This window comes from Shewanella gelidimarina (genome assembly GCF_023283945.1).
GTDB classification, from domain to species: Bacteria; Pseudomonadota; Gammaproteobacteria; order Enterobacterales; family Shewanellaceae; genus Shewanella; species Shewanella gelidimarina.
In genome coordinates this window covers 57,672-115,342 of record NZ_JAKIKW010000018.1, presented here as the reverse complement: position 1 = coordinate 115,342, position 57,671 = coordinate 57,672, and the positions used below count along the sequence as shown (strand labels likewise).

Below are 57,671 nucleotides of genomic sequence, written 5' to 3'. Positions count from 1 at the left end.
CAGAGTAAGTCCGCCTTAGTATATGAATTCGGCTGTTAAGAAAAAGGATATTTATTCTACCTATACTCACTGGTTTAATGCCCACGCTTGATAGCGTTGATGAAGCTTAGGGGCTAGATCATAGATGCTTGTGAATACATCAAGCTAGGACACGAAATGCAATCGGTTACTTATTCTCATGATGGGTTGACTAAAACGACACTCTGATTCACCATCATAAGGATAATGACGCCCTGCGCGCCCAGAGGCTTAGGATAGCCCATTATTACAACTTCAGAAAAATCTGTTCCATTATAAGGAAAATAACGTGCAGACTATCAATGATTACCGCAGCAACTTTAACGTGTTGGCGTTAATATTTTCTCTCATCTTCGTGACAGCTTGTAATAGCAACGATGATACGGAAATACAATCAGATTTTTTACTCGAAAAGGACTTTGCGAATAATAGTCGCTTACGTGCCAACCCTGAACAGGGTGTCGTTGCTGTATTTCTTGAGCCATCCTCGGCAACTGTAGAGGATGACTCCAACGGCGAATCAGGTACTGACCTCATACCTTACCAATATTCGCGTACCCTCAATCATACATTTTGCTATGAAGATGGTAACAGCAATTCAAATCACTCTATGGCGCTTAACAATAGTAGTGGCGAAGAAGTGCTTAGCATTACAGCCAATGATGAGTGCGTATCGGCAATAATACCAGCTGGGGAATATCAGCTGGTACTGACCCACGGTGAGCATGTTGATAGCACAGATCTAACCTTCTTAATGACAAAGCTTGATAGTGGTTCGCTGTCTGAAATAAATAGCACTAACTATTCCACTTTTTCCAGGCTACTGAGAAACATCGGCAATGTCCTGATAAGCTCTGCTCATGCTGATACTACAGATGATAATGTGAGTACGCTTATTTCCACTAACGCCTGCAAGAATTGCGATTTGTCAGGCGCAGACTTGGATAATGCAACACTCACATTTGCTGATCTTTCCGGCGCAGATTTAAGTGATGCCATATTAACCAATGTGGACCTTTTCGAATCAACGCTCACCGGAACCAACTTTAGTGGCGCCGATATGAGCAAGGGTGACTTTCGTGGTTCGGAAATGACTTATGCTGATCTCAGTGACACCAATCTAAGTGGTGCTTATTTTTCCAGCGCGCAATTATCCCCAGCGGACCTTGATAATGCGACTGTCACGGATACAGATTTTGATAACGCTAACCTTGTTGGTGCGACTTGGACCGACGGAGGTATTTGCGATATCACCTCTGTTGGCTTTTGTAATTCAACAGGGGGTGGCGAGTCAGATCCGTGCGATTCTGTTAAGCAGGATGTTACAGATGATGGCAACACCGTTTATAAATGTTTACTGCCAGCCGTTGATAAGGAAGTTTGTACCATCGAGTATGGTGGTGTTGATGGTGGCACGCCAATAACGAGCTGCGAAGCAATTGACACTTCAGAGCTGGTCACGTCTGTCAATCTTGTTGATATCTTTAGCCAGGTTAGCTCATCCTTTGATACCACTCTGGACAACGACACTCCCATGGCCATTTTAGCCTGGGGGGGAGAAGGTGGCATAGGTTCTAGTGGTGGGCTCTGGACCTCTGGTGGCGATGGAGGTGAGGCTGGGTTTGCATCGACAGTCACGACTCTATCTTATTTCCTAGACAGTTATGGGCAAACTTCATTCAATTTCTTCATCGGTGAAAATGGCACTCTAAGTAATATCTATGGTGACGGAGGCTCCTCTACACTGGTTATTATTGCAGAAAGTAGCCCCGCTTCACTTGAAGACGATGTCATACTTATTGCTGGCGGTGGTGGTGGCGGCGACTCATCTGGATGGATTAACGATGGCACCGATGGCGCTGATGGTGGCGTTGCCGCCTCATCGATCATAGGTCAGGGAACGATTGGTGTAGGACAAGGCTTTGACAGTGGAGCCGATGGTGGCAGCACGGATGAATGGGGGGATGGAGGAAGTGGCGCCGATGGCGGCAAAGACGGCATTGGTGGTCAAGGCGGGCAAGGTTTTTTAGGCGCTAATAGTGAATGGGTTAATGGCGATCCTGAGGTCGATTCAGACGGCCGGGGCGGCAATGCAGATGATAGCTTTAGCGGTGCTGGCGGTGGCGGTGGTGGTGGTGGCTATGGTGGAGGTGGTGCAGGTGATGATGCACCTGGAGCAGGGGGCGGAAGCTGGTCCATCATCCCTGCTACCACCTGTAATAGTGCTCCCACTAAAGAGACTGCACCTTCAACTCCTGGAGCATCAGGTGATGACTTTGGAAGTAAAAATGGAGCTGTTGAAGTTTGGATATTTCCAAAGGGCTGTTAATCACAGATAAAACAAGCTGAGAACGGGGTGTTTTTGCTGTTCTCAGCCAGCTAGCTTTACGTGTTAGCTCAGCTGTTTTAATAAGTGCCTGTATCTGTTTATTATTCATCTTCTTCTGCTACTAAATGGTGACTATCTGTAGCAAACAATGATGGACAACCACAAAAATCCTACAACAGTAGATTTTATAAGGGATTTATAAACAGCTTCAAACTAAGAAAAACACTACTCTTTCAGAGTGGGTTAAACCAGTTAAAAATTGGCTTGGTTAAATGTATAGCTAACAAGAATTTAAAGCGGGACTACTAACAGTTTGCTCGGTTTCGCTTCGCTGCACATTTTAGCAAACAATTATCAGCCCCCTAAATGGGTGTTATCGCATATCCGATTGCCATACTTTCCCTAATACCAAAAGTGAGTTTACTGAGGTATGTCCTAAAACAAGTGATTAACAGCAACATTCGAATCTAATCGTCAAACATGCGGATGTAAACACGGCCGTGACCTTCTGAGACAAGGCTACGTTAATTTGCCGTGTCACAGAGGTGTTGGCATCGTTCAATAATCGAATTAAGTCACAGTCTTATTAGACTCATGGATAAGGTATTTGAAACTGGTTATCCAACTACCTTGTTATCCCACTATCTTGAAAAGCACTACCCTAAACTTGAAAAATACCGACTGAATTAACCGTTGCTGTAAGCCTTGGTGACCTCTTGTGCAATGATAGCGATGCCATCGCGCATCTTGGCTTCATCCTGCACATAGTTCATTCGCAAACACTGATGGGCGTGATCCCAGTCTTCTTTCTGTCCGAAGAAAAAGTACTCTCCGGGTACAATCAATACCCCGCGAGCCTTTAATCGGTCATAGAGTTCCATGGTGGTGATCGGTAACTCGTCGAACCAAAGCCAAAGGAACATTGCGCCCTCAGGTTTATGGATTTTAAATCTGCTATCAGTGATCGATTGTTGCAATAGCGAGACGGCAAATTCTGATTTTTGTTGGTAGAAAGGCTTAATCACCGTTTCACTTAAGCTCAATAGATCACCCGACTCAATCATGTGCTTGGCGATGGCGGGCCCAAATCCTCCAGGGGCAAGGCTGATGATGCCGTTCAGGTTCGTTAACGCCTGAGTGATCTCTTCACTCGCGATAACGATGCCACAACGTACGCCGGGTAATCCCAGCTTAGACAGACTCATACAGAGTATGGTGTTGCTGTTCCAAAATGGGGTCACCTCTTCGAAGATGATATTTGGAAACGGGGTGCCATACGCGTTATCGATGATAAGGGGAATGCCCTTTTCGCGCGCTAAGATGTCTAACTTGGATATTTCATTATCAGTCAGTACATTACCGGTGGGATTGGTGGGACGAGAAACACATATGGCGGCCACAGAACTGTCGACTTCTAACTGCTCAAAATCCACATGGTACTTAAACATGCGATTACCTAGCATCTCGATTTCGGGTCGATAAGAGACAAATATATCGTCATCAAGCCCTGCATCACTGTAACCGATATATTCAGGGGCCAATGGCAACAGAATTTTCTTATGGCTGCCATCAACTTGCTTGCCTGCAAGCAGGTTAAACAGGTAGAAGAAGGCACTCTGGCTACCATTGGTCAGGCTGATATTTTTTTCGCTGATCTCCCAGCCGTAAGTGTCTCGTAACAAGTTAGCCAAGGCTTTTAAAAATGTGTCTTTACCTTGCGGCCCATCATAGTTACCTAATGCCGCGACCAGTTCGCCATTTGCTAGCATCTCGCTTGCTGCTTGGTGAAAGTAATCCTGCATAGCCGGAATAGTCGCAGGGTTGCCACCCCCCAACATAATGGCGCCGGGTGTGCGAAGCCCTTCATTGAGATCATTCATCAATTGATTAATGCCGGAGTTACGATTAAATTTTTCACCAAACTTTGAATACTGCATGACACCTACACTTGGGAATACCAAAATAGCTAAGGGTGCCTGTAGTAACAATATTCAGCGACAAACGCACTGATTATTTAATTTTTTAGTGACTAATTTGGAACACATCATGTTTTGTTAGATAAATCGTAATTTTTTTGTTCAGTTACGCTGCGTTCGAGTTCGGTCAAAGTGAACCATGTACCCTAAGGCTGATGGCTATTTTATGGATATGAGGACGGTTTAGCTAGCATATGGCCTTAATTAATCCCTTACATTTTTCGTTAAAGTCACCGCTAGTTATACTCATTTAGAGTGTTATTGTTTACACGGAAGATGTGTTTTATTAAGTGACAATATTAAGCAAAGGTATCATTAGTTTTTGAAATTTTGCCTGCAAAATATATAAACCTCGATAGTATAAATATCCGCAGGTTTATCATTCAAGGAGTGAGTATGAAAGTAAAAGGATCTTTGATCGGTTTTCTGGTTGCACCTATGATTTTTTGTAGCAATGTGCATGGTCAGCAACTTGTTGCGGATAGTGGCTTTGCTGCGCAATCGCTTAGAAATTGTAATACTGATTTACGTCATCTTAATCAGGTGATTGGTTGGCAAGTCAAGTGGCCTAGGCAGTGGCAAAGCACAGTCGTCGCGGGACCTGAAGCCGCAAAAGAGGCCATTATTAGTTGGTCCCAAGTCCCCGCAGCAATAACATTAGCGATAGAAACGCTGAGATTAGGTATAGGCTCTAAAGAAACCGCTCCGCATGCGGTAGTTGTTCGAGTGCAACAACAAGTTCACGATCTGTTGTCTGACCTCACTATGAAAAATTCTAAGTACACGTTCGAATCCTCCACAGATAATAATGCGGCCCAGTGGAACACTTTGATCAGCCATAATATCGTACCTTCAGTGTCGGATTTTAATCAATTTCTTAAAAAAGAATATCTTCCAGCAACAAGCAATGATCCGAGTCTATCCAAATTCAACGGTGAGACTGACTGTTTTTTGTCAGCGGTGTCATGGTGGACGACTTTGAATCTTTCCCAAAAAGATATCGAAGATGTTGGTCAACGGTTACTCCATGAATCTCGCCAGCAACTGCTTGCAACAGGTCAAAAGGGCGATACGATAAAGAGCATGCTTAAAGGTCTGCGTACATCCACTGAAGATAACAACACTAGCGCCAATGAATTAGTCTCTATTTCTGAGATGGCTTTAACGCGGGCACAAAGTAGAACCCAATTGTCATTTTCAAAGAAAATAACGCAGAAATTTATTGTGAGTGAAATGCCCAAGTACCTGCAAGATTCTGCACCTGCAGGTTATTACGCTAAAGCTCAGGAAAACTCACCAGCCAAATACATCATTAATACATCACGGCCAAATGAACGACGTCTTATGGCGGAGGTGATCGCTTTTCATGAAGGCATCCCTGGGCATCATCTATGGGTGACATATCCTCGAAAGGCTCCATCGAAGGGATATAATGCCGGTATTCTTGAAGGGTGGGCACTCTATGGGGAGTATTTAGCGGATGAAATGAACCTTTACTCCTCAACGTATGATCGTCAAGGCATGATTGCTAAGCACCTTTGGGCTGCGAGTCGTCTTATTGTTGAACCTGGACTGCAATTGCGTGGCTGGTCGCGTACGGATGCAATAAATTTCATGATGGACAATACGGTTATGTCACGTCAGGAGATTGAAATCGAAGTTGACCGTTATATTGCGATGCCGGGTCAATCTCTGAGCTATATGTTGGGGGCGGATATGATTCTATCTGAACGAAAGCGAGCTCGAGAGCTTTTAGGCAATGATTTTAATATTGCTGCATTTCATGATGTGATCTTGGAAGCCGGAGTTCGCCCACTGTCCGAAGTTCGTGACGATATACGATTATGGATTCAATTGGTTAAGTGATGCTTTTAATCGGTAGAGTCTGATGACTAAAGGTTGTACTCGGGAGCAGAGTCGGCCATTGGTCTCACAATAACGATTAGGCTCATGGGTCAGGCACCATCACATCGGACAACTTTGTATTATAACGAAAATAGACGGATTGATGTTTCGTAGGTCAGGCGTGCGTGTTAGCAGTGCATATATACATATAAAGCTACTGCAACTAAATAGAGCGTTGTTAGTCTGTAAATAACTCATCATGCAAGGGCATGTATTTAATTTGTACCTAGTTTCCGCACGAGTCACCCAATGTTGCTATTAAGGGGCGGGGGATAGAGAATATTTTCCAACAACTTCTGTTTTTTTTACTACTCTTATCTAGCATCGAAGATCCATGAGGGACTTGGAACACGATAGTTACGCAATATCAATGTTCTTTCGTTGCACAAAACTAACTTTTAATTTCAAGGAGCGAATGTTATGGGTTATTCCATCTTTCCGGCAATCGGAGTAGCAAGGCTAGGTAACAGTGAAGAAGAATTCTATCTTGCCCCCGACAAAATTGGTGGCTTACCTTTTGAATGTGATGAATACGGCAATAAAATAGGTCCAGTAAAAACATTCAAGGATGATGCCGGCCAAGTTAAGCGCCAAGGGCAGTTATTTCAAATTTTCGATGAGCAAGGAGATGAACTAACCATTAATTCTACTAACGTTGAATCACTTGAATGGACGGTTCACCTCGCGAATAAAAAAGCCGCTTGGTATGAGTTTAACGAGTTGCAAGGCAACTTACTTTACGAAGACAATAGTTACGAAGTTCGTGATACACCTTGGAGAAATAAAAAGGTGACCGGTGACAATAGGCAGAGTCTCATTGTCGACCCCGGACCACGCACACTAATTGTTGATGAAAGTGGCAGCCATAAAAGAACCATCGCATTTACTGAGGAAACAGTACCTGAAAATTATCCAGCACAATTCCCTGAAAAGCCAAAAACTGGCCAAACTTTCTACGGAACGTTAGTTGAAACACTTGGCGATCTTGTTACCGATGACAAAGGGCGATTGATTGTTATTGGTGCTTTTGGTCATGCTGGAGGTTCAGAAGAGTTAACGAGTTATGGCGGAGCCGATACTTGGCATGATGATATTTCTGATGGCCCAGTTTATTGTACGGTCAAACTAAAAGACCAAGCAGAACCTATTATCTTGACCGCTTGGGTTATCGTTGGTTCTCCTGATTTTGCACCTGAAATTGTAAATATTTCAAATCTCAGCGATACAATGCTCGATGTGGCAGTACGAGAACTGAATCTGCAGCCTGAGCTTTATGCAAATGGCGAGTTTCAAATATCATATCAAGTCAATTATTATCGAGACATCCAGCCTATTATTGAGCGTATTCGTGGTTATCAATGGGTATCAAATGTCCAATCTATGTCGGCATTCTTCTCTAATATTTTTGACTTTAAAGATAACTCTGTAGCAAATAAAAATAATCGCATGGCGTATTTCAATTACTTCCGACAGCCAGCAACTCCAGGTGCTTCTCCCTCTGAGCAAACGAACCAGATTCTATTTAGTGAAGGCAATGAAGGCTCTTTTCCGACAATGCCACTAAATTCAGGTAGTAACTCTGTAAGCAATGCAGAAAATAATATAATAGATAAGTTCTTAACACTTAGCGAAACACAGTATTTCTTTTTAAAACAATGGGCTGAAGGTAACTTTGCGGTTGATGATTGTCCCAACTTCCCTGGTATAAACCCGAAGGATCAGGCTGCGGTGGGCAACTGTGTTGGTTTGCCAATGTGCCCCGGCATTGAAGTTACGTGGAGTTTGCAAAATAAAGCCGTTTACGAGAAACCTTACGTGATAAAAGATTACAAAGGTATTAAAGGATACGATACGACAGGCTTGTCGCCTTCACGTGATGAATGTGCAGCTGCCGATGGTTGTGAACCCGGCGATTTAACTAAGCGTATGGCGTGTCCGTGGCAGGCCGATTTCTTTAACTGTACGATTCAATATGTGAATTTCACGGACCCTGACGTAAATAAACTGGATGGTACGCCTTTACCACCAACATACTATAACTACTGGTGGCCACCACAAAGTCCATGGGATGTTCTTAGTGGAGAAGTCACTGCAGAAGGACAAGCGGCAAGCCATTTACCCGCTGGACAGCAAATGAACTATGCTCGTGGTATTAATAGTTTCGGACAAATGGTAGAACACTGGTCTGCACTTGCTTTTATTCGTAACGTTAATTCACAAACAACGCAATTTCCTTACTTTGTAGAGACAGAGCGGAACAACGACCTGTTCGAATTCGAGGAAGTACCTATCAGCACTATTTCTCATAACGAACAGGATGAAGAAACAACTATTCCTGTTTTCTACATCAAGCAAGACTTACAAAAGATGGCGTCTACATCACGTGGAAATAAGCTGTTAAAGGCATTAGAGAAAAGAGCATTCAAGTCTATTCCAAAACCAGATGGCGGAATGCCATTACCCAGAAGCGGTACCCGACAAAGACGCTAATGCTGTTAATGAGAAGCACCAATAGGTGTTTCTCATTTCTAACTATGCTTATATCAATCGAAAGAGAATCATCATGACTCAACAGATTAATCATTCATATGACGTTCTGATCATTGGTGCTGGACCCGCGGGAACCAGTGCAGCGCTAACCTTACTAAATCATAGTGATTTACGTGTCGCAATCATCGAACAATCAGATTTACAAAAACTGCGTGTTGGTGAAAGCGTATCTTCGACTTTATTTCCTCTACTTGACTATTTACAAGTCCCTAAAGATTGTTTCAATGCAGATTGCTTTACTGAAACCCAAAGTACCATCGCATTTTGGGGGAGTGACACCGCAACACAACGGCATGCTATCTTTGCTGCAGATATGAGCACCTATCAAGTAGACCGTGAACAATTCGATTTAACGCTAATCGACGCAGTGGCAGGGCGTGGAGGTATCATATATCCGCGTTCGAAATTACAGTATATGACATTCTCAGAAGAAGCTGGGTGGCAAGTGACCGTTCAACATAAAGAACATGGAAAAATCACTCTTAATACAGGTTTTATCATCGATGCATCAGGTCGAAACTCTACCGTAATCAATAAAGTGGGAAGCCAGCGTAAGTCACTCGATAAGCTCACGGGCGTTGGTGCGTTCGTGCGTTGCAAGGGCGATACTCGTTTGCCCAGAGAGCAAGTGATAGAAAGCACAAAGCATGGCTGGTGGTACATTGCGGCATTGCCTGGTCAACATGCCGTGGTGACGTTTTTTTCGGATTCAGATCTGCTATCATCATTGCGTATGAACCGCCCTGAACAGTGGTTATCAGCTTTGCAAGAAACTAACCATGCCAAGCATTTTTTGCGCAACGAACTCCCTGCCAATATTGAACTTTGGGTACGTAAAGCCAACAGTACTCAAACGCAATTTGACCATATTAAACATTTTGTTTCTGTCGGTGATGCAGCATGTTCTTTTGATCCAATATCATCTATGGGTCTTGGTTTTGCGATGACCTCATCTGCACAAGCTGCGGTTTTAGTGAGCCAAAGTTTCAAAGAAAAAGATGAAAGGATTTCAAAGCTGCTCCAACAGTATCAAAAAGATATTTATAACAACTTTGAAGATTATCTTTCACTAAGGAATATGTTTTACGCAAAAGAGAAACGTTGGGCGGGTTCACCGTTTTGGCAACGCAGATTGAGTGCATAGCAATCGGAAGTACAGTCTAGCTTCTTCAACAATGTCCATCATCATAATGGGGGAATGAATCCATCGCCCATAATTAGTGAGTTGCGTTTTAAGCCTTGACTGAATTTATGAAGTATTCATTTTGTCTGTTGTCAACAGACAAGAGCTTTCTTATGCAGCTAATGACTCGCTATATTTTAGCTGACGCTAAGCATCAGCTATATTCGGATCGATGCTTTCATCCATTTTTATTTTATTTGGCTTTATAAATTCAACATTTACGATTAACCCAGGCTTATTATCCAGTAATTCTATTTTTCCGTTATGGAGTTGAATAATCGCTTTTACCAAGGTTAAGCCTAATCCAAAGCCAGCAACCTGACGGCTCTTTTCAATTCGATATAGGCGTTGAAAAACTTTCTCTTTTTCGAGATCACAAATTCCTGGACCATTATCGCTAACCGTAAAACCTCGGGGGGTTAACTGAACGTTGATTTGTGCATTATTTCCTGCGTACTTACTGGCGTTTTCTAGCAGATTATATATGGCTCGGAACAACAGCGTTGCATCACCTTGAATAGAGAATTGCTCAGCGCCGCCTATAGTGACAATTTGTTGTTTCTCTTCTGCAAGCGGCTCAATTAAATCCACTGCATCGACAATGACTTGTTGTAAATTAATGGCTTTAAAGTGTTGGCTGTTGCTCTCTTTCTGTTGCTGAAGCCTTGTTAACTCAAGCATGGCACTAAAGGTGAACAATATTTCGTCGAGCTTATCCAGCATCGATTGTAGCTGTTCACTGGGGTGATTTAGTTGCTGTTTACTTAACATTTCCGATTCAATTTGCTGCCTTAAGTGACTCAGTGGCGTGCGTAAATCATGAGCTATAGCATCGGTAATTCCGGAAATCGTTTCAAAGGAGTGCTGCAATTGATTGAGCATGGTATTGATATGCAATGCCATATGATCATATTCATCATTTTGTTCAGATACTGCGACTCGAGCGCTCAATTGGCCTGATTCAACTCGTAAGGCGACTTGGTTAAAGTTGTTAATGCGCTTTAATACCCGCATTGAGAAAACCAACCCCGTTATTACGCCAAGTAATACGGCCAGTAATAATGCAATTGCTGACGCACTAATAAACTGTCCTTTGAGTTCATACAAAGATTCATCGTCGACAGCAATAATTAGCGTTCCAGAGGCCAAAGGCTGAGAGCAACCAGAGACGAGTCTGATTTCATCAAATTGGTCTAACCAAATCGGAAAACGCGATAAGGTTGGGCATTGCGATAACGCTGTCGGGGGGGCGCTAAGCCTACCAAAATTTTTTTGCTCTATTTGATAACTTAGAATGTATTGACGTGAACTTTGAGCTTGCAGTTCAAATTGTTCAATAAACTGCTCATGACTTAATTGCTCAGCAAGTGATGTTTGCTGAGCAATAATATTAGCCATTTGTAATTGTTGCTGACGGTTCATTTGACCAATACTCAATTGGTACAATACTACCAGTAGGATGGCTACCACCGATAATAACAAGCCAGTATACAAACGGGTTAAACGCCACACCGAGTGGGCTGTTTTAACGCTGTGCCACCATTCTGTAACCGACACCACGTACTGTTTCCAGTAAAGGGGTAAGACCATCAAATTCTACCTTTTTACGCAATCTTGCCATATGAACATCAATAACATTAGTTTGTGGATCAAATTGATAGTCCCAAACGGCTTCAAACAGTAATGAGCGAGATACCACTTGTCCGTTATGCTCCATCAAATAACGTAACAGCTTAAACTCTTTTGGCTGCAGGGAGATTTCAGTTGAGCCTCGGAACACCTTATGAGAAAGCAGATCCATTTTTAGATCGGCAACGTGTAAAACGGTGGTTAGCTTTTCGTTGTGAGTCCCTTTGCGCTGAATGAGTATCTCTATACGCACGAGTAGTTCAGAAAGCGCAAAAGGTTTGATGAGGTAATCATCACCGCCTTCACGCAGCCCTTTTACACGTTCAGAAACGCTATCTAAGGCACTTAAAATCAGAACTGGTGTTTGCTTGCCAGCATTTCTTAATGTGGTTAATACCGTTAAGCCATCTAACTTCGGCAGCATCCGGTCAAGTAAAATTAATTGGTAGTCGCCTTCAAGGGCTAAGAATAAACCATCTTGGCCATTATCCGCTAGATCAATTTCATAGCCCTGTTCTTGAAGGGCTTTTTGTAAATATTGACGAGTCGTCTGGTTATCTTCAATAACAAGAATTCGCAAAAAAGTTTCCCTAGGGGAGTGCTACTCCCCTATAAATATTGACTGAGTTAGTGCTTCATTACCGGAATAACTTTGCCCGTTGTTACATCTACAATGACACGAGTAAGGCCTTGCTCACCCATCAGCTTAAACTTGTAGAAAGTAATGCCTTTTTTATTCTTTAATTCAAATTCAAAAACATCAGCAGAATATTTTAGCTGTAATTGGGCAATAGTCGCGCCTAAGTTAAATTTTGATGCTTGTAACTCTTGTAACGCTAACAGGTCATCATCATCTAAGCGGCTTAAGCTATTTTTGGTCTTATGTTTTAACACCGCGCCATCTGCAAGGCTTAATTCAATGTCATGCTTTTCTTTTGTTTCCAGATTGATAGCTTCAATATCATAGGTTGCTTGATTATCATGATCATCAATTTCAAATTCGACAATGTGCTTAGCATAATCTGTACTTACCTTTTCAATAGCCTGCTCTAATGTGTAATTAGCGCGTTGCAATGCTAGTGCTGCCAGTGCGTCGTCTTCTTGGCCTGCAAATGCTGAGAGTGATGTGAAGGCCAGTGCAGCACAGATTAATTTAGTACATTTCATTTTATTATCCTAGTGGGTTGTTTATTGAGAACTGAATTGTACGTGTTGTCCCTTTCATCAACGTGGATGAATCATTACAAAAAGTTAATCCTCGAACGACGTATTAACTGCGTATCACTGGGGTCAACTAAATGAGCTCAACTCAAAAATACTAACATATCTTTAGCTGCAGAAGTGTTTGCTACAACGGTTATCACGCTTGTGAAACGTCGATAGTTTTCTTACTATAGAACTCTCTCTCATCTCCTTCATTTTTAAACGAGAATGCATGAAATTTATCCACACCTCTGACTGGCATATCGGCAGGCAGCTTCATAATCAGAGCCTGCTCGATGATCAGCGCTTCGTGTTAAACCAGATTGTTGAACTGGCGATTGAGCATAATGTCGATGCGGTGATTGTTGCTGGCGATATTTATGATCGTTCCATTCCGCCAGCTAACGCGATAGCGCTGTTAAATGAAGTGGTTAATCGTCTGGTGAATGAACTAAAAATCGCGGTAATTATGATTGCAGGCAACCATGATGGCCATGAACGTTTAGGCTTTGCCTCAAAGCAGATGAGTGACAGTGGGCTGCATATCGTTGGGCCGTTGACGAACAAAGTGAGTAGAATCGAGCTTAAAGGCAAGCAGGGCAGTGCGGTGTTTTATGGTCTGCCCTATGCCGATCCTGCCACCGTACGACATGTGTTTGATTGCGAAGTGAGCACTCATGAGCAGGCGATGGATAAATTGCTTGAACAAGTGCATGAACATGACAGCCAAGGTTTACCCAAAGTAGTGATCAGTCACTGTTTCCTTGATGGGGGCAGTGAATCTGAATCAGAGCGCCCTCTGAGTATTGGCGGCGCCGATAAAATTTCACCAAAATTGTTTATGCCCTTTAACTATACGGCGCTGGGTCATCTGCATGGGCCACAGTATAAAGGCGCTGAAAATGTCCGATATTCAGGCTCTATGCTGAAATATTCGTTCAGTGAGCAGCACCAGAATAAGTCAGTGACCTTGGTTGAGTTAGATGCTGAGGGTAAAGCTGATTTTGAGTTACTGCCATTATCTGCCATGAGAGATGTGCGGATTATTGAAGGCAACCTCGTTGAGTTGCTCGAGCAAGGTAAAACAGATGTTAACCGTGAAGACTACCTCATGGTGAGGTTGAGTGATAAAACCGCCATTTTAGATGCTATGGGTAAGCTCAGAAGCGTGTATCCCAATGTGCTGCATTTAGAGCGTACCGGCTTGATGCGCGATAACGGCAAGGTAGCGCTAAGCCGAGACCATATCAAGAAAGGCGAGATGGATATGTTTAGTGATTTCTTTGCGCAAGTGTCCGGTGAATCAATGACAGAGGCGCAGCAACACGCGATGACAACAGCCATCGATGAGCTACATAAAGTGGAGCGTACATCATGAGACCGCTTATTTTAGAGATGTCAGCATTTGGTCCATTTGCATCGGTTCAAACAACCGATTTTTCAGCGTTAGGCTCTAATCCACTGTTTTTGATCAATGGCCCCACTGGTGCGGGTAAAACCACCTTGCTCGATGCCATCTGTTTTGCACTCTATGGCAAGACCACTGGCGATGAGCGTGAGGGCAGCCAAATGCGCTGTGATTTAGCCGCTGATAGCTTGTTAACCGAAGTGACTTTCAGCTTTGCGCTTGGTGACAAGCAATATCGCATTCGCCGCGTCCCAGAGCAGCAGCGAGCGAAGAAAAGTGGCGATGGTTACACGGTGCAAAAGCCGGAAGCGCAGCTTTACCACATCGATACTGATGGCACCGAGCATTTGCTGGTGGCCAGCAAGGTATCTGAAGCGACCGCTGAGATTGAACAGCTCACCGGACTGGATGCGGATCAGTTTCGCCAAGTGATGGTATTGCCGCAGGGCAAGTTCCGTGAACTGCTGATGGCAGATTCTAAAGACAGAGAGAAAATTTTTAGCCAACTGTTTCAAACACAGATATACCGCCGCATTGAAGACAAATTAAAGTTTCAGGCCTCAGCCATTAAGGCCGAAGTCAGAGACCAGCGTAATAAGCGTGATGGCATTTTACATAACATCGTCCTTGATTCTGATGATGCATTAACGAGTGAACTTACAGAGCTGACACCAAAACTGACTCAAGCATCAGAGGCTAAAGACAAGGCCAAGCTAGCCCTAATCAATGCCAATAAACTGTTTGAATCGGCTAAGTTACTGGTTAAAGATTTCGATGCTCAAGATAAATTGCAACAGAGTGCAGTATTATTAGCTGAGCAAAAAGACAGTATGGCTCAGCGTCAATCTAAGCTCGATAATGGCCAAAAAGCACTGCAACTTAAGCCAGTGTTAGAGGGAGCATTAGCGCGTGAAGTCGAGCGGACTCAAGCGCAAGCTGCTGTTAGCCGAAGTCAATCTACTAAGCTGGCGAGTGAGCAGGCGCTCACTGTCAGTCAAAGCAAGTTTGATACTTTGACTGAGCAGGAGCTTAAATGCCAACAGGTTCAGAACGACGAGCAAAAACTGACACAGCTAGTACCACAGCTGCAGGGGCTAGAGAGCTTACAAAAAGCGCTGAGTCTTGCAACCAATGAACGTGATCAAGCTAAACATAGCGGGATTAAAGGTAAGGCTACATTGGATGCTTTGTTGGCAGACAAGCAAGCAGCTGAGCAACAGGTGCCTCAGTTAGAACACGTTGCGAGTCAGCAAGTAGATTCCCAGCAAGCGTTAACGGCGCAAAGCGAATTGATTGAGCGTTACCAGCAGTGGCAGGTGGCGACTGGCCATGCGGCAAACACCGATCAGGCGTTGCAACTGGCGGAAGACAAAGGCAAGCAGTGTCGTCTTGATGCCAAAGCTAAAGGGGAGGCTTATGATCAACTTCAGCTGATCTGGCACCGTGGCCAAGCAAGTCTATTGGCGCAAAAACTCAACCCTGGGCAACCCTGTCCAGTGTGTGGCAGTGCTGAGCATCCTAATCCTGCTCAAAGTGAGCAGCGATTACCGACAGAAGATGATTTAGAGTCAAGCAGACTGACGAGTGAAACCGCCAAAGATGCACTGAGCCAAGCTATCGCCGATTATAAAGGCCTAAAAGCTCAACTTCAGGAGCAAGTGAAGTTGAGGGATGAATATCAGCAAAAGCTGGGTGAGTGGGTTTCTCATTCACTTGAATCATTGCAAGCTCATCTTCAACAAGTAAAGCTGCAAGTTCATCAAGCTAATACTGCCGCTCAAGAGCTAATTAAGCTTCGGCAGAAAATACAAAGCGGGCAATCGAAGGAGAGAGAGCTTCAAACTCAACTCGATGCTGAACGAGAGCGTTTTCAAGCGTTGCAAACCCGCGTAGCGACTGTTCAAGGTCAGCAAGAGCAAGCGTTAGCAGCAATCCCTGAACAGTACCGTAGTTTGCAAGCGCTCACTGGCGCAATTAACCAAGTAAAGCAACAGTTAGCGACGCTACAACAAACGATAAACCACATCCGTCAGTCCCATACCCAAGCGCTGGAGCAAGATGCGGCTAAAGCGGCGGCATTAACCGCAGCTCAGTCAAGCTTACTTCAAGCACAAGAGCAAGCAGATAAGGCTCAAGCCGAGCTGGACTCACAATTATCAACATCAGGTTTCAGTGACAAGCAAGCGTTAAGCCATGCCTTGCTATCGAGTGATGAGCTGCAGACGTTAACCGATGAGATTGGCAAATATCAGCAGGACTGTATCGGTAATCAAGCCACGCTCACTCAAATAAACGATAAGTTAGCAGGGCAAGTCAAACCACAACTGGCAGAGAGCGAGCTGAGTTTAGCCAGCATTCAGAAAGAGCAACAACAAGCTGAGCAAAGCTGGCAGCAAGTACAGAGTCGAGTCACTCAACTGACTCAAACTCAGCAACAGCTGAAAGAGGCTGATGCTAACGCTAAGAAGCTCGAAGATGAGTATGCCATCATAGGGACATTGTCCGAAGTGGCTAATGGTCAAACGGGTAACAAGGTGAGCTTACAGCGCTTTGTGCTGAGTGTACTGCTCGATGATGTGTTGCTTGAGGCCAGTCATCGACTGCAATTGATGAGTAAAGGTCGATATCGCTTAATCCGCAAAGAGGAACGGGCTAAAGGCAATAAAGCCTCAGGGCTTGAGCTTGAAGTTGAAGATGCCTACACCTCAAAAGTACGTCCTGTGGCAACGCTCAGTGGTGGTGAGAGCTTTATGGCTGCACTCGCTATGGCATTAGGTTTATCCGATGTCGTGCAAGCGTATGCGGGCGGCATTAAGCTCGACACCCTATTTATCGACGAAGGCTTTGGCAGTTTAGATCAAGACTCGCTTGATTTAGCGATCCGTACCTTAATGGATCTTCAATCTGCTGGGCGCATGATAGGGGTTATCTCCCATGTGTCGGAAATGAAAGAGCAGATCGGTACTCGAATCGATATCAATAAAAGTGTACTCGGCAGCGAAATTTCCATCGTGCTACCGTAGAACATACCGTTACTTTTAATGTCCTGATATAAACGGCTTAGCGTGATTGTTTAAGCCGTTTTTGTTTTATGAAGCAAGGTACGCTGCTTTTTTAGCGTTACTGTCGGATATCTTGTGAGCTAATGGATCAGACCGACGCGCGCGTTTTCTAATCTCTCCATGTGACTCATTTTATCGGTTACCAATCTCATTCTGCGTTTTTTCATGCAATAAAATTGCAAATTTGTGCACTGAAAGAGTTCATATAAAGCCAATTATTTGGTATAAATTGACATCAGCCTTCAATAATAGGAGGCATTTGGTATGAATGAAAAAAATAATAATTCAAGGTTGGGATTAGGTTGCAGTCAGGTAAATTTTCTTTTTTAAAATTGTCGGTTATTCGTTTCGCAGCTTTGCCTTCTCTGCACCGAAAAATCTTAATTGGTTCCGTGTTGTTGTTTGGTGCATCTTTTTTGCTCCCCCAAAATCAACCGTTACTGTCGCAACGCATTGCAGTGAAATTGGATATCGAAGCGCTGTCTTCGCATTCATCTCCTTCACCAGTAGCAAGTGTTCTGCTCGACACTCCTAAGTTTGAAAAAGTGATTGTGAAAGGCGACACATTAAGTGGCTTATTTGAGCAAGGTAGTGTCGATCAGCAAACCATGTATCGCGTATTAGAAGCCGATTTAAATGTACTGGCACTCGATACTTTAATGCCAGGTAACCAGATCCAGTTTTGGCTCGATGACGCCGGCGAATTAGAAAAACTCTCGCTCTATTTTAGTGCGGCAAGGCAAGTGACCTATAGCCGTTTTGATGATGGCTCATTTAAAGTCGATGAGATTCACATCGAAGGCATATGGCGTAATCGCAGTGTTGTGGGTGAGATTAATGGCTCATTTTACCTTTCAGCTAAGAAAATGGGCCTAAATGCGGCCGAGATCCAACGCGTTGAATCGCTATTAAAAGAAAAGCTCAATTTTGCTCGTGACCTTCGCGCCGGAGACAAGTTCTCGGTACTGATGAACGATCAATTTATTGATGGCGTTGCGACCGGTAGCAGTAACATTTTAGGCGTCACAATTGACCGTGGACGCAGTAGCATTAATGCCTATCAGTTTAGTGATGGTAATTTCTATGATGAACAGGGTAGAAGCTTAGCAAGAGCCTTTCAACGTATTCCTCTTCAGCGAAATTACCGTATTAGCTCAAGCTTTAACCCTAACCGTCATCACCCTGTTACTGGCCGTAACTCTCCCCATAACGGCACTGATTTTGCCACCCCTATCGGCACTAAGGTTATTGCACCTGGAGACGGTATTGTTTCTTTGGTCACTGATCATCGTTATGCAGGTAAATATGTAGTGATTGATCACGGCAATAAATACCGTACGCGCTATTTGCACTTATCAAAAGCGCTAGTCCACAAAGGTCAGCGAGTCTCTCGTGGGCAGGTGATTGCGCTATCGGGTAATACTGGGCGGATCACTGGGCCACATTTGCACTATGAATTTCATATCAATGGCCGACCAGTGAACCCAATGAAAGCTAAGATCCGGATGGCAAATCAGCTATCCAAAAAACAGATGGGTACTTTTGAGCAATTAGTTAAAGTGCGAAAAATAATGATGGGCCAAGTCTAACCGGGCTATCGGCTTAGCTTTTGAGAACAACGAGTGACGATCCGTAAAAAACCATCATTAGATGGTTTTTTCATTTTAAAGGGTTAACGATTAGCATCGTTAAGGTGATAACCGGCCGCAAACTATCGCGGTGTTATAATGCTTGTTGTCGCTGCTGTTGCTTTATTGCGCATAGGCAATCTTTACCTCTTAAAGCAGGGCAACTCTTACAAGGGTTTGCTTTATAGGGATGATAAAATACATTAGCACTGTTAAGGCTTAGCTTGTCTATTAATCTGAGTGATGTAAAAGCACCATTATCATTGGCACTATGCAGTTTGGTATAGGCAATAGCAGTTTGTGGTACAGCACTGATGTTGGTTAGCTTCGCTTGGTATTTGAGTGTTTTTAGCTGATATTTATTGATTTTGGCTGAGCGTTTATTCACGGAAATCTCGTGCTTAATGCAATCTATTTCAGTTAAAGACAGATAGAAATTCAGCTTATGCTGCGACTTTGCCAGCTTATGTTGGTATTTTTGCTGATAACTGCAGTGCTTTTCGCCCATAACAACTCACTCTTTAAATCAAGTGTCTGCATTGTAAATGAAAATCGTTATCAATTAAAGTGTGTTAGTTAAACTAGGGGCTGTTGATCTTTCACGGTTGTTTTTGCCGCAGTTTATTGGCTATTTTGACAAGGCGGAGGCTATGTCGTTTAGTTATTCTCCACAAATAGCCTACAACACAGTAAAAATAGCCAAGAAGCGCGGCCCTTAGGGTTCGTTTCAATGCTTTTATTACTGCGTTACCAGCTTTTCGCTTAGCCAGCTAAGCATCATCGCTCAAGCCTTGTACTAAAATCATTGAATTCGAACAAAAACTAAGCTCGAAAGATCAACAGCCCCTAGCAGTATGGGTTTTGCTCTGCATCAATTAAGGTCAGTAGCAGCCTTAATTCAAATTCTAATTGATGGTAGTCACCATCCATGTGGCAGCATAGCTGGTAGAAGGCTTTGTTATGATCTTTCTCTTTCAAGTGTGCAAGTTCATGTACCACGACCATTCTAAGTAAACCTTCCGGCACCTTTTTCAAACGAGAGGAAATACGTATCTCATTTTTCGCCTTAATCTTGGCACCTTGCTTACGGGCAACGTAAGAGTGTAGACCCAATGCTTGATGGCTAAGCGATATTTTATCGTCAAAAATAACTTTAGATAAGGGTTGTGACTTGCGCAAATACTGGTTTTTGATGGCGATGGTGTATTCATACAGCGCTTTATCTGTTCTCACAGTGTGTATTTCAGGATGTCTTTTGAGTAAAAATTCTCCCAATTTCCCCTGAGATAATAAAGTTTGTACTTGCTGCTGGATCTCGGCTTGGTAGCCATTTAGGTAGGTTAATGTTTGCATAATTACTATCAGTTTTTAGGGACAGCCGCTTTTTAAGCAGCTTATCTTCATTTACTGAAGATTAATGTCCCTAGTACTATGTCCTCAACGACTGATTAGTCTTCTTCTCTTTTGAAGATAGTGCAGTTGTGAGATGCATAAGCAGCATCAAAAGCATTTCGTTGAAAACGCTTTAGGTCTAGTCCTTCAAAGTCAACTTGTGGCGGGTTACGCTTTAGCTGTGCTTTAATGGTGACTGGAGAAATAAACGTCACTGGAACGCCAATCACTTGAATCACGGCTTCGAGCTTAAAGCTCGTGACGCTACCAGCGCCTTTACCTTTTTGCTCTCGCTCAATGATGACGACTTCATCTACACGGTAGTCTTCTAAAAGTTTACTAAATGCAAAGTGAAACTCACGAATATCGTCCGTTTGTGCTGAGTTTGAAATAGCGAATGATTTCTGACGGCAATCAGGCACATTGTAGGTTTCGCCTTCATAACTTAATAAACTGATGATGGCTTCGCCACCTTTTAACTCTACGCCACAAACTTTCATGATAAACCTTCGAAATAACAATATTGCGCATATTGTAGCGTTATTTTTGTCACTGGTCAGCGTTTAGCGCTAGCAATTGAAAATAAATTTACTTTTGCTGTACGACTTTCCAGCAAAGTTAATCGTAAGTGAAATACCTAAGGGCCAGATTCGGTCTTATATATACCCAAGCTTCTGAAACGAGCATTCTCAGGTCGTTTGGCGATACAGAAGACACAGTAACTCTCGTATAGGGAAAGAGGAGGTAGCGATGACATTAGCATTTAAATTAACGACACTTTTATTGAGCTTGGTATTGGTGGGCTGCACAAGTTTAGGCGGGGAACCTACTTTTCAAGACAAAGGGGTCGCGGCAAATGGTTACGATGTGGTGGCGTATTTTACCGAGGGCAAACCCGTTAAAGGCAAAGTGCAATATGTTAGTCATTACAACAATGTACAGTGGCTTTTCAGCAGCAAGCAACACAGAATAATGTTCGAACAAGATCAGCAACAGTATGTGCCTCAGTACGGTGGGTATTGCGCTTACGGTATGTCAAAAGGATTTGTGGTGGATACTGACCCAAACGCATTCACAATATTGGAGAATAAACTCTACTTGAACTACAGCCTTGGCGTGAGAGAAACTTGGCTTAAAGAGACTGAGCTGTATATTGCGCGAGCAGATCAGCATTGGTTAGATAAAATACACCCATAAAAAAATCGCGATGATAGATAACTATCATCGCGATTTTTATTACAGCGGTTCAAAATAAAGCTGTAGCTTAATCTTCTGGGGTGTCTTGTAGCTTAGATTTAGGTTTTCTAAGCATAGGGGCATCACCGATATCAACACCCGTTGCAAAGCGTCTATCGCGGTTAGCGGTTGCTTTTGCCGCTGACTTTCTCTTTGCTGTGGTGGCTTTTTGCTTAGCGGCGGCAGGTTTAGCTTTGCTCTTGCTCTGCGGCTTGGCTTTTAAACCAGTGAACTTACCTTTCAATCCTTCAAGCTCGCTAAAGCTAAACTTCTTGTTTAAGAAAGTTTGTACTTGAGTAAAGTTAACCCAATCTTTAGGACCGACGAGTGAAACAGCGTCCCCTTTAGCGCCTGCACGGCCTGTACGACCAATGCGGTGTACATATTCTTCAGCAAATTTTGGCATATCAAAGTTGATCACTAATGATACGTTGAGTAGATCTAGACCACGAGAAGCAACATCGGTAGTGACCAATATTTGCTGCAAACCGCGGCTAAACTCATCCATGATTTGATTACGAGCGGTTTGCTTTAACTCACCACTGAGTGATGCCGTTTTAAAACCTTCTTCAGCAAGTTTTATAGCGAGGCGCTCTGTATCGGATCTTGTCGCAGTAAAGATGATGATCTGCTTTTGCTGCTCATCTTTTAAGATCCGCGATAGTAGTGCTTCTTTATGATCAAGATGATCACATAAGAATATACGTTGAGTAATGTCTTTGTGCTCTAAATTACCCGCACCAATAGAGACATGTTCCGGTGTTTTAAGCAGCTCTGCAGCAATTTCATTGACATCGCCATGATCAAGCGTGGCGGAAAACATCAATGTTTGACGACGCTTATGATCTGCTGCATTGTTAATTTGCTTAAGTTGTTCAGCAAAGCCTAAATCTAACATACGATCGGCTTCATCTAATATGAGCAACTCAAGCCCATTAAGGTGCAAGTGATGTTGCTTAAGATGATCAGCTAAACGACCTGGCGTTGCCACAACAAAGTGTGGATCACGAGCAAGTGCTTTTGCTTGGTCGTTAAAGTTTTCACCGCCTAGAATTTTGGTGGCTTTATATTGGGTGTTGGCGACTAGTAAACGCAGTTGGCTATAGACTTGGGTAGCAAGCTCTCGAGTCGGTAGCAAAATAACAACGCGTGGATCGCGCTTACTCAATGCTCTACACGAAATCATCCTTTGCATCGCAGGTAGCAAGAACGCCAAGGTTTTGCCTGAACCTGTTTTAGATGATGCCATTATATCTTTGCCTGCAAGGGCAATAGGGATGGCTTGTTCCTGGATCTCTGTTGGGGTGTCTATACCCATGTGCTTTAACGTTTGTAAAAGACGTTGATCCAGTGAAAAATCGGTGAATGGCAAAGGTGAACTCCTTAAATAATCTGACCGAGTATTATAGCCTAGATAGATAGAGCAGGGCTACGATTAGCCATTAAGTTTATGCCAAAGCGGTCGAAATAGGCGGGTGGCAAGCTGAATATGGATGCACAACACGATAGAGTTCACTAAGTAAGATTAAATCAGTTTAAAATTGGCGGCCGTAATACCGTAACATAGCGCCGTATTACAAAAGAGTCACTCGATCTTAATTAGCTTGTAGGAGTCGCAACGCGTGTCGGATAATAAAAATTCAGTTAAAATTGGACTTGCTTTAGGCAGCGGTGCCGCTAAAGGTTGGGCGCATATTGGGGTGCTCAATGGGTTGGCTAAAATGGGTGTCTATCCCGACAAAATTGCTGGCTGCTCTATCGGCGCAGTCGTGGGGGCTGCCTATGCTAATGATCATCTTGATGAGCTAGAAACCTGGGTGAGAAGTTTTAGCAGCTGGGACGTATTAGGTTTGATGGATCTGAGCTGGCGAAAAGGCGGGCTGATTGGCGGCGAAAAAGTGTTTGATGTGTTGCAAAAACGGATGGGCGACATGCAGATCGAAGATCTTAAAAAACCCTTCACCGCGGTAGCAACTGATCTCTATTCCGGTCAAGAAATTTGGTTTACCGAAGGTGATCTACGCCATGCAGTGCGTGCTTCATGTTCTATGCCTGGTATTTTACCGCCAGTCAAAGTGGCCGATCGCTGGCTGGTGGATGGCGCGGTGGTGAATCCTGTTCCAGTATCAGTAAGCCGAGCAATGGGTGTTGATATTGTTATTGCGGTTGACCTTCACGGGCTTCGCCGTGGGCGTATGCAAGTGTTGCCAGTCAACATGAAAAGTAATAAGCCGACAAACCAAGAAGTTGCGGAAGCAGAGAAGCATCAAGAATTGGGCTTTACCGATCTGCTTGCGCGCGGAAGAGATTATATTACCGGCTTAACGGATAAGTTTTCTCCTAGTAACAAAACAGGCGGTCATATTAATCCCAATCCCGGTATGCTGGCGGTGATGTCACAGTCGATGGAAATACTAGAACAGCGCCATAAGCGGGCGAGACTAATGGGCGATCCACCAGATATTTGTATCGTGCCAGATCTTGGTGATATCGGTACTATGGAGTTTCATCGCGCGGAGGAAGCTATTGCGGCAGGTGAAGCGGCAGTGGAGCAAGTAGCACACCTTATTGAAGCTGCATTGGCACCATACCGTTAAATAATCTTAACTTGGTTGTAATAAAAGGGCCAAAAGGCCCTTTTATGTCACTGTTTTTCAGTGTGATATTAACGCATGAAGTATGCTGGTTTCTTAACGAATTAAGCCAGTTTTACAATCATCTTGCCGCGGTTTTTACCTTCAAATAGACCGATAAAGGCATCTGGCGCACTTGATAACCCTTCATAAATAGTCTGCTCTGCTGTCACTTTTCCTTCAGCTAACCATTGGCCCATTTGCTTAGCGAACTCTGGATAATGAGCCCAGTGTTCAAACACAATGAAACCTTCTATTTTTAGCTTCTTCATTATGATCAATGCTAAATTGCTTGGTCCTGGGGTGGGTACGGTATCGTTGTATTGTGAAATCATTCCACACACGGCAATACGGCCATGGTCTTTCATATTGTTTAATGCGGCCGTTAGATGCTCGCCACCCACATTTTCAAAATAGACATCGATACCCTCTGGTGCCGCTGCCGCCAATGCAGTGCTTAAATCACCACAGGTCTTGTAGTTGATCACCGCATCAACACCTAATGATTTGATATGCTCAGCTTTTTCATCTGAGCCTACTGATGCAATAACTCGTGCGCCCATTAATTTACCAATCTGCACCGCGATACTGCCAACAGCCCCAGATGCGGCAGAGACAAATAACGTTTCTCCCGATTTTAATTCTGCAATGCGGTTAAGACCTGTCCAAGCGGTCATGCCCGGCATACCGAGGACACCTAGAAAGTGTGATTCGTTGATAGGAGTTTGCGGTAGGCGGGTTATTTCTGTGCCATCGCTAACATAATGGCTGCGCCAACCGTGCATGCTATTAACCATGCTGCCAACAGGAAATTCAACATTGTTAGATTCAATGATTTCGCCAACAGCACCACCTTCTAATACGGCCCCTATTTGAAAAGGAGCGATGTAGCTCTTTCTATCAACCATGCGACCACGCATGTAGGGGTCAACCGACATCCATGAATTTTTGACAAGAAAATCACCCTCTTTAATGGCCGGTAAAGTCACTTCTACTTCGGTAAAGTTACTGGCGTTAGGTAACCCTTCAGGACGAGATTTTAGTTGAATTTGCTTAGCGTTCATAATGAGCCTTTATTTTTGTTTGTGCGCAAAGTAATTGTCTGCATCATAACTAACCGCCAAAACTTATGCAAATACTTTGTGCGCAAAATAACTCTGCGCAAAATAAAATGCGATCAGCTAGTTTTGTTAAGGGGAGTCAGGTAAAATTGTAGTACTTAATAAAGATAGTGAAGGTCGAAGTGAAAAACAAAGTGTCAAATAATGATACCGAAGCATGTCTGTCGGATAATGTTTGTTTTGCTCTGTATACCGCAGGGAACGCACTTATGCGCGCTTACCGCCCTTTATTGGATCAGTATGAACTCACTTATCCGCAGTATCTGGTGATGCAAGCATTGTGGCTACAAGATAGAGCAAGCATGACCCAGCTGTCGCGCGCGACTCGTCTGGATATGGGCACATTGACGCCCATCGTTAAGCGTTTAGAGAGCAAGTTATTTTTACAACGCTTGGCTGATGAAACCGATGAGCGTAAAAAAGTTATCGCACTTACCAAAGCGGGCTTCGCTCTGCAAGCCGATGCGCTTGCACAAAAAAATACCTTGCTTGAAAAAGTCAGCATGAGTGAGCAAGATATTGAATCATTGCGTACACTTTGCTTGACCTTAACCGCGGAATTGAACCAAAAGTAAGCAGTCAATTTTATCATCAAAAAAACGGCACGTTTCCTGCTTTAGTTACACTATGACTAAATCAGTGCCGAATTTTTGACGATGAACCCACTTAGTAGTATCAATAACCCTGTAAATAGCGGCGCAGTGCTGGCAGATGCATATGGTGTGTCAGGCACTAAAGCGGGAGTCGGTAGCGCTACAGGCATCCAAGGCATAAATACTGACGCATCAGCTTCATCAACAAATACCGTCACTAAAGATGATCATGGCTTAGTGTTATCTGGCCGCGCTGAGCGGGCGCAGAAAATAGAAGCCATGGCGAAAGACTTCTTTCAAGATGGCAGTTTCAGCTCTGAAAAATTGCCCAGCCTTATTCAGCGGCTCTACAAAGACGGTATTTTGTCCGATGGGCAACTGAACCGTCTAACGAATAGTGGCTTTGATATTCCGCCCACAGAAGCACAGTCATTAGCTGATTTTATTGACGAACAGCGCGCGACGCTAACTAACAGTGATGAAGATAGAGATCTGGCAGGGACGTTAGATGAAGCAAAATGGGTTATGCGCACGATGGATTCAATTCAATCTCCTGCCATTGCACAAAAAGCGAATCGCGTTGCCACGGATATTACTGCTTTGCTAGGGTCTGACCGAACACTCACTGATCAACAGAAGCATCAATATCAGGGCATAAAGTCTTTGATGCAGTTGGCCTCAATGACAGGTGAGCATCAACAAGCATCGGGTCAGTTGAACAGTTATTTGGCACTCGCAAAACAGCATTAATGTCGTTGGTTATTAGTTAACCTCTTGCAGATTGTTTTGATGGCTTCACTGGTTAAAAGTTGAGGTCGTCATTAGTAGCGTTAACCCCATTAACAGTAACATCCGCTCGTTAACACCGCATAAATCGGTTGTCGCTTACTCATATTAGTCAAATACCAGCAGCCTCAACAGAGCGTTAAAAATAGGCAACGAAGGTGCTTGTTTATTTATCCACAATTTATCCCTATTTTATACTGCCACTAGCTCGCTTATAGGCCATCGTCAAGGGCATATTTTTAGATAAGCGTGATCGTTCCCAGTTATTTTTTCTTATTATCTTCGTTGTTTAAAATAATGATCTGGATCAAAGTACTTCTCGTCTTTTTATAGCTTAATGCGCTACATATTGTGATTTAGAATAAAAGTGCCACTATATGTAGTGTTGCTTGTCGATGATGTAGAAGAGGAATTATACAATGCCAGTGGTTATTAAACGGGATGGTTACCGTACGCCTTTTGACGAAACAAGGATTAGAGACGCAGTGATAGCAGCTGCTAACTCGGCAGGTATTGATGACACCGCTTATGCAGAATCTGTCGCGAGACAAGCAGCCGATTCGGTGGCGACATTAGATGAGATAAATATCCACGCTCTTCAAGATGCCGTGGAAAACTTGTTGATGGAAGGGCCATACAAATCATTAGCGCGAGTCTACATTGAATATCGCCATGATAGAGATGTTAATCGTGAAGTCAGTAGCAGACTAAATCAAGAGATCCGTGGCTTAGTTGAGCAGAGCAATGCGGCGCTATTGAACGAAAACGCTAACAAAGATTCAAAAGTGATCCCCACTCAACGTGATCTGTTGGCGGGTATTGTTGCTAAGCATTATGCCAAATGCCACATCTTGCCAAAAGATGTCGTTGCAGCCCACGAGTCAGGTGAGATTCACTACCATGATTTAGACTACGCGCCATTCTTCCCGATGTTCAATTGTATGTTGATTGATCTTAGTGGCATGTTGACCGAAGGCTTCAAAATGGGCAATGCGGAGATTGAAACGCCTAAATCAATTTCGACAGCGACTGCCGTGACAGCACAGATCATTGCGCAGGTTGCCAGCCACATTTATGGCGGCACCACGATTAACCGTATTGATGAGGTGCTAGCGCCATTTGTCACCAAAAGCTATAACAAACATTACCAAGTCGCGCTGACGTGGGGGATTACAGATGCCAAAGCATTTGCTATCTCATTGACTGAAAAAGAGTGCCATGACGCATTTCAGTCGCTTGAATATGAAGTCAATACACTGCATACCGCCAATGGCCAAACACCTTTTGTGACTTTTGGTTTTGGTTTAGGGACCTCTTGGGAATCTCGCCTGATCCAACAGTCAATGATGCAAGTGCGTATTGCTGGTTTAGGTAAAAACCGTAAGACAGCGGTTTTTCCTAAGTTAGTTTTTGCTATTCGTGATGGTATTAACCATAAAACGGGTGACTGTAACTACGATATTAAACAGCTGGCATTGAAGTGTGCAACAACACGTATGTACCCTGATATTCTTAACTATGAGCAGGTTGAAAAGGTGACCGGTTCGTTCAAAACGCCAATGGGTTGCCGTAGCTTCCTCGGGACTTTTGAGGAAAACGGAGAACTGGTACATGAAGGGCGTAACAACCTTGGTGTCGTCAGTTTGAATTTGCCGCGCGTTGCACTTGAAGCACATGGCGATGAAGCTGAATTTTACCGCATCTTGGATGAGCGTTTACTCATTGCCCGTAAAGCATTAGATACTCGTATCGCTCGTTTAGACGGCGTTAAAGCGCGTGTTGCACCGATCCTGTATATGGAAGGTGCATGTGGCGTACGACTACGTGCAGATGATGATGTCTCTGAGATCTTCAAGAATGGCCGCGCGTCAATTTCTCTCGGATACATTGGTTTGCATGAAACCATCAATGCACTTTACGGCAGCGAAACACATGTTTACGACAGTGCTCAACTGCGCGAAAAAGCGGTAGCAGTGATCAAGTACCTAAAAGCTGCCACCGACGCATGGAAAGCAGAGACAGGTTACGGCTTTAGTCTTTACAGCACGCCAAGTGAAAACTTGTGTAGTCGTTTTTGTAATCTAGATGCAAAAGCCTTCGGAGTTGTTGAAGGCGTGACATCTAAAGGGTATTACACCAATAGTTTCCATTTAGATGTTGAAAAGCAAGTTAACCCATACGATAAGATAGATTTTGAGCAACCTTATCCAGAGATCGCCAATGGCGGGTTTATCTGTTATGGCGAGTTTCCTAACATGCAAAACAATGTTGAAGCATTGGAAGATGTTTGGGATTACAGCTATTCAAGAGTGCCTTATTACGGCACCAATACGCCGATAGATGAGTGTTATGACTGTGGCTTTACCGGTGAATTTGGGTGTACGAGTAAAGGGTTTACTTGCCCTAAATGTGGTAACCACGAGCCAAGCCGAGTGTCGGTAACTCGTCGCGTATGTGGCTACCTAGGTAGCCCAGATGCAAGACCATTTAACTATGGTAAGCAAGAAGAGGTTAAGCGCCGAATTAAGCACCTTTAATTTAAGGCCTGCGAGAACGAAACGAGGTGCCGTCATTGGCACCTTTTTGTTAAGGAAGAGTTTATTATGCACTATCATCAATATTATCAGACCGATGTGCTTAACGGCCCAGGGACTCGAGCAACACTGTTTGTCTCAGGTTGTGAGCATCAATGCCGCGGCTGCTATAATCAATCGACGTGGAATCCGTGTTCTGGCCATCAGTTTGATGAGCCAATGATGCAGACCATTATTGATGACCTAAATGATACTCGTATAAAAAGACGAGGGCTTTCCCTGTCTGGTGGTGATCCACTTTTCCCTGGCAATGTCGCAGAAATTTTAAAACTGGTTAAACGGGTGAAATCTCAATGTCCAGGTAAAGATATTTGGCTGTGGACGGGCTATTTACTCGAACAATTAACCATAGAACAACAAGCGGTGGTTGATCTGGTCAATGTGGTTGTTGATGGCAAATTCGAACAATCATTTGCTGATCCAAGTTTAGTTTTTCGAGGCAGTAGTAACCAAGTGATCCATTATCTAAGATAAGCTAAGCATAAACCTAGGTAATATTGCGCTATATGCTGTTATAATGAGGCAATAATGACAAACAGCATCAATTACTTTTTTTGAGGCTGTTTTTGTTTCTAAATATGTTATTTAGATTTGAATTTAAGGTTTGTAAATGAATTTAAAGCAGGAGCTGCAAACGCTCAACGATAAGCTCGATAAATTTGGTCGTAAGTTGGCAGCAGCTGAAAAGCGCGAAGATCCAGGGATCATTATCCAGTTTAAACGTGAGATTGCCACTTTAACGAAGCGTATTGCTAACGTTAAAAAGCAGCAAAATCGTGAGCTAGGCAAAGAAGGATCAACGGTTAAAGATCTTAAATTTAGTCGTGTACTGACTAAAGAAGAGCAAGCTGACATGGGCAAACTGAAGAAGTCAGTTAAAGGATTAGTGGTTATTCACCCTATGACTGCACTTGGTCGTGAAATGGGTATAAAGCAAGTTACTGGTTTTGCAGCGAAAGAATTTTAAGCAAACAGTAAGCTAATTTATTCATTTAGTGAGCCGCTTCAAGTTTATGTTTGAGCGCGCAGCTTATGCTGCGCTATCACGCTCGTATAGTGCTAATTGATTAGCTAGAAATGGTTGGTTTTTACACTTTTGCAGCGCTCGACGTTAGTTTTCATCCACATTAATATCTTTATCAGGATTCTCTGCAGTCTTAGGGAATGAGAGTAGTCGTTAAGGTTTTATCATGTCGATTAAATATATCGCGTCTTCAAAATTGCCAACACCTTGGGGTGTTTTTGAAATGCACGGCTTTGAAGATAGCGAGACAGGTAAAGAGCACGTTGCGCTTACATTGGGCGTATTTGATGCCGAAAGTCCTATTTTAGGTCGTATTCATTCCGAGTGTTTAACCGGTGATGCGCTTTTCAGTTTACGTTGTGATTGTGGTTTTCAGCTGCAAACAGCGATGCAAAATATTGCTGAAGTAGGTCAGGGCTTTATCCTCTATCTACGCCAAGAAGGGCGTGGTATTGGGTTGCTGAATAAAATCAGAGCCTATGAGTTACAAGATCAAGGAGCAAATACTGTAGAGGCTAATGAGCGTCTAGGTTTTGCTGCAGATATGCGTAAATATGACATGATTATTCCAATGATGGAACAAATCGGTGTCAGCAAGGTTAGATTGATGACCAATAACCCGAGAAAAGTAAAAGCGATGGAAAGCTTTGGCTTAGAGGTTGTTGAGCGTGTCCCGCTTCAAGTCGGTAAGAACCGTTATAACGAAGCTTACCTTAAGACCAAGTCGACAGAATTAGGTCATATGATGTCAGAGTATCATTTTACCGAGGAAGATAAAGACTAGGCAGCAATTATTAACCGTGGATTTTCCTTGGTTATACCGCTATATTCAGGGCTATCAATTAGAGACCAGTTAAGTTTACATTTAATTTATGGCCCTTTCGCGTTACCTTTCAATTCTACTGATTCTTTTTGTCCTGCCAGCCAATGCTGAAAAGGACTACAGCCATTATGCATTTGCTAATTATTTAGGAAGCGGTGTTTACCGAACTTCTGGGCAAAATGCGACGGTTATCAATATCCCTTTAAGCTTTGACCTTCAGCGAACAGAAACTGAATCCTTAGTGCTACGCACGCCATTATCACTCGGTTTTTACAACTTTACTTGGAGTGATATTCCTGATGGTGACTTTCCAAGCAGTGTTGGCACCGCCACTTTTACCCCTGGCATAGAATATCGAATAAACACCTCTGAGACCCATGAGTTTCAGTCATATGTAGACTTAGGTGTTGGTACGAACACCACCAATGGCAATGACGTGATTATCTACTCAGCAGGGATGTCGAGCTTACTTGATTTTGAGCTTAAGGATACAAAACCCGTTTGGGTTAATCGTATATTCTTTGCCGGCTATCGTAGTCTTGATGACGCCCCCAATGAAACTTATTCAGCGATTCAATCTGGTGTGGATATTGGCACTAATTTTCATTTTCAAGTCGCTGACATTGGCATTGAGCCAAGACTATTTGTGGCAGGTTACTGGTACTTTGACAAACTTAGGTTTGTGACGCCTTTTGAGGAAGATGTTTTGGTGACCAACAGTTTTGAAGCTGGGATAACCTTGGCTTTTTCAAAACCGGTCGGATGGGATCTGTTTAATATGAGCCGGTTTGGAGTTAGTTATCGTACTGGTGATGGGGTACAGGTTTGGCGACTTATATTTGATTTTCCGATATAGCGGGAAATCTCACAGCACTAAAAAAGGCTTAACAACTTTGATTGTTAAGCCTTTTTTAATGGTGGATATTATATCAATACTATTTACCCCAGATGTTGGCATTTATCTGAGTGTCATCATTCGAATCTTTGCTTGGTTTATCAATCGCTTTGTTATTCGCGGTGCGCAGTGTTTTATCACTGGCTTGATAGCCGTCATCCCTTGGCTTTCTTGCTGGCAAAGGTAATTTATTCGTCTTAAGATAAAGGTATTCCACTTTCTCTCTTGCCCAGAGGGTTTTACGCAGAAATCTTAGACTCGACTTGATACTTGGATCATGTTTGAAGCAGCGCACATCAATGCGGTCCCCAAGCTCTTCCCAGCCATAACGCTCGACTAGTTCAGTAAGTAAGGTTTCTAGCTTGATACCGTGTAATGGGTTGTTTGCTTGTGTCATGATTACGTTCATTGCAGATACTATTGAAGTAATTATACCAGTTAAATTACCAAAAATGTCAGCTCAATGCAGAGCAAAAAAAAGAGAGCCCTTAAGGCTCTCCTAAAACACGTTTAAAATGAGTCGAAGATTATTGGAAACTCAACTCCCAAGAGTTGATTGTTCCTGTATCACGTCGAGCACTGTCAACGGCTTTCAGTTCCCAATTACCCACTGAATCAGCGCCAGACATATCGACGGTGTAAGTCTTAACAATGTCGTTAGCACTGCCGCCAGTATTATCGTGTAATATCGCCACTTGACCTGTAGGGCTATGTAACTCTACTTGTAAGTCGCCGATGTAAGTATGGCTAATGTTAACCTTGATGGTCACAGTGCCTGAATCACCTGTTCGAGCTGCTGCAATGACACTGGTGATACCTGCGCTGCTATTATCAGGGATACTGTAGCTGGTGTTGTTAGTGTATGTTGCTGGACCACCGGTTTCGCCGCCCGTTCCCCCACCAGTATCTTCGGTAAAGTTCGCAACAAGGTTTACACCACTAAATGCGCTATAGCCTTGGACCATGACGTAGTATGTGCCAGTTTGTGCTGTAGCGATTGGGCATGATTCAGCATTTCCGCCTTTCCATGGACGACAATCATAACCACCGGTAGCTGTAGTGGGTGCTGCGCCATAATTTACATAAAGGTCAGCATCACCCGTACCCCCGCTCATGGTAAAGCTTAAATCGGTCGCACCAGCAGGCACATCGATAGAGTAATGTAACTCATCACTCGCTGCACCCGTAAGGTTTGACTGGGCTACACCATTCACCAATACATTGTCGCCACCGCCTGTACCGGGATCAGTAGGGCCTGAGCATGATTCATCTAGGTATGCTTTTGCCGCAACCGCGTTGATTAAGCCGTAACCGGTGTTATTGTCACGACCCGCCGTTTGAAGATCTTCCGCTGTGACATTGAGTGCCGAGCGAATTTGCGCTGCACTACACTCTGTGTGATGACTCCAGACTAATGTTGCAACACCAGAAACATGTGGTGTTGCCATAGAAGTACCATTGTAATACTCGTAATCTTCGTTATCGGTATTTGCAACGGTAACGGATGCGCCTACCTGATTGCGTAAGGCAAGGCCTGTAGCGCGATCAACTGATACTGAGACAATGGGTGCTTCATTATTACTGTCGACCAAGAATGGGTTTTGCAGCCCCGGCAGTGCGCTATTACTGTAAACGATTGTTGCGCTAGCACCCGCGGCTTCACAGGCTTTTACTGCGTCAATTTCAGGATAGCTTGAACCTTGGTTTCCAACACGCTCAACTAAACACACTTTGTTGCTCATGTTGCCACAGTTGAAGTTACTGCCGCTGACTGAACACTCCGCTAATGTACCTGTCGCGCTACCAATCAGCGGAGACCCCACGTGACTCGTGCCAGATTGTACAAAACGATTATGAGGTACCACACCATTATCAAAGTATGATTGACCAGCAATAGTAATGTCAGCTAAGCGTCCTTCACCACGCGTTACTGTTGAAAGAATAGCTTCACCGGGTCCCGAAATTTCAACCTGATCCGTGAACTGTGAGAATGCCGCGTGATCTTTGTTGCTATCAACAGCAGCAACTGACATTACAGCGTCATATGATGCAGGGTAGCTGTGAGTGTTGTTACCATCATTACCTGCAGCAGCAATCAATAAAATGCCGTTAGCTTCGTGAGCCGCTAAGGCATTTTTCTCGGTGTTATTTGAGCTTGCCCCGCCTAAACTCATCGTCACAACATTAGCGCCATTGCTAACACAAGTATCTACAGCAGAGACTAAAGATGAAGAGTAGCCCCAACCTGCAGCATTAAAGACTTTGATAACATGAATATTGGCATTTTGATTTGGCATCACGCCAACAACACCTTCATTATTTGCAATGGCTGCAATTGTTCCTGCTACGTGAGTACCATGAGCGTTACCTGCTCCAGGTTCAAACCAGTTACCGGTACCTGAGTTATTTGTACCTGTGACATTATTGGCATTGAGATCGTTATGGCCACGGTCGTAGCCCGAGTCAATAATACAAATAGTACGATTACCCGCTTGGCTATCGCTTAGTGTGGTTGCACCAACGTAGGTTTGACCCCAAGGTGTGGTTTCGCTGAGTAGCCGACGTGGTACATCTTCTTCAACATAGTCTACATCTGCACGGAATCGAAGCGCTTGCAGATCTTTACCGTCTAACTTAACCGTATAACTATTACTGCGACCGATACGCTTCATCTCTTTTGCTGAGACGCTGTTAAGTGCGCGGAAGTGAGAAAAGACTTCGTTAGTTCTAGGTTCATATTGAGCATCATCAATGGCGTTAGTTGCGATTGAAAAGCCTGAGGCGGCCGCAGCCGTTTTGAACTTGACAATATAACGCTTTGGTAGCGGACTTTCGTTATTCAATGGTGATGCGTTACTGTGTAAACCAGGGTTGAAAGTAGGTGCTGCGCCGACACTTGCAGAGATCGAAAGTGCAAGTACAGACAGGCTAAGTGCTGTTGTTACTTTATTTTTTGTCATAACTGTCTTCCATGTTATTCAGGATATTATGTTGTTTCTTATAATGTTTACAGCAGACAATTATGTTTTGCCTTGCTGTGTGAACGAATGTATCTGCAGTTATTACAAATGTAAAATAAATGTTAAAAGCACTGTGGGCTTGAGCGGTGGTGTGGATAGATTTCGTTACTTGAATGGATATGCTTATTACTTAGCGATTAGTGACTATCGATGCTTTTTCTGTGATTTTATATTCTGTTGCGGGAGGGCGTGTAAATAATGGTATCTTGTATTCAATATGAGAGTGGGGAGTTATTTAAATCTTAACTGCCTGAAATAAATATAATTAAATGCTAATGTGATTTTAGTAATAACTTATTCTTATTTGGAATTAGCTTGTTTGGTTTAATTGTCTGTTAAGGTGTTTGCTGGTGGAGTGTATCTCCAAAAGTATGTGGTTTTTCAGTGTAAAGATCTGATTGTGTGATTGGAAAAGGTAAATGTAGCAAGAGCAGATGCTTATCAAACATAAAAGGCTGCAAATATGCAGCCGTACTATAGATTATTGAAGTTATTTTTGCTGCTGAATTAACGTCTGATAACCGCCACCATTATAGGTATTGGAATAACCAGCACTAATTAAAGCATCATTCGCAATACCACTACGACGGCCACTGCGGCAATAAAGTACTACAGCCTGATCTGTATCGATCTTTTTGTTGGCAAATACAGTCGCTATTTGCTCGAAGGGAATATTGATTGCGTTGGGTAAATGGCCCTCGGCAAACTCTTCAGCCGTTCTAACATCCACCACTAAGGCACCAGCCTCTATATTCTGCCAAGCCTGTTGTGCATTTTGATCTGCGGCAAGTGCTAGGTTGCTAACCATAAGTAATAAAGCACTGAATGTCATAAATTTAATGATGTTTGACAGTTTATATTGCAACTTAAGCGAGTGACTCATCAACATTCCTTAATATTGTTATTATTTGATGTGTATTGATGGTGTCTTAAATTGTTATTGAGGAGATTAGTGAGCCGATGATTCAAATCCGCTCACTATATTTCACTTGTTAATCAAAATAAAACAAACACCGAGGTTATTCATTTCTTGCCAATTGTGCCTCTGATTTGAAACCCAATTTTCGCAGCACAATTGCAGCAGGACAAAAACCAGTATAGGCACTTTGTAATAAATTTGCGCCTACAAATGCAGTAAGCCAGACGAAGTTGTGATTGACCCACAAGGTTAGTGCTAACGATAACAAGATCATCACACCGGCAAAAGCCATAATGGCACGTTCTGTAGACATATCGATTCCTCTCTTAAGTTATAGGGCTTGTTCGTAATCGTTCTAGGGGCAGTTGATCTTTCGAGCTTAGTTTTTGTTCGAATTCAATGCTTTTAGTACAAGGCTTGAGCGATGATGCTTAGCTGGCTAAGCGAAAAGCGCGTAACGCAGTAATAAAGCATTGAAACGAACCCGAAGGGCCGCGCTTCTTGGCTATTTTTACGGTGTTGTAGGCAATTTGTGGAGAATAACTAAACGACATAGCCTCCGCCTTGTCAAAATAGCCAATAAACTGCGGTAAAAACAACCGTGAAAGATTAACAGCCCCTAGTGTTGATAACGGTTTTTCATCACTGCGTAATACAGGACGGGAATAACCACCAAGGTGAGCAGGGTGGAAACCAAAATTCCAAAAATAAGGCTAATGGCCAAGCCATTAAAAATAGGATCATCTAAGATGAAAAGCGCGCCTATCATGGCCGCCAAGGCCGTTAGCATGATAGGTTTTGCACGCACTGCACCAGAATGAATCACGGCTTGTTCAAACGGCACACCTGCCGCGATTTCTTGATGGATAAAATCCACTAATAAAATGGAGTTACGCACAATGATCCCTGCGAGCGCTATCATGCCTATCATCGATGTAGCGGTGAATTGCGCGCCAAGCAATGCGTGACCGGGCATGACACCGATGATCGTTAGCGGGATGGGCGCCATGATAATTAGCGGAACGCTATAAGACTTGAATTGGGCTACGACTAACAGGTAAATCGCTATCATGCCCACAGCGTAAGCGATACCCATGTCCCTAAACGTTTCATAGGTGACTTTCCATTCTCCATCCCAGAGTATGGCGATACTGTCTAGGCCAGTAGGTTGGTTGATGTAGTGTTGCTCGAAGCCCAAGCCATCTTCTGCATTGATTTGGCTGACCATGTCAAACATGCCGTACAGGGGACTGTCCAGAGGGCCTGCCATATCAGCCACGACCATGATCATTGGGATCATGTTCTTATGGATGATGGGGACGTCGATAACCCCCTTGTCTATTTGTAATAGCTCTGACATGGCAATGGCTTGGCCGTTATTGTTTTTTATTGTGAGGTTGAGCACCTGCTCTAAATTGAACTTGTCTCCCTCTTTTAGCTGTATACGGATGGGAACAGGGTGCTTTTGGTTAGGAGCATGAAGATAGCTAATATCCTTACCCCCTATGCTGGTGGCGACCAAATCGACTATTTGACTATATTGAATGCCCAGTAGACTGGCTTTACTGCGGTCGATATTGACCTGCCATTTGGCTTGGTTAGCCGGTAGATAGATATCGATATCGACAACGTCTGTCGTTTGCTTAAAAAGGGCTTCAAGCGCGGTTGCGGCTCGTTCACGAATAGCGGCACTTGGACCATAAACTTCAGCCAGAATTGGCGACCACACAGGTGGTCCTGGAGGCACTTCTACGATTTTGACATTGGCATTATATTGTTTTGCTATCTCTTGCAACGGCGCTCTTACCGCGATAGCAATACTGTGGCTATCACGTTCTCTATGCTGTTTATCGACGAGATTTACTTGAATATCGCCTAACTCTTGGGTTTGTCGCAGAAAGTAGTGACGAAGCAAACCATTAAAGTTCATTGGCGCACTGGTGCCTGCATAGATCTGATAATTATCGACCTCTTCAACTTGGTTAAGATGTTGAGCTAATGCTTTTAATGTGCGTTGAGTTTGTTCAACCGGCGTTCCCTCTGGCAGGTCGACTATGATCTGAAACTCTGACTTATTGTCAAACGGAAGCATTTTTAACACCACCAATTTACCGATAGGCAATGCCACCGCGATCGCGATGAGTACAAAAATGGCCGCCGCTAATCCAAAGCGTGCCTTTCTGGCTGCTTTGCCGATGACAAATGGCCCAATTAACCGCGTGAAAACCCGCAGCATTAGACTGTCGGTATGGGGTTGCTCACTTTTGGCCGCTGCTTTAGTGGTGTCATGCTTCAGCAGTTTACGGCTAAGCCAAGGGGTGACCATAAAAGCAACCGCTAAAGAGATCAGCATCCCCATACTGGCATTGATTGGAATGGGGCTCATATAGGGCCCCATTAATCCTGATACAAAGGCCATTGGCAGCAGTGCCGCAATGACAGTGAAAGTGGCTAAAATGGTGGGCCCGCCCACTTCATCAACGGCTATAGGTATAAGCTCGGTGAACGTGCGCTTACCCATCGCCATATGCCGATGAATGTTCTCCACAACCACAATGGCATCATCGACTAAGATCCCGATGGAGAAGATAAGGGCAAATAAAGAGATACGATTTAAGGTAAATCCCCATGCCCAAGAGGCAAAGAGGGTGAGGGCAAGTGTAATAACAATGGCGATACCAACAACAAGTGCTTCTCTAAACCCCATGGTCAGTAACACGAGAATGACCACCGCCGAGGTGGCAAACATCAATTTTAAAATCAGAGTATTGGCTTTATTACCAGCAGTTTCACCATAGTTACGTGACACTGAAATGTTTACCCCGTCTGGCAATAATATATTGTCGACTTTATCGACGCGCTCAAGTATTGCATCAGCAATATCGACGGCGTTTACGCCTGGTTGTTTGCCTATCGCAATCGTTACCGCGGGATAGATGTTCTCTTTGTCACCATGCCAAGCGCTCTGAACGGGGATATCAGCTTTAAGGGTGATATCGGCAATATCGGCAAGGAATACGGGGGCAGTATGCTTATCGCTATCCTCCCTAATCGCAACAACCAGTTGTTTCACATCGTCTATATTAGTTAGGAACTCACCTGTTTGAACTTTGATTTCTTGGTTTTGTTGTACTAATGAAGCCGGCATCGAGACGTGGTTATTGCTGCTTAAACTATTGTGTATTTCGTTATATGAGATCCCGTAGTAGTTCATTTTTACAGGATCTATTCTGACATTGAGGGTGAGTTGGTGCGCGCCCACTGAGTTGATTTCACGGGTGCCAGGAATCCGTTTAATCTCAGTTTCTAAACTATTGGCAACATGGGTGAGTTGCTCAGCTGAGACACTAGACTCTTTTGACCACAAAGTTAAGCTGACTATCGGCACATCATCAATGCCGCGAGGTTTAATAAGAGGCTGACCGACGCCTGCATTGAGTGGCAGTTTATCTAAGTTAGAGTGGATCTGATTATAGAGTTTTACGATGGCGTCGTTACGTGCAATGCCCACTTCAAAAATAACAATAAAGAGGGCGCCATCCGGTTGTGAAAAGGAGTAAAGAGTGTCGATTCCTTTAAGTTCTGAGATGATTTGTTCAGTGGGTAACGTCACTAAACTTTCGACCTCAGCAGGTGATGCGCCAGCAAACGGAATATAAACATCAGCAAAGGTGACGTCAATTTGAGGTTCTTCCTCTTTTGGGGTCACCAATACAGCAAATATACCCAGCAAAAGGCCGAGTAATGCGAGTAAAGGGGTTATAGCACTAAGCTGGAAAGTAGCGGCAATTCGTCCTGAAATCCCTAATTTTTGCTTGTCTGTCATCTTGTCAGCTCCTTAAGGTTTAGACTGCTTTTGTAAACGCAATAAGGTTTGATAAGCATCTTTTGCGATGACATCACCATTAGATAACCCTGATAACACTTCCATTGTATCGCTGTCCTGCTGGCCAACTCTGACTTGATTAAGCACCCACTTGTTATTCTGCTGTAGATAAACGGCATTTAACTCGTTCATGGTGATAAGGGCAGTTTGAGGGATGAACATTGTTTGGCGTTGACCACTAATAAACTGGGCCTTAATGAGACTGCCAGGGATGAGCCCCGATATTTCAGTGGGCAGTGCTATACGCACTTTATAGCTGTGGCTGGCTTGGTCGACAAAGCCAAATACATTGAGCTTGTCGCTGAAAATGTGTTTGCCATCGGCTAAGATGAGTTTGAACTTAGGCTGCAGCTTTAAGGCGTTGATATAACGTTGTGGTACGTGGGTGACCGCGCGCATCTGCGTTAAAGAGTAGCCAGAATATAATGCTTGTCCAGGACTTACGGTCTCGCCCTGTTCTACATGTCGTTGAGTGACCACACCCGCAAAGGGCGCGCTTACCGCGGTATATTTTAAAGATTCAGTTGCTTGCACTATGCCCGCATTTGCAGCACTGACTGCTTGCTGTGTTGACTTAGCATTAGCTTGTGCTTCATCCATGGAACCTTCAGAAATAGCGCCTTGCGGAAAAAGCTTCTTATAACGTTGCAACTGCGCTTGGGCTTCGACATTTTGTGCATTTGCTCTTGCATACTCAGCTTCGGCTGCGGCTAATAGCGCACCTTGCTCTTTACTGGTAATTTCTAATAGTGATGCGTTTTTAGCGACAATATCATTCACATCATAATTGAGTTTTATAATACGTCCAGATGTCTGCGCCGACACCGTAGCCGCTTTTGTGGGCTCGATAATCGCATCTAGTACAACCCAGTTGGGGTAGGAGGTGTATTCAACCGTTATGGTTGGAACGCTATCAACCGTCGATGCACCATGGGCCAATGTAGGTAAAGCTAGGCTAGACATTAGCGATAATAAGAGCAGTGCAAAGGGGAGAGCGTAAGTTGCCATCGTTGATTACCTGAAATACATCCATGAGATTATTCTAATGGATGTGTTTCAAAGGCGCAATCATTATTCATTAGGAAAATGCGATGAAGATGGCTTTACGGGCAATGACACCCTCTGTTGACTGTGTCATTGCGCGTTTAATGCTAAAGCGTTAAAGGTGTTTTGGCGGATTAATCATTAAGGTAATAGGTCAATGTAGAGACGATACGGACTTTCTTTATATACGGCGTATTACTATCTCGGTCGTTAATACTAAATTGACCTTGAGCGGCCTTTTTAATTTTCCCTAATTTTGAGTCAGAATCCTTCGCAAATTTCTCGGCAACTTGGCGTGCATTTTGAGTTGCTGATTGGATCATCTCCGGCTTAACGTCGTTGAGCTTGGTAAACAAGAACTGTGCTTTGCTATTGTAATCTTGATCTGAGATAGCAATGCCTTCTTTAGCAAGTGACAGCATATTACTGCGGGCTGAAAGTAGTAGGTCAATCTTATCGGTATAAAGTGAAAGAGACACTCTTGCTGCGTAGCGAAACTTAACATTAGGATCCGCATAACCTTGGGCTAATCGGTCATCTATAGCGGGAAGTGAGATAGTGATTTCTGACTTATCAAAGCCTTGCTGCTTTAGAAACGTGGCCACTTTCTCTGTTTTAGTTTGCACATTTGCATAAAGGCTGTCGAGATCGTTATCGACTTCGGTAAAGCGGATGGGCCAAATGGCGACATTGGCGCGCACCTCTTTCTCGGCTAATCCTTTAACCGTGACGGTACGTTCCATTGATTTCATTTTGATTAGTTTATCGCCAACGGTATTGGCCATCAGGACTAATCCAAGGCAAAGAAACCCTCCTAGGATAATCGCGGCTAGAGTATTATTTTTTTGCATAAGTTCAGTTTCAAATGAGGTGTAATAAGCTCACGTTAGCAAGGTTTATCGATTGGGTACAATGAAATAGGGTTAATGGAATGTGGGCAATAAAAAAGCCGCATTCAATGCGGCTTTTTGTTTATGCAAATACAGTGTTAAAACTTGTAGTTATACTGCATTGAATAGTAAGTTGCATTTGATAGCGTGGTAGCGTGCACAGTACCAAGATCATTTCCTAGTGTTGGCATCTGCTGACCAACTTGATCTAAAACAGAGCTATGTTCAGTTAGCTGTGTTTCTTCACCTCGAATAAAGGCGATACCAAAGTCGATGCTAGTATGCTTAGACATGTTGTAAGTGGCACCCATTGTGTACCACTGACGGTCTGAATCAGGAATAGAGATTGAGCTTACTTCGCCAACAACACCTTGGTCGAACATGTAACCTGCGCGCACAGTCCAGTTTTCAGTCAGTGAGTAAGTACCACCAACACTGAATAACCAAGAGTCATCCCAAGCGTACTTTTTAAGTTGTGCTTCGCCTGGATCCGTTACTGTGATTTCATGGAAGTCACCCCAAGTTGTCATTTGCGCTGTGTAATGCAATGCAAACTTGTCTGTTAACTGGTGGAAACCAGCAACTTGGAAAATATCAGGGATGGGGATGTTGATCTCTTGAAAATCGGTTCCGCCAAACTTTACGGTACCGTCAGCAGTAAATTCTGGGCTGAAACGGTAGCTTACGCCTAAACGATGGTTAGCATTAATTTCATAAACTGCGCCTACAATACCACCAAAGGCGACACCATCAGCATCAACGTCTACAAGATCCACTGGCACATATGAACCATCTGGCGCTAGAGGCAGTTCACCTGAACGAGTCAGTGTGCCTTGACCATAAATAACATCTAAACCGGCACCAACACTGAAGTTGTCATTAATACGGTAAGACGCGCTTAGGTTGAAGTTAATGGTAGTTACTTCAGTTTTGCCGAGCAAGTCGACAGGTGCAGGAATTGTCGCTGCACCACCTAAGATGGATTTTGGTTGTGACAAATCACCAGTGTCGGTACCAGTACCGAAGTTACTAAACATAGCAACACCGTAAGCGAATTTGTCGTTGATTGGGCTAATATAGTAAAAGTTTGGGATAATTTTAGCTTCGGCTGCGTCTGGAACACTGCCGTAGTGAATTTGCCCAACGTTTGAATTTATATATACATCACTGACTTCAACTTCTACGTCTGCATAAGTTAAGCCCATTGAGAGTTGCTTCTCGTCAAACATGGCCATTGCTGCAGGGTTACGAGATAAAACAGATGCGTTATCAGCAATGACAGCGTCCCCCGCAAATGCGCGACCGATCCCCGTTGCCGATTGGCTATTAAGTTGGAAACCTGCGGCCATTGATTGTGTGCTGACTAAAGCAACAGATACTGCGATAAGAGTCTTGTTGAAATACTTCATTATTATCATCTCTATTATTATTGGTCTTACTTATATGAGTGTTAATTTTAAATTAACTGCAAGATCCGCTTGTTAGACCAGTGCATATTAGGTAGGTAATAGTAAGCTGACAACTCCGACCAGTGCTAAAATATTGTTAAGTATTAGTTAATTAAATATTTTTCATGTGCTAAAAAATATCTATTCGATTGAATATTCAAAAAGAAGCCATATAGCATAGAGGGTTGAGAGATGCTCTAGGTTTAACTTATTGTTAAGAGTATGTAACGACTGGTTGTTCAAGGGCTTAATCGAGAGATATAAAAAAAGCGTACACCTGTACGCTTTTTAGTAACAGTGCCAAATTACACGTTTATAGTTTTGCTTCAAACTCAGTAAATTGCGCTTTAACGGTATCTGAAGGTGCTTTTAATTTGCTAACAAGCACACCGGCTATTGTTGCAAAAAGGAAGCCGGGTAAGATTTCATAAAGATCAAAAATCCCTCCGCTTAGTTGCTTCCAAACAACCACTGTAACAGCACCAACAACGATAGTAGTAACAGCACCATCGCGGCTATAGTCACGCCAGAAGAGCGACATTAATACGACTGGACCAAATGCGGCACCAAAACCTGCCCATGCATAGCTAACGAGTCCAAGTACGCTGCTTTCAGGGTTCAATGCAACAATCCCCGCGATGATTGCAATGGCAAGTACGCCGATGCGACCCACTAGCATGAGTTCTTTGCTTTGCGCTTGTGGGCGTAACCACTTCTTATAAAAGTCTTCAGTAATGACGCTTGAACAAACCAGTAGTTGTGAATCAATCGTACTCATGATGGCCGACAATATGGCCGCGATAAGTAATCCGCCTATCCATGGATTGAAGGCGGCATGTGCTAGATGAATAAACACGGTTTCAGGATTTTCTAGCGGACTTGCGGCAAAGTATAATGTTCCCGCGATACCGGTCGCCAATGCACCCAATAATGCGATGAGCATCCAGCTCATTGCAATGCGGCGCGAAACAGGAATATCGTCGGCTGAACCAATTGCCATAAAACGTGACAAGATATGAGGTTGACCGAAATAGCCTAGCCCCCAAGCCAGTAACGATATGAGTCCAATAAAGGTGGTGTTTTCACTGAATAATGACAACATTGCAGGATCGAGAGCTTCAAACCCTTGCTGTGTTTCTGGTTGACTAAAAATAGCGATGGGCACAATTAATAACGCCACTAACATTAAGCAGCCTTGGAAGAAATCGGTCCAACTTACCGCAAAGAAGCCACCGACAAAGGTGTAAGCCACAATGATGGTCGAGCCAATAATCAACGCGAGCGTGTAATCAAGGCCAAAGACTTTCTCAAACAAAATAGCGCCGCCAACCATGCCAGACGATGCATAGAAGGTAAAAAACACTAATATGGTGACAGCAGAGACTAACTTGAGTATGCCTTTATTATCTTCAAATCGTTTTTCGAAAAAATCGGGAAGGGTTAGCGCGTTATCGGTAAACTCGGTGTAGATCCTTAATCGCTTGGCAACAAACAGCCAGTTTAACCAGGCACCAAAGACCAATCCGAAACCAATCCAAGCTTCACCTAAACCCCCTAAATAGACGGCGCCAGGTAAACCAAGCAGCAGCCAGCCAGACATGTCAGAAGCGCCAACACTGAGTGCGGTTACCGCTGGGCCCATGCCGCGGCCACCTAATATGTAATCTTCGACAGAATCAGTTGCCTTATAAGCCCAAAGGCCAATGCCCATCATTAAGGCAAGGTAGCCAATGAAGGTAATTAAAATAGGTAATTCAATGGTCATGAGATATATATACGCTTTTATCGTTTTTTAGTTGTGGCGCTATGCTAGCAGATATTCGAGTGTGAGCTCAATAAATGATGGAATTGTGATGTAGATCTAACCAATGGTGCGTAAATAGCACCATTGGTTGTCAAAGGACTAGATGAATGTTTGCTTAATTTCGTTTTTAACGTAATTGAGGTCTTGGCTTTCTTCACCCACAAGTAACATATAAGTGTTACCCGTTTCGAAACCCATGCCTTTATATTTATTATCGGCAAAAGCTTCTTCTAATACCATTCTATCTTCTAACGGCACGATAAACAGGGTGACTTTTCCGTGTTCGCCTTGCATGACTAAATGCAGGCTTTTTACCCCTTGAAAATCACAATAGGTACTGTAAAACACTTTACCTGGCTGCTCGGTAAATTGCATATCACCAATATTGCCAAGCGAAGCCAGTTGAAAGTTAACGTCTTGGTATTGGACATTCTGATCAAGATGAAGAGCTTTATCTTCATGATAAACGTGTGCCAATGCATGCTGTCCTAAATCAACAGGTCCCATGCGCATTAACGTAAAGGTAATACCCGCTAAGAAGGCCACTGATGCGACCATCGCAAACGCAAATCCTGTTTTACGACGTTGTGCATGGTGATGTTGCAACTGTTGACGTAATAACAACTTAGCCACTAGATCATCAGGTACATCGATGCTCAGTGCTTTTTCAATTTTGTTATCTAAGCCTTTAAGAACATTTAAAAAGGCTTCGCTTTCTGCCGATTCCATTGCTGCTTGAAGGAACTCGGGATCTTGGCTATTTGGCTCACCATAAGCTTGGCGGCGAAATTTAAGTTCATCCATTGGATTGACCTCTGATAGTCGGTTGTTCGAGTGCATCCTTCAGTTGGTTTCTTGCTCTAAATAAACGAGTCATAACAGTATTTCGATTAAGATCTAATATCTTTGCTATTTCTTCGCCACTAAAACCACCAATCACTTGCAGTAATAATGGTTCTCGGTATTCAAGTTCCAACTTTGAAATTTGTCTCTGTAATAAATGTTGTTCAGCATGGTCTTCGGTACTGCTAGAAAACGTGTCTTCAATAAACTCTTGTTCAACATCAGAGTAATTAAATTGTTTACGCTCAAAACGTCGTGCATTTTCACGGCGGAGAATAGTAATCAGCCATGATTTTGCAGCTTTTTCATCTTTTAATGAATCAAGTGAACGCCATGCGCGCAGAAACGTTTCCTGGGTGATATCTTCAGCGACATGTTTATCGCCGCATAGCCAATAGGCATAACGGTATATATCGGTATGAAGTGCCCTGACAAGGCTATCGTATCGTCTTTGTTTGCTAACCATGTCTGAAGAGACCGTGGAGCTCGACTTTTTATTTCGCCAACTATCAAACATTTTTTATTTTTTCTAACTGGATCAATAAAACACAGCTTAACCTTGTTCATCGTCGAATACCAATATGTGGAATCACTAAACAAAGCCAAAAACAAAATAGTGTAAACAGATAGGCTCAAAATAACGCTAGATTCTGTTACTGATATAAAAATGACGCTCTAAATGAGCGTCATTATTTAAATGATGTATTACTCCGTAACCGTTATGTTTGCGGGTTGAGTGAATTAAGAGCAGAGGTATTACTCTGTTTATCATTCATTTTTGTCGCCAAAATGATGTTGAGTAATTGCTTGTAGTCAATCTCGGTGGTGTTTTTGCTATAAGCAGATTGCTGCAATGACGCGATTGCGATAGAAAGCTCCGCTGATATTTTGGCTATATCTTGTAATGTCATTGGTTGTCCTAAAAGCTCAGAGTAGTAGGCTATTAGTGCGTTGATAACTTTTGTTGGTTCTTTTGCTGCACAACTTTGCTCAAGCAATTTTCGGGCACTGTTATTTATAGTCGTTAGACTTTTTTCGTTGATTTTAGCAGTGCTTACTGGCTGTTTTTTTCTGGCATTGAGCCAAAGCATTAGCGTTAATAACCATAACAACGCAAAACCGCCAGTTAACCAAGGCCAGTAACCCGCAGTGGTTGTTTGAATCGTATTTGGCGGTTGATGAATGTTCACAGGTTCGGCAATAGCGCCTCCAACGACGACAACAGTACGGGCGGGAAGAGTGGCGTATTGCTGCTGCTTGAGGTGCGGGTTCCACCAAGGAACTTTTATTTCCGGTAGTGTGTAAGTGCCAGCTTTTGTCGCCACTATTGCGGTGGTTTGCGTGAGTTGTGACACCATTTGTTTATCTCGAACAAACGACTTTCGTTGTGCCTTTTCTGGATAGGTCTTTAGCTCAGCAGGTGTTGATAGTCGGATGTCGGGCAAACTGGTCTCATCAGCATTAGATGCTAATAAGCTTATCGTACGAGTAATAGGGTCGCCGACTTTATACTCGACGGGTATTGTCGGCCAATCTTCTTTTAACACGACTAAATCAGATACCAACCACTGACCTTGATACTCGATAGGCTCAGGGTTGATCAATACGATTGATTTTGGCGCTTGGGTTTGAGTCGGCCGACTTTCATTGAATGAGAACATACCGCCATTGCGTTTGGTTTGTACCAGTACATCTCCAGAAAAACTGGCACCATTGATGGTCAGTTCACCGGGTTGGTCGGCGATAATGGCATAGGCGCGTTCAATGACGCGGTAACGCTTGCCATTAACAATTTCATTGCTGTCTTTATCTTCACCCAGTTGTTTGATTTGAGCGCCGTCTAGCAATGGAGCGCTAAGCACTCCACGTTGTAATTCTAGTGCCAGATAAAGCTTCACTCTGTAGGTTAACATTTGGCCGACATAAGCTTCTTCTGAAGATAAGCTCGATCGCATAAAAATATCTTGCATCTGTTGCGGTTGCGACTTTCTATCGACTACCGAAAGGGTAATGGGCGCAGAACTCACGCCTTTTATACTGAAGGCGGGAATGGTGATGTTGCCGCCAAATTTTGGCGATAAAAGCACTTGCCAACGAGTCTCGTTTCTCGCATCAAAATTCATGATCTGTTTACTGCGACTGATGCTTGTTCTACCAACGATAAAGTCCTTTAGCAGTGATGAGGTGTTGAGCTCACCACTGTTGAGATCGTCATCTGCAACAACCGTTAGCACCAGAGATTCACCTTCAATAACAGGATTACGGTCAACCGATGCTTGCAAGCTGGTGATTGCATAGGCGGGTGCCGCAGCGGTTAAGGCTACAATTAAGAGCGCACATAGATGTCGAATTACCACTGTTGGTTTTCCTTGGTATTAATGCCTTGGCGGCGTCGTTTCTGATATTCAAGCTGCATTTTATTACGGAGTAATACTTGCGGGTCGTCTGCAATCGCTCTTAATGCTCTTTCCATTTCTGGCGGAAGAGGTTCATCTGAAGGGGCTATTGGAGCCATTGAGCCTTGTTGTTCACCTTCTTGAACATCACTCTCTTGAGTGTCACTTTCAACTGCAGATTCTTGTGCTTTAGTTTGCTGAGGTTCATCTTTCGAGTCATCTTTTGAACTATCGGCTTCCATCGCAGCATCATTATCATTGGGCTGCTCTTTACCTGAGTTTTGCTCAGCGTCTTGCGCAGCATCTTCATTTTGCTGAGGTTCAGCGGATTCATCGCTAGGGTCATCGTCAGAATCATCTGTAGAATTGGCATCATCAGATTGTTCTTTATTCTGTTCACCTTGGCTATCTTTAGACTCAGAGCTGCTGTCTTGTGATTGTTTATCGTTTGGATCTGATTCATCCGATTGCTGTTGATTGTCACCTTGACCATTTTGTTGCTGCTCTTGTTGCTGTTGCAACTTTTTGGCGAGAGCCAAGTTTTGCTTCGCGACGTCCATCTCAGGCGCTTGATTGAGTGCCTGTTGATAGCGCTTTTCGGCTTGATCATATTGACCTAGCTGCATGAGTGCATTGCCTTGGTTGTAGAGGCCACTGGCTGAAGTATCTTGCTCAAAGCCCGTAAGAGCTTCATCAAATTGACCCGCCTTATAACGGGCGCTGGCTTGCCATTGAGTTTGTTCAAATTGCTCTGCCGCAGCTTGATACTGCTGAGCTTGATAGGCGTTTGATGCTTGTTGATTTTGAGTTTGCCAAAGGTTATCCCAACTGTCGGCATAAACGGGCTGGATTGGCTGCATAATGGCCATTAACGCGAAGACACCGATAATGCCGTGTCTGAAGCTAAGCAGCGCGGGAAGTAGCAATAACAGTGCGATGTAGCCGCCCAGATCTTGCCAAACCTCACCTTCTAAATCACTCTCTTTAGTGTCTTTTGTGCTGGCAAGCCATTGCACGAGTTGGGTCACATCTTGACCATCAGCACGAATAGGGATCACAGTACCATTGGCTGACGATGCTAATGATTGCAGCAATCCATAATCTGTTTTGGCGATAACGACTTGATTACCGTTATCACGCAATAGTTGACCATTGGGCAGTTGAATCGGAGCACCTTGTTCACTGCCAAAAGCCAGAATGCCTAAGCGGTAGGAACTGCCTTTTAAGACAGATTTGGCTCGATTAAGTTGAGAGCTGGAAATACCGTCGGTAAAAAGCACAATATCACCACGAACATGCCCGCCCTGGATTAATAATGACTTGGCATGCTCTAGCGCTACTTCAACATTAGAGCCTTTAACGGGCATGATACTTGGCGTCAACGTCGGCAATAGGTTCAATAAGGTGGCTTTATCACGTGTTAATGGACTAATGGTAAAGGCATCACCAGCATAAGCGATTAGGCCCGTTTCACCTTCAACGACCGTCTCAATCAGATCAGTGGCTCGGTATTTTGATTGAGTCAGTCGATTCGGTGATAGGTCGTTAGCATACATAGATAGCGACATATCCATCACTATGACTCGACCTTGAGCCGATTCATAGACTGGCAGAGCCGTTTTTTCCAATGCGGGCCCCGATAGCGCAAGCACTGCAATCAACCAAGCAAATGCAAGATATAAAACGTTATGACTCTGTTTTTTCTCGATACTGCCTAGCAATACATCGGCAAGGTGAGGTGCTATATACTGGTTCCAACTGGAACTGGCACCTTGGTTTTTCTTGATAAATAGCAGCAGTATGACAAGTGGAATGAGCGCCAAAAACCACTCAGGGCGTAAAAAATGCATGACTAACGGCCTCCCGATGGTAGTTTAGGCTTAAGACTAAAAATAGATAATTGGCCCATACTTTTAAATATTGAAAGTAATAATGCCAAGCCCAACGGCCAGTAGAAAAGCTCCGATTGTGGGCGATAACTTAATTGCTCTCGGCTAATGGGTTCTAGGTTATCGATCTCTTGATAGATACGTTCAAGTTCTTCGGCATTTCGCGCGCGAAAATAGGTACCGCCCGTTTTAGCGGCAATCTGCTTAAGCTGCGGCTCATCTAAATCCATCGAAGGGTTAACGCGTTCTTTACCAAAAAGAGTGCGACGCTCCATAACTTCAGCTCCCACGCCAATGGTATAGATGGTGATCCCTCTCTTGGCGGCTATTTCAGTTGCTTTTTCTGGCGATATCGCACCGGCATTATTAGCGCCGTCAGTAAGTAGGATAAGCACTCTATTACTCTCGTCTACTTGATCGAATCGTTTAACCCCGAGAGCAATCGCTTCACCAATGGCGGTTTGCCTGCCGACTAAACCAATTTCTGCTTCATTCAGATACTGCGCTACAGTGCGTCTGTCTTGGGTGAGAGGGGACTGCAGGTAAGCATGATCGGCAAACAAGATAAGCCCGATGCGATCCCCTTTTCGACGTTCAATAAACTGGCTAACCACATGTTGGATAAGTGTGAATCTGTCGGTGGCTCTGCCGTCGATGACCATATCTTCTATCTGCATGCTGCCAGACAAGTCAACGGACAACATTAAGTCACGCCCTTTACTGGGTAGCTCTATCGGTTCACCCATCCATAATGGCCTTGCAACGGCGATAACCAATAACACCCACAAGATCCAATAACCTTTCTTTGTACTCGGAGTTGTTTTAATGGGCAGACTTTGCGACTCGATATCACTTCCTGGAAGATAAAGATGACCTCCCAGCTTAACTTGTTGCTGCTGTTTTTTAAAAAGTAGTGGCAGTGGCAATAATAGTAATAACCATGGCAGCGCTAGAGTTAACATTATTTAGCCTCCATGTTGACGGCTAAGGCAGCGTCAAGCCGTTTCGAATCGAGCGGCAGGGCGCTTTTTAACCAATGTTCTGCACTTTGTTTTAATGCTATCGCTTGTGATTGAGTCAGCTCTGTACGCTGATAACTCAATTTAAGCAGTTCACATAATTCAACCGGGGGGGAGTTCACTTGCGCTGTAAGCCAAGCATACCAATGAGTGCCCGATAAGCCTGCAACCAATGAACGGTCGCAATAGCTCATTGCTGCCCGTTTTAATATTTCACTGACATTGGTGATGTATTGTGCCGTGCTCGGATCCAGCTTTGCGAGCTCCACTAATGCTGCTCTTTTAGCTGCGGTGTGCTGCCGGTGTTTTCTGAGGTAAATAAAAGCGGCAGTGACAGATATCAACACGACAAGTAGCAAGAGCCAGTATCCATAAGCCAGCGGCCAAAGCCCAATTTCTGTCGGGGTTTGAATATCTTGTAGTGATGCTAAAGCAGGATTTGCTGCTGGAGTTTGCACAGCCATTTATCGTAATGCTCCCAATTGTTGATTTAGGCGTTGTCCAGCATCAATAACACGGGTTTCAACATTAATTTTTTGCATCATGTCAGTGAATACCGATTTAATTTGCTGTTGATTCTTGAGCCAATGCTCATAGCTGTGTCTATCGATGATGCGCTCTTTACTGCCGTCCTTTACGGGGAGCTGAAAGTGTTTCGGCAAGGTCAAATTACCTTCTCGTAAAGGATCTGTAATGAGAAAAGCGCCCATATCACAATGACGTTTCAGGTCGGACAGCATCGCCAAACAGGCTGGGGTAAAATGGCTTCCGTCTGAGACTATCCAGATAAGAGAGCCTGGCTTGGCGAGACGCCGCAGTCGTTGGCATGCTTTTAACATGTGATCGGGTTCAGAACCCTGAACCGACAGGGCATCTAATTGACGTTGATGCAGGTGTTTAATGGCTGAGACAAGTTGCAAAATACCCTGCTGTCGGCTTCTTGGTTTCAACTCTATGTGTTCTTGCTCTGTCGCGATAACTGCACCGAGTCTGTCGCCATGTAAAATGGCATTCCACCCGAGCGTGGTGGCGACGTGCGCCGCTTGCACCGATTGCAGTAGCAAGCTTGAGCCAAAGTACAGGCTATGGCTTAAGTCGAGCAATATCAGGATAGGGCGCTCACGCTCTTCGACAAATAATTTCGTATGAGTTTTGCCTGTTCTGGCGGTTACGCGCCAGTCGATAGTGCGTACGTCATCACCGCTTTGGTATTGACGCACTTCAGCAAACTCCATCCCACGGCCTTTGATCGCGCTCGCTCGATGTCCGGCTAAGTTTGCTCTTGCCTTGGACCGTTTCTCTGGCAAGGCTCGCGCAATACGTTGACAAGCAAGTAGCTCTTTTTCATTGATGTTGATGCCATCAGCAAAAAGAGGCAGCTCTGAATTGACCATTAAGGAACCGCAACTTGAGAAAGAATATGGTTGATCACATCATCGGCAGACACGCCGTCAGCTTGTGCTTGGTAGCTCAGCAGTAATCTATGGCGCAATACATTGGGTGCCACAGCTTGAATATCTTCAGGTGAGACAAAATCACGTTCATATAAATAAGCACGGGCTCTGGCGCAACGCTCAATCGAAATGGTTGCGCGCGGGCTAACACCATACTCAAGCCAACTTGCTAGCTCAGGGCTATAAGCGGCTGGCTGACGAGTTGCCATTACGATGTCGACAATATATTTTTCCAGCGGTTCAGCAAGATAAATCTGTAAAGCCTGCTCCCGTGCCGCAAAAATATCAGCTTGAATAATCGGCGTCACTTTCGGCACTTCTTTCTTTAGTGCTTCATTACGTGAAAGACGTAAAATTTCAAACTCTGTTTCAGCACTTGGGTAATCAAGATTTAAGTGCATTAAGAAACGGTCTAATTGCGCTTCTGGTAGTGGGTAAGTCCCTTCGTTTTCAAGCGGGTTTTGGGTTGCCATCACCAGAAACAGTTCGGGCAGTGGATAGCTGTTTTTACCGACAGTGACTTGGCTTTCGGCCATAGCCTCAAGTAACGCTGACTGCACTTTTGCGGGGGCGCGGTTTATTTCATCAGCGAGAATTAAATTATGGAATATGGGGCCGGCTTCAAATTCGAAGGTTGCCGTTTGGGCGCGATAGATATCCGTGCCAGTAAGATCGGCGGGCAGTAAATCTGGGGTAAATTGAATTCGATGAAAATCTCCCTCTACACCTTCACACAATGCTTTGACTGCGCGGGTCTTTGCTAGACCTGGAGGCCCCTCTACAAGCAGGTGTCCATCGGCGATGAGCGCGATTAGTAAATTCTCAGTTAGTGTCGGCTGTCCGAGAATAACGGTATTTAGGTATTCGCGTAGTGCGTGAAATCGGCTCAAAGGCATGATGGTACTCAATTTATTATGTATAGATACTATGGACAATCTCTATGGTAATTAATTCCATTGGGTTTTGGCTAGTGTTAAAAAACAAACAAGTGTTTAAAACTTTTCATTTAAAAGTTAGAATCAGATCACACTTTAATGGTCAGACCTGTTTGTCGAATATTAGGCAGGTTTCTCAGGGATATAATAAAGCGAGCAACTTCAATGGTTAGCGACGCAGAACAAGAGGGTGGAAAATGAGTAAAAGACAGCAAGTCACTAACGCTAGAGGCGAACGAATCGCGATTGTATCGGGATTACGGACGCCATTTGCTAAACAAGCCACCGCATTTCATGGCGTATCAGCGTTAGATATGGGCAAAATGGTTGTTAATGAACTAATTTCACGTTCAGAACTTGATCCCAAGTTAATTGAACAACTGGTATATGGTCAGGTTGTGCTAATGCCAGCTGCGCCCAATATCGCTCGTGAAATCGTTTTAGGCACTGGCATGGATGTGAGTACCGATGCCTATAGTGTGACTCGCGCCTGTGCTACTAGCTTTCAGTCAACGGTCAACGTTGCCGAGTCAATCATGACTGGCAATATGGAGATTGGTATTGCTGGTGGAGCAGACTCCTCTTCTGTCGTACCCATTGGTGTTTCGAGAAAGCTTGCACATGCCCTCGTTGACCTTAATAAAGCGCGTACCTTTAGTCAGAAACTGTCTATTTTTCGCCGTTTAGGTTTGAAAGATTTGCTTCCTGTACCCCCTGCTGTCGCCGAATTCTCGACGGGGTTGTCAATGGGGCAAACGGCCGAGCAGATGGCGAAAACCTATAACATTAGTCGTGCAGATCAAGACGCGTTGGCACATCGCTCGCATACATTGGCGACTGAAACGTGGAACGCAGGCAAACTGGCCCAAGAGGTGATGACAGCCCATGTACCTCCTTATAAAGGGTTTATTGACCGCGATAATAATATCCGCGAAAACTCTACGCTTGAGTCTTACGCAAAATTACGCCCTGCATTTGACCGTAAACATGGCTCAGTGACGGCAGCAACGAGCACGCCATTAACTGATGGTGCATCAGCAGTATTGCTCATGAGCGAAGGCAGAGCCAAAGCCTTGGGTTACACGCCTATTGGTTACATAAAGAGTTATGCCTTTACCGCTATTGATGTTTGGGAAGACATGCTAATGGGCCCATCTTACGCGACGCCAATGGCGCTAAAGCGAGCGGGAATGGAGCTAGAAGACCTTACGCTTATTGAGATGCATGAAGCATTTGCGGCACAAACATTAGCCAATATGCAGATGTTTGGTTCAAAGAAATTCGCCGCAGAAAAGCTTGGTCGTAACCGTGCTATTGGTGAAATTGATATGAGTAAATTTAATGTATTGGGTGGTTCTTTAGCTTATGGACATCCCTTTGCAGCAACAGGTACGCGACTTATTACCCAAGTTTGTCACGAACTTAAGCGCCGTGGTGGCGGAACGGGTCTCGCAACAGCATGTGCTGCGGGTGGTCTAGGTGCTGCAATGATAGTTGAAGTGGAGTAACTCAAATGGAAAAGACATTTAATTTAGCTCGTCGAGAAGACGGTATTGCCATTCTGACAATGGATGTGCCAGGCGAGACAATGAACACGCTGCGTAGCGAATTTGGCCCAGAGATCAGCGAAATACTTGCTGAGATTAAAGCTGACAAAAGTATCAAAGGCTTAGTATTGGTCTCAGGCAAAAAAGACTCTTTTGTGGCTGGTGCCGATATCTCCATGTTGGCTGCGTGTGAAACAGCGATGGATGCGAAGTTGCTCTCTCAGCAAGGGCATGTGGTCTTTAATGAGCTAGAAAATTTAAATATACCGGTTGTTGCAGCAATAAACGGTGCTTGTTTAGGCGGTGGTTTAGAGCTTGCGCTAGCGTGTCATCAACGAGTCTGTAGCCTCAATGGCAAAACGATGATGGGCGTACCTGAAGTACAGCTTGGTTTGCTTCCTGGCGGTGGTGGAACTCAGCGTTTACCGCGTTTAGTCGGGATCACTACCGCTTTAGATATGATGCTTACAGGTAAGCAAATTCGACCAAAGCAGGCATTGAAAATGGGCTTGGTTGATGATGTTGTTCCTGAGTCAATTTTGATGCGCACTGCCATTGAGATGGCATTAGCGGGCAAACGCTCAGTGACAAAGAAAAAGCAGTCATTGATCAACAAAATGCTTGAAGGCACTAGCGTTGGTCGTAATATTATTTTTGACCAAGCTGGCAAGCAAGTCGCTAAGAAGACGCAAGGTAATTATCCTGCGCCTGCAAAGATTATTGATTGTGTTCGTCAAGGTATGACTAAAGGTTTAATTAAGGGATTAGAGGTGGAAGCAAGCCACTTTTCAGATCTGGTTATGTCTAAAGAGTCTGCAGCGCTTAGAAGTATTTTCTTTGCCACTACAGAGATGAAAAAAGAGACCGGTGCGGGTGATGTTATACCACGTAAAGTAAAGAAAGCGATGATACTGGGTGGCGGTCTAATGGGCGGTGGTATTGCTTCGGTAACAACAACCAAAGCTAAAATTCCAGCTCGAGTAAAAGATATCAGCGAAACCGGTTTGAGCAATGCATTGTCTTACGCTTATAAATTGTTGGATAAAGGGGTTAAGCGTCGTCATATGACACCAGCTGCCCGCGACAACTTAATGGCATTGATGACCACAACGACTGAATATAAAGGCATTAAAGATGCCGATATCGTTGTTGAGGCCGTATTTGAAGATCTTGCTCTTAAACATCAGATGGTGAAAGATGTTGAACGAGAGTGTGGTGAAAACACCATTTTCGCTTCCAACACCTCATCTTTGCCTATTGCTCAAATTGCAGAAGCTGCAAGTCGACCTGAGAATGTTATCGGTCTGCACTATTTTTCTCCGGTAGAAAAAATGCCATTAGTCGAAGTGATTGCGCATAAGAAGACTTCTGCTGAGACAATAGCAACCACCGTTGCATTTGCGCGTAAACAGGGTAAAACCCCCATTGTTGTGCAAGATGGCGCTGGCTTTTACGTCAACCGAATATTGGCTCTTTACATGAATGAAGCAGCACAGCTGCTATTAGAAGGGCAGAGTGTAGAGCATTTAGATAAGGCTCTGGTTAAGTTCGGTTTTCCCGTCGGTCCAATGACGTTACTCGATGAAGTTGGTATTGATGTTGGCGCTAAGATCTCCCCTATATTGGAAGCTGAACTCGGCGAACGCTTTAAAGCACCCGCCGCGTTTGACAAGTTATTAGCCGATGATAGAAAGGGCCGTAAAAATGGCAAAGGTTTCTATCAATACGGTAGCAAAAAGAAATCTAAAGAGGTCGACAGTAGCGTATATACCGTGCTTGGTTTAACGCCAGCTCAAAATAGTGATGCTAATGAAGTGGCGCAACGATGCGTCGTGCAGATGTTGAACGAAGCTGTCAGATGTTTAGATGAAGGAATAATCGCTTCAGCTCGTGATGGCGATATAGGCGCTATATTTGGGATCGGTTTCCCACCATTCTTAGGCGGTCCTTTCCATTATATCGACACACTAGGTCCTGCTAAACTCGTTGAGATTCTATCGGCTTACCAATCTAAGTTTGGCGACCGATTTGAACCAGCAGATAGACTGAAACAGATGGCAAATGAACAGAGTTTCTTTTTCAAGTAAGCGTTAAAAAGCGTCAAAAAATTAACAAGGCGGCTACATTTGGCCGCTTTCTTTTACTTTGGTGACAATAAATTGACTAAAAAACACTCACCCCTCTGCTGGTTTGACGATATAATAGGCGCCGAAATAGATATTCAGGTATGGATGCTGACTTATTTGAAGTGAGGTGTAGGTAAGTGGTATTCACAATCGTATTGGTGTTAGTTTTTTCAGGTTTGTTGTTAGGCGATGCAGCGTTTAAAGCCGGATTACCTGTTAAACGATGGGCTTTTGCAGGTTTTTTGTTTGGCCCTGCCGCTTATCCTTTGTTTAATTCGCATAAGCAACTGGCATACAAAAAATCCATGGGGAAACAAGCTTTTTGGTTAGAGATTTGAATTTTTGGAATCTGTATTTTATACAGAGAAACAAAAAAGGAGCATAAGCTCCTTTTTTTGTTTGTGTAGTTTTAGATTATTGTATCTAAAACTAACTCCACCAACCTTTTGCGGTAACGATCTCT

Annotated in this window: 46 protein-coding genes; 19 read left to right on the top strand and 27 right to left on the bottom strand. The window is 43.8% G+C overall.

What is annotated here, in order from left to right:
• The first annotated feature begins 307 nt into the window (after positions 1-307).
• Positions 308-2,347 (top strand): pentapeptide repeat-containing protein, encoded by a 2,040-nt coding sequence (locus tag L2729_RS15360; protein WP_248989060.1) that lies wholly within the window; start codon positions 308-310, stop codon positions 2,345-2,347.
• A gap of 686 nt (positions 2,348-3,033) precedes the next feature.
• Here L2729_RS15360 and L2729_RS15355 read toward each other — a convergent pair.
• Positions 3,034-4,284, bottom strand: a complete 1,251-nt coding sequence (locus L2729_RS15355) for a valine--pyruvate transaminase (RefSeq protein ID WP_248989059.1) — start codon at positions 4,282-4,284, stop codon at positions 3,034-3,036.
• 435 nt (positions 4,285-4,719) lie between these two features.
• Here L2729_RS15355 and L2729_RS15350 point away from each other — a divergent pair, with 435 nt between their 5' ends.
• From L2729_RS15350 to lodB, 3 genes are all read left to right on the top strand, one after another.
• Complete coding sequence (locus tag L2729_RS15350) at positions 4,720-6,189, top strand: DUF885 domain-containing protein (RefSeq protein WP_248989058.1); 1,470 nt, start codon at positions 4,720-4,722, stop codon at positions 6,187-6,189.
• 459 nt (positions 6,190-6,648) lie between these two features.
• A complete protein-coding gene (lodA, locus tag L2729_RS15345; protein WP_248989057.1) occupies positions 6,649-8,718 on the top strand; it encodes a CTQ-dependent lysine 6-oxidase LodA in 2,070 nt (689 codons plus the stop codon).
• Between the two features lie 73 nt (positions 8,719-8,791).
• Positions 8,792-9,922, top strand: a complete 1,131-nt coding sequence (lodB, locus tag L2729_RS15340) for a lysine-epsilon-oxidase maturase LodB (protein ID WP_248989056.1) — start codon at positions 8,792-8,794, stop codon at positions 9,920-9,922.
• 186 nt (positions 9,923-10,108) lie between these two features.
• On the opposite strand, the gene L2729_RS15335 is transcribed toward lodB, so the two are convergent.
• Genes L2729_RS15335 through L2729_RS15325 form a run of 3 tightly spaced genes read right to left on the bottom strand, consistent with a single transcriptional unit; the run spans position 10,109 to position 12,757 of the window.
• Positions 10,109-11,551: a sensor histidine kinase gene (locus L2729_RS15335; RefSeq protein WP_248989055.1), complete on the bottom strand. Its 1,443-nt coding sequence runs from the start codon at positions 11,549-11,551 to the stop codon at positions 10,109-10,111.
• Positions 11,487-12,170 (bottom strand): winged helix-turn-helix domain-containing protein, encoded by a 684-nt coding sequence (locus tag L2729_RS15330; protein WP_248989054.1) that lies wholly within the window; start codon positions 12,168-12,170, stop codon positions 11,487-11,489. The genes L2729_RS15335 and L2729_RS15330 overlap by 65 nt, the downstream gene beginning before the upstream one ends.
• Before the next feature lie 47 nt (positions 12,171-12,217).
• The gene (locus L2729_RS15325) at positions 12,218-12,757 is read right to left on the bottom strand and encodes a PepSY domain-containing protein (protein ID WP_248989053.1); all 540 of its coding nucleotides are present in this window, start codon (positions 12,755-12,757) and stop codon (positions 12,218-12,220) included.
• 268 nt (positions 12,758-13,025) lie between these two features.
• Between L2729_RS15325 and L2729_RS15320 the strand changes: the two genes are divergently transcribed.
• The 3 genes from L2729_RS15320 to L2729_RS15310 all read left to right on the top strand — a co-directional run bounded on the left by L2729_RS15320 (position 13,026) and on the right by L2729_RS15310 (position 18,852).
• Positions 13,026-14,171: an exonuclease SbcCD subunit D gene (locus L2729_RS15320; protein ID WP_248989052.1), complete on the top strand. Its 1,146-nt coding sequence runs from the start codon at positions 13,026-13,028 to the stop codon at positions 14,169-14,171.
• Positions 14,168-17,224 carry an AAA family ATPase gene (locus L2729_RS15315; protein WP_248989051.1) on the top strand — a complete coding sequence of 1,019 codons (3,057 nt, stop codon included), beginning with the start codon at positions 14,168-14,170 and terminating at the stop codon, positions 17,222-17,224. The genes L2729_RS15320 and L2729_RS15315 overlap by 4 nt, the downstream gene beginning before the upstream one ends.
• 341 nt (positions 17,225-17,565) lie before the next feature.
• Positions 17,566-18,852: a peptidoglycan DD-metalloendopeptidase family protein gene (locus L2729_RS15310; RefSeq protein WP_248989050.1), complete on the top strand. Its 1,287-nt coding sequence runs from the start codon at positions 17,566-17,568 to the stop codon at positions 18,850-18,852.
• Positions 18,853-18,985: 133 nt separating this feature from the next.
• On the opposite strand, the gene L2729_RS15305 is transcribed toward L2729_RS15310, so the two are convergent.
• The 3 genes from L2729_RS15305 to L2729_RS15295 form a co-directional block, all read right to left on the bottom strand.
• Positions 18,986-19,399 (bottom strand): hypothetical protein, encoded by a 414-nt coding sequence (locus L2729_RS15305; RefSeq protein WP_248989049.1) that lies wholly within the window; start codon positions 19,397-19,399, stop codon positions 18,986-18,988.
• A 338-nt stretch (positions 19,400-19,737) separates the two neighbouring features.
• Positions 19,738-20,244: a M48 metallopeptidase family protein gene (locus L2729_RS15300; RefSeq protein WP_248989048.1), complete on the bottom strand. Its 507-nt coding sequence runs from the start codon at positions 20,242-20,244 to the stop codon at positions 19,738-19,740.
• A gap of 95 nt (positions 20,245-20,339) precedes the next feature.
• Entirely contained in the window at positions 20,340-20,783 is a 444-nt protein-coding gene (locus L2729_RS15295) for a DUF3010 family protein (protein ID WP_248989047.1), read from the bottom strand.
• Positions 20,784-21,033: 250 nt separating this feature from the next.
• Here L2729_RS15295 and L2729_RS15290 point away from each other — a divergent pair, with 250 nt between their 5' ends.
• Positions 21,034-21,480: a YHS domain-containing (seleno)protein gene (locus L2729_RS15290; RefSeq protein ID WP_248989046.1), complete on the top strand. Its 447-nt coding sequence runs from the start codon at positions 21,034-21,036 to the stop codon at positions 21,478-21,480.
• 67 nt (positions 21,481-21,547) lie between these two features.
• Here L2729_RS15290 and L2729_RS15285 read toward each other — a convergent pair whose 3' ends face one another.
• Complete coding sequence (locus L2729_RS15285) at positions 21,548-22,891, bottom strand: DEAD/DEAH box helicase (protein ID WP_248989045.1); 1,344 nt, start codon at positions 22,889-22,891, stop codon at positions 21,548-21,550.
• A 250-nt stretch (positions 22,892-23,141) separates the two neighbouring features.
• Here L2729_RS15285 and rssA point away from each other — a divergent pair, with 250 nt between their 5' ends.
• Positions 23,142-24,116: a patatin-like phospholipase RssA gene (gene rssA, locus L2729_RS15280; RefSeq protein WP_248989044.1), complete on the top strand. Its 975-nt coding sequence runs from the start codon at positions 23,142-23,144 to the stop codon at positions 24,114-24,116.
• A 101-nt stretch (positions 24,117-24,217) separates the two neighbouring features.
• Here rssA and L2729_RS15275 read toward each other — a convergent pair whose 3' ends face one another.
• Entirely contained in the window at positions 24,218-25,216 is a 999-nt protein-coding gene (locus L2729_RS15275; RefSeq protein ID WP_248989043.1) for an NADP-dependent oxidoreductase, read from the bottom strand.
• A 179-nt stretch (positions 25,217-25,395) separates the two neighbouring features.
• On the opposite strand from L2729_RS15275, the gene L2729_RS15270 reads away from it, so the two are divergent.
• The 7 genes from L2729_RS15270 (at position 25,396) to L2729_RS15240 (ending at position 31,949) form a co-directional block, all read left to right on the top strand.
• A complete protein-coding gene (locus L2729_RS15270; protein ID WP_248989042.1) occupies positions 25,396-25,848 on the top strand; it encodes a MarR family winged helix-turn-helix transcriptional regulator in 453 nt (150 codons plus the stop codon).
• An 81-nt stretch (positions 25,849-25,929) separates the two neighbouring features.
• Complete coding sequence (locus L2729_RS15265) at positions 25,930-26,616, top strand: hypothetical protein (RefSeq protein WP_248989041.1); 687 nt, start codon at positions 25,930-25,932, stop codon at positions 26,614-26,616.
• A gap of 455 nt (positions 26,617-27,071) precedes the next feature.
• Complete coding sequence (nrdD, locus tag L2729_RS15260) at positions 27,072-29,189, top strand: anaerobic ribonucleoside-triphosphate reductase (RefSeq protein WP_248989040.1); 2,118 nt, start codon at positions 27,072-27,074, stop codon at positions 29,187-29,189.
• A gap of 66 nt (positions 29,190-29,255) precedes the next feature.
• The gene (gene nrdG / locus L2729_RS15255) at positions 29,256-29,720 is read left to right on the top strand and encodes an anaerobic ribonucleoside-triphosphate reductase-activating protein (RefSeq protein ID WP_101089265.1); all 465 of its coding nucleotides are present in this window, start codon (positions 29,256-29,258) and stop codon (positions 29,718-29,720) included.
• A 136-nt stretch (positions 29,721-29,856) separates the two neighbouring features.
• Positions 29,857-30,213, top strand: a complete 357-nt coding sequence (locus L2729_RS15250; protein ID WP_248989039.1) for a YibL family ribosome-associated protein — start codon at positions 29,857-29,859, stop codon at positions 30,211-30,213.
• A 223-nt stretch (positions 30,214-30,436) separates the two neighbouring features.
• Positions 30,437-31,054, top strand: coding sequence for a GTP cyclohydrolase II (gene ribA / locus L2729_RS15245; protein ID WP_248989038.1), 618 nt, complete (start codon positions 30,437-30,439; stop codon positions 31,052-31,054).
• Between the two features lie 88 nt (positions 31,055-31,142).
• Positions 31,143-31,949 (top strand): hypothetical protein, encoded by an 807-nt coding sequence (locus L2729_RS15240; protein WP_248989037.1) that lies wholly within the window; start codon positions 31,143-31,145, stop codon positions 31,947-31,949.
• Positions 31,950-32,028: 79 nt separating this feature from the next.
• Here the strand turns inward: L2729_RS15240 and L2729_RS15235 are convergent, their stop codons facing one another.
• From L2729_RS15235 to L2729_RS15155, 18 genes are all read right to left on the bottom strand, one after another.
• Complete coding sequence (locus tag L2729_RS15235) at positions 32,029-32,385, bottom strand: VF530 family protein (protein ID WP_248989036.1); 357 nt, start codon at positions 32,383-32,385, stop codon at positions 32,029-32,031.
• Between the two features lie 130 nt (positions 32,386-32,515).
• Positions 32,516-34,948, bottom strand: coding sequence for a S8 family serine peptidase (locus tag L2729_RS15230; RefSeq protein ID WP_248989035.1), 2,433 nt, complete (start codon positions 34,946-34,948; stop codon positions 32,516-32,518).
• 550 nt (positions 34,949-35,498) lie between these two features.
• The gene (locus tag L2729_RS15225; protein WP_248989034.1) at positions 35,499-35,891 is read right to left on the bottom strand and encodes a rhodanese-like domain-containing protein; all 393 of its coding nucleotides are present in this window, start codon (positions 35,889-35,891) and stop codon (positions 35,499-35,501) included.
• Between the two features lie 136 nt (positions 35,892-36,027).
• The gene (locus L2729_RS15220; protein ID WP_101089258.1) at positions 36,028-36,240 is read right to left on the bottom strand and encodes a YgaP family membrane protein; all 213 of its coding nucleotides are present in this window, start codon (positions 36,238-36,240) and stop codon (positions 36,028-36,030) included.
• A 118-nt stretch (positions 36,241-36,358) separates the two neighbouring features.
• Positions 36,359-36,481 (bottom strand): hypothetical protein, encoded by a 123-nt coding sequence (locus L2729_RS21725; protein WP_283104244.1) that lies wholly within the window; start codon positions 36,479-36,481, stop codon positions 36,359-36,361.
• A 65-nt stretch (positions 36,482-36,546) separates the two neighbouring features.
• Complete coding sequence (locus L2729_RS15215) at positions 36,547-39,753, bottom strand: efflux RND transporter permease subunit (RefSeq protein ID WP_248989033.1); 3,207 nt, start codon at positions 39,751-39,753, stop codon at positions 36,547-36,549.
• A 12-nt stretch (positions 39,754-39,765) separates the two neighbouring features.
• The gene (locus tag L2729_RS15210) at positions 39,766-40,776 is read right to left on the bottom strand and encodes an efflux RND transporter periplasmic adaptor subunit (protein WP_428848255.1); all 1,011 of its coding nucleotides are present in this window, start codon (positions 40,774-40,776) and stop codon (positions 39,766-39,768) included.
• A gap of 215 nt (positions 40,777-40,991) precedes the next feature.
• Positions 40,992-41,708, bottom strand: a complete 717-nt coding sequence (locus L2729_RS15205) for an SIMPL domain-containing protein (protein WP_248989031.1) — start codon at positions 41,706-41,708, stop codon at positions 40,992-40,994.
• Positions 41,709-41,845: 137 nt separating this feature from the next.
• Positions 41,846-43,156 carry an OmpP1/FadL family transporter gene (locus tag L2729_RS15200; protein WP_248989030.1) on the bottom strand — a complete coding sequence of 437 codons (1,311 nt, stop codon included), beginning with the start codon at positions 43,154-43,156 and terminating at the stop codon, positions 41,846-41,848.
• Positions 43,157-43,508: 352 nt separating this feature from the next.
• A complete protein-coding gene (gene putP, locus L2729_RS15195; protein ID WP_248989029.1) occupies positions 43,509-44,960 on the bottom strand; it encodes a sodium/proline symporter PutP in 1,452 nt (483 codons plus the stop codon).
• Between the two features lie 138 nt (positions 44,961-45,098).
• A complete protein-coding gene (locus L2729_RS15190) occupies positions 45,099-45,803 on the bottom strand; it encodes a DUF3379 domain-containing protein (protein ID WP_248989028.1) in 705 nt (234 codons plus the stop codon).
• Positions 45,796-46,359 carry a sigma-70 family RNA polymerase sigma factor gene (locus L2729_RS15185; RefSeq protein ID WP_248989027.1) on the bottom strand — a complete coding sequence of 188 codons (564 nt, stop codon included), beginning with the start codon at positions 46,357-46,359 and terminating at the stop codon, positions 45,796-45,798. Before L2729_RS15185 ends, L2729_RS15190 begins: the two co-directional genes overlap by 8 nt.
• A gap of 202 nt (positions 46,360-46,561) precedes the next feature.
• The gene (locus L2729_RS15180; RefSeq protein ID WP_248989026.1) at positions 46,562-48,199 is read right to left on the bottom strand and encodes a BatD family protein; all 1,638 of its coding nucleotides are present in this window, start codon (positions 48,197-48,199) and stop codon (positions 46,562-46,564) included.
• The gene (locus L2729_RS15175; RefSeq protein WP_248989025.1) at positions 48,193-50,088 is read right to left on the bottom strand and encodes a vWA domain-containing protein; all 1,896 of its coding nucleotides are present in this window, start codon (positions 50,086-50,088) and stop codon (positions 48,193-48,195) included. Before L2729_RS15175 ends, L2729_RS15180 begins: the two co-directional genes overlap by 7 nt.
• A gap of 2 nt (positions 50,089-50,090) precedes the next feature.
• Positions 50,091-51,089, bottom strand: coding sequence for a vWA domain-containing protein (locus L2729_RS15170; protein WP_248989024.1), 999 nt, complete (start codon positions 51,087-51,089; stop codon positions 50,091-50,093).
• The gene (locus L2729_RS15165) at positions 51,089-51,610 is read right to left on the bottom strand and encodes a DUF4381 domain-containing protein (RefSeq protein WP_248989023.1); all 522 of its coding nucleotides are present in this window, start codon (positions 51,608-51,610) and stop codon (positions 51,089-51,091) included. Before L2729_RS15165 ends, L2729_RS15170 begins: the two co-directional genes overlap by 1 nt.
• Positions 51,611-52,540: a DUF58 domain-containing protein gene (locus L2729_RS15160; protein WP_101089247.1), complete on the bottom strand. Its 930-nt coding sequence runs from the start codon at positions 52,538-52,540 to the stop codon at positions 51,611-51,613.
• A complete protein-coding gene (locus L2729_RS15155) occupies positions 52,540-53,496 on the bottom strand; it encodes an AAA family ATPase (RefSeq protein WP_101089246.1) in 957 nt (318 codons plus the stop codon). The genes L2729_RS15160 and L2729_RS15155 overlap by 1 nt, the downstream gene beginning before the upstream one ends.
• Positions 53,497-53,732: 236 nt before the next feature.
• On the opposite strand from L2729_RS15155, the gene fadI reads away from it, so the two are divergent.
• The 3 genes from fadI to L2729_RS15140 all read left to right on the top strand — a co-directional run bounded on the left by fadI (position 53,733) and on the right by L2729_RS15140 (position 57,546).
• Positions 53,733-55,043, top strand: coding sequence for an acetyl-CoA C-acyltransferase FadI (gene fadI / locus L2729_RS15150; RefSeq protein ID WP_248989022.1), 1,311 nt, complete (start codon positions 53,733-53,735; stop codon positions 55,041-55,043).
• Positions 55,044-55,048: 5 nt separating this feature from the next.
• Entirely contained in the window at positions 55,049-57,169 is a 2,121-nt protein-coding gene (fadJ, locus tag L2729_RS15145; RefSeq protein ID WP_248989021.1) for a fatty acid oxidation complex subunit alpha FadJ, read from the top strand.
• Between the two features lie 176 nt (positions 57,170-57,345).
• The gene (locus L2729_RS15140) at positions 57,346-57,546 is read left to right on the top strand and encodes a hypothetical protein (protein WP_248989020.1); all 201 of its coding nucleotides are present in this window, start codon (positions 57,346-57,348) and stop codon (positions 57,544-57,546) included.
• Positions 57,547-57,671 lie beyond the last annotated feature (125 nt).

Bases quoted from the DNA above. Each gene is read 5' to 3' on its own strand.
- fadJ (WP_248989021.1), top strand. From the start codon at position 55,049: ATGGAAAAGACATTTAATTTAGCTCGTCGAGAAGACGGTATTGCCATT.
- L2729_RS15320 (WP_248989052.1), top strand. From the start codon at position 13,026: ATGAAATTTATCCACACCTCTGACTGGCATATCGGCAGGCAGCTTCAT.
- L2729_RS15355 (WP_248989059.1), bottom strand. From the start codon at position 4,284: ATGCAGTATTCAAAGTTTGGTGAAAAATTTAATCGTAACTCCGGCATT.
- L2729_RS15295 (WP_248989047.1), bottom strand. From the start codon at position 20,783: ATGAAAGTTTGTGGCGTAGAGTTAAAAGGTGGCGAAGCCATCATCAGT.
- L2729_RS15235 (WP_248989036.1), bottom strand. From the start codon at position 32,385: ATGACACAAGCAAACAACCCATTACACGGTATCAAGCTAGAAACCTTA.
- L2729_RS15210 (WP_428848255.1), bottom strand. From the start codon at position 40,776: ATGTCTAGCCTAGCTTTACCTACATTGGCCCATGGTGCATCGACGGTT.
- L2729_RS15240 (WP_248989037.1), top strand. From the start codon at position 31,143: ATGGCCCTTTCGCGTTACCTTTCAATTCTACTGATTCTTTTTGTCCTG.
- L2729_RS15215 (WP_248989033.1), bottom strand. From the start codon at position 39,753: ATGACAGACAAGCAAAAATTAGGGATTTCAGGACGAATTGCCGCTACT.
- L2729_RS15305 (WP_248989049.1), bottom strand. From the start codon at position 19,399: ATGGGCGAAAAGCACTGCAGTTATCAGCAAAAATACCAACATAAGCTG.
- L2729_RS15350 (WP_248989058.1), top strand. From the start codon at position 4,720: ATGAAAGTAAAAGGATCTTTGATCGGTTTTCTGGTTGCACCTATGATT.
- L2729_RS15165 (WP_248989023.1), bottom strand. From the start codon at position 51,610: ATGGCTGTGCAAACTCCAGCAGCAAATCCTGCTTTAGCATCACTACAA.
- ribA (WP_248989038.1), top strand. From the start codon at position 30,437: ATGTCGATTAAATATATCGCGTCTTCAAAATTGCCAACACCTTGGGGT.
- L2729_RS15185 (WP_248989027.1), bottom strand. From the start codon at position 46,359: ATGTTTGATAGTTGGCGAAATAAAAAGTCGAGCTCCACGGTCTCTTCA.
- L2729_RS15290 (WP_248989046.1), top strand. From the start codon at position 21,034: ATGACATTAGCATTTAAATTAACGACACTTTTATTGAGCTTGGTATTG.
- lodB (WP_248989056.1), top strand. From the start codon at position 8,792: ATGACTCAACAGATTAATCATTCATATGACGTTCTGATCATTGGTGCT.
- L2729_RS15205 (WP_248989031.1), bottom strand. From the start codon at position 41,708: ATGCAAAAAAATAATACTCTAGCCGCGATTATCCTAGGAGGGTTTCTT.
- L2729_RS15250 (WP_248989039.1), top strand. From the start codon at position 29,857: ATGAATTTAAAGCAGGAGCTGCAAACGCTCAACGATAAGCTCGATAAA.
- L2729_RS15275 (WP_248989043.1), bottom strand. From the start codon at position 25,216: ATGAACGCTAAGCAAATTCAACTAAAATCTCGTCCTGAAGGGTTACCT.
- L2729_RS15265 (WP_248989041.1), top strand. From the start codon at position 25,930: ATGAACCCACTTAGTAGTATCAATAACCCTGTAAATAGCGGCGCAGTG.
- L2729_RS15335 (WP_248989055.1), bottom strand. From the start codon at position 11,551: ATGGTCTTACCCCTTTACTGGAAACAGTACGTGGTGTCGGTTACAGAA.
- L2729_RS15315 (WP_248989051.1), top strand. From the start codon at position 14,168: ATGAGACCGCTTATTTTAGAGATGTCAGCATTTGGTCCATTTGCATCG.
- L2729_RS15225 (WP_248989034.1), bottom strand. From the start codon at position 35,891: ATGAGTCACTCGCTTAAGTTGCAATATAAACTGTCAAACATCATTAAA.
- L2729_RS21725 (WP_283104244.1), bottom strand. From the start codon at position 36,481: ATGTCGTTTAGTTATTCTCCACAAATTGCCTACAACACCGTAAAAATA.
- nrdG (WP_101089265.1), top strand. From the start codon at position 29,256: ATGCACTATCATCAATATTATCAGACCGATGTGCTTAACGGCCCAGGG.
- L2729_RS15155 (WP_101089246.1), bottom strand. From the start codon at position 53,496: ATGCCTTTGAGCCGATTTCACGCACTACGCGAATACCTAAATACCGTT.
- L2729_RS15230 (WP_248989035.1), bottom strand. From the start codon at position 34,948: ATGACAAAAAATAAAGTAACAACAGCACTTAGCCTGTCTGTACTTGCA.
- L2729_RS15325 (WP_248989053.1), bottom strand. From the start codon at position 12,757: ATGAAATGTACTAAATTAATCTGTGCTGCACTGGCCTTCACATCACTC.
- L2729_RS15160 (WP_101089247.1), bottom strand. From the start codon at position 52,540: ATGGTCAATTCAGAGCTGCCTCTTTTTGCTGATGGCATCAACATCAAT.
- L2729_RS15200 (WP_248989030.1), bottom strand. From the start codon at position 43,156: ATGAAGTATTTCAACAAGACTCTTATCGCAGTATCTGTTGCTTTAGTC.
- L2729_RS15190 (WP_248989028.1), bottom strand. From the start codon at position 45,803: ATGGATGAACTTAAATTTCGCCGCCAAGCTTATGGTGAGCCAAATAGC.
- L2729_RS15220 (WP_101089258.1), bottom strand. From the start codon at position 36,240: ATGTCTACAGAACGTGCCATTATGGCTTTTGCCGGTGTGATGATCTTG.
- L2729_RS15175 (WP_248989025.1), bottom strand. From the start codon at position 50,088: ATGCATTTTTTACGCCCTGAGTGGTTTTTGGCGCTCATTCCACTTGTC.
- lodA (WP_248989057.1), top strand. From the start codon at position 6,649: ATGGGTTATTCCATCTTTCCGGCAATCGGAGTAGCAAGGCTAGGTAAC.
- L2729_RS15170 (WP_248989024.1), bottom strand. From the start codon at position 51,089: ATGTTAACTCTAGCGCTGCCATGGTTATTACTATTATTGCCACTGCCA.
- nrdD (WP_248989040.1), top strand. From the start codon at position 27,072: ATGCCAGTGGTTATTAAACGGGATGGTTACCGTACGCCTTTTGACGAA.
- putP (WP_248989029.1), bottom strand. From the start codon at position 44,960: ATGACCATTGAATTACCTATTTTAATTACCTTCATTGGCTACCTTGCC.
- L2729_RS15300 (WP_248989048.1), bottom strand. From the start codon at position 20,244: ATGCAAACATTAACCTACCTAAATGGCTACCAAGCCGAGATCCAGCAG.
- fadI (WP_248989022.1), top strand. From the start codon at position 53,733: ATGAGTAAAAGACAGCAAGTCACTAACGCTAGAGGCGAACGAATCGCG.